This is a genomic window from Neoroseomonas eburnea, assembly GCF_018129005.1.
GTDB lineage: Bacteria > Pseudomonadota > Alphaproteobacteria > Acetobacterales > Acetobacteraceae > Neoroseomonas > Neoroseomonas eburnea.
Genome location: NZ_JAAEDL010000005.1, coordinates 168,133 through 222,641, shown reverse-complemented (window position 1 = coordinate 222,641; position 54,509 = coordinate 168,133). Strand labels below are relative to the sequence as shown.

The following is a 54,509-nucleotide window of genomic DNA, read 5'->3' as shown; positions in this document are numbered from 1 at the left end:
GCCCTTCCTCGAGCGCGTGGATGTAGCGCCGGTTGATGCGCAGGTGCTCGGCCATGTCCTCGACGCTCGCCCCAAGCGTCAGGCGGGCCTCGCGCAGTTCCTCACCCACGCGGGCGGCTTCGGCGGCGGTCAGGTCGGGGCGTGGGATGCGCTTCATGGGGGTCCAGGCTCGACCGCCGGCTTCTAACCCCGCGGGGCAGTCCCGCAAAGGCCATTCACGCCAGCCGGCAGGTCAGGCCGCGTTCCTTCCTCGAGCCGCGATGGCCGTCGCGGCCTGTCCGATCAACTCGGCGATGATCTCTGCGGCTGGTTGCTCCTTCGTAACCATGCCCACGGACTGCCCGGCCATCAGGGAGCCGTTCTCGACATCGCCTTCGATCACCGCCCGCCGCAGGGCGCCGGCCCAGAAATGCTCAATGTCGAGCTGCGCCGCGTCCTTGTCGAGCTCGCCCGCGCGGAACCGGCGGATCGTCTCGGCCTGATGCTCCAGGAAGCGCTTGGTTCCGGCATTCTGCAGGGCGCGGACCGGAATCACAGGGAACGTCTCGTCGAGCTGCACCGTCGGCATCGCGTCGCGCGCGGCGCCGCGGATGAAGGCCTGCTTGAAGGCCGGATGGGCGATGCATTCGGTGGCGCAGACGAAGCGCGTGCCGAGCTGCGCACCCGCCGCTCCCATTTCGAGATAGGAAAGGATCGCCTCCCCCCGCCCGATGCCGCCGGCGACGAAGACCGGCACCTCGGTGATGTGCGGCAGGATCTCCTGCGCCAGCACGTTGAGCGAGACCGGCCCGATATGCCCGCCGGCCTCCGAGCCCTCGATCACCAGCGCATCGGCGCCGCTGCGGATCATGCGCTTTGCCAGCACGAGCGCCGGCGCGAAGCACACCACCTTCGCGCCGCCCTCCTTCGCCTTCTTGATCGCGCTGCCCGGAGGGATGCCCCCGGCGAAGACGATGTGCCCGACCTTCGCCTCGAGGCACACATCGACCAGCTGTTCGAGCCGCGGATGCATGGTGATCAGGTTCACGCCGAAGGGCTTCTGCGTGAGCGCCTGGGTCCCGGCGATCTCCTCGGCCAGCCGCGGCGGCTCCATCGCGCCGCAGGCGATCACGCCGAAGGCCCCGGCATTCGACAGGGCGGCGACGAGGTGCCGCTCGCTCACCCAGGACATCGCGCCGCCCATGATGGCGTAGCGGCTGCCGAAGAAGGCAGCGCCGCGCGCCATCAGCCGGTCAATCTCGGCATAGGCCCAGTCGGGCGCCCTCACCGCATCGCTCACGCGGGCGCGTCCAGCCCGTAGGCGGTGTGCAGCGCGCGGACCGCGAGCTCGGTGTAGTCGGCGGCGACCAGCACGCTGACCTTGATCTCGGAGGTGGAGATCACCTGGATGTTGATCCCCTTCTCCGCCAGCGCCTTGAACATGGTGTTCGCCACGCCCGCATGGCTGCGCATGCCGATGCCCACGACGCTGATCTTGGCGACGTCGGGGTCGGCGAGCAGCGCCTCGAAGCCGAGCTCGGGGCGCGCCTTCTCCAGCACGTCCCTGGCGCGGGCGAGGTCCGCCTTGCCGACCGTGAAGGTCATGTCGGTGGTGCCGTCGGCGCCGATGTTCTGCACGATCATGTCGACGTTCACATTGGCCTTGGCCATCGCGCCGAACACGTTCGCCGCCACCCCGGGCCGGTCCGGCACGCGACGCAGCGTCACCTTGGCATCGTCGCGGGAATACGCGATGCCGGAAACCACGGGCTGTTCCACGATCTCGTCCTCATCCACCACGAGCGAGCCGGGCTTGTCCTCGAAGCTCGAGACGACCTGCACGCGCACGCCGAGTTTCATCGCCAGTTCGACCGAACGCGTCTGCAGCACCTTGGCACCCACGGAGGCGAGTTCCAGCATCTCCTCGAAGGAGATGCGCTCGAGCTTCCGGGCGCGGGGCACGATGCGCGGGTCGGTCGTGTAGATGCCGTCCACGTCGGTATAGATGTCGCACCGATCGGCCTTCACCGCCGCCGCGACCGCGACCGCGGAGAGGTCCGACCCGCCGCGGCCGAGCGTGGTGATGCGGTGGCGCGTGTTCTCGATGCCCTGGAAGCCGGCGATCACCGGCACCTGGCCCGCCTCCATCCGTTCGATCAGCACGGCGCCGTCGATCTGCTCGACCCGTGCCTTGCCATGCGCCTGGTCTGTGACGATCGGCACCTGCCATCCCTGCCAGGACCGCGCATCGACGCCGATCGTCTGCAGCGCGATCGCCGTCAGCCCGGTCGTCACCTGTTCGCCGGTCGCGACGACGGTGTCGTACTCGCGCGCATCGTGCAGCGGCGAGAGGTCCTGGCACCATTTGACCAGCTGGTTGGTCACGCCGGACATGGCCGAGACCACGACGGCGACCTGGTGGCCGGCATCGACCTCCCGCTTCACGCGGGCGGCGACGTTGCGGATACGATCGAGATCGGCGACGGAGGTGCCGCCGAACTTCATGACGATACGAGCCATCGGCGGCGGTCTGGTTCCTGGGGCCGGGCGGAAAACGCCTGCGCCGGTGGTTGCGCCGGGCGGCGGGGCGGGACAGATACCGAGCGGCCGGGGGACGCGCAACCCGCCGCATCGACGGACCCCTCGGTCCGGAAAAGGAGACTCCATGCCACGGGCAGGCACCAGGCTCGACGCCGAGGTCGCGAAGTTCGACTCCCTGGCCGCCCGCTGGTGGGATCCGGATGGGCCGATGAAGCCGCTGCACCGGATGAATCCGCTGCGCACCGGCTGGATCGCGGAACGCCTGGCCCGCCTGCATGGCAGGGATCCCGCCGCCCCGGATGCCCTGGCCGGCCTCACGCTGCTCGATGTCGGCTGCGGCGCCGGGCTGGCCTCGGAGGCGCTCGCCCGCCGCGGCGCCCGCGTGACCGGCCTCGACGCGGCCGGGGAGGCGCTGGAGGCGGCGCGTGCCCATGCCGCCGCCGGCGGCCTCGACATCGCCTACCGGGAGGGCCTGCCCGAGGATCTGCCGGTAGACGAGGCCTACGACGCCGTCATCGCCCTCGAAGTCATCGAGCACGTCGCCGACCGCCAAGCCTTCCTCGCTGCCCTGGCGCGGGTCGCGAAGCCGGGGGCACCGGTTTTCCTCTCGACGCTCAACCGGACCCCGCGCTCCTTCCTGATGGCGAAGCTCGGGGCGGAATACCTGCTGCGCCTGCTGCCGGTCGGCACCCACGACTGGCGCATGTTCGTCACCCCGGGCGAGCTCGGCGCCGGGCTGCGGACGGTCGGCCTGCGGGTGGCCGACATTGCCGGCATGACGATGGACACCCTCAGCGGCCAGTGGCGGGCAAGCCGGGATGTCGGAGTGAACTACCTCGTCATGGCGGTCCGGGACTGACGCTGCCAAGCGTTTCCGATCGCCTGGCGATCGGCCGGGCGAAGGGTATCGGTGCGCGCGTCCGGGGCGGCGCCCGCAGACCGGATGAAGTCGCATACCAGCGGCCGCTATTCGCGACCTTTGGCATCCGCCTTTGCGTGCCCCCGGACGTCGGGCGCAAACCTCCGGTTCGCTTGGACGTGCCGGACCACCGGCGGGCCGCATTCCCGATCCCCGGTCACGTTGCAAGGCAAGGTGACCGGGTGCCCGTCGCGGCCTCGGCACGAGGCAAGAACTCGTGCCGCTCGTATCAGACCGCGTCAGCACGGGGGGGCATCCGGTACATGGCGGGCATAGCCCATCGCATCGAGGTAGCCGGCGAAGGCGGCATCGAGCGGTGCTCTCTGCTCCGCCGTCAGCTCCGTCCGGTGTCGCTCAGGCAACGCCTTGTTACGATGAGTGAAAGCGATGCGCTCGACGTAGAACCGCACCGGCCAGTGCGGGCAGCGCAGGCCGAGATGCTCCGCGACCGCCGTGATCGCCTCATCCATGCGAAAGGCGCAGGTTTCGTAGCGCAGGTGCAGCAGCCCGGGCAGATCCGACCAGCGCTCCATTTCGGCAAGATAGCCGCCGACGCGCGCGGCTGCGCCGTCGAGGGTGGCGAATTCGGAGAAGGCCTCCTCCCCCCGGCGGCGCGCGCGGCGGCCGGCATCCAGCAGGGCAAGGCAGATGTCGCGCGGATCGCGATGGCTGACCAGGGCTTTCGCCTGACCACGCTCCGCCAGGTCCCGGTAGGCGGCAATCCACTCCAGGCCGGGCGAGTCATGGGTCTTGATGACCAGGGTCCGGCCGCCGATCCGTTCGGCGACCTGCCGCAGCAGCCCGGCATCGAGCACCTGCTGAAAATTCACCCGATGCCCCGGGCTCACCAGAGGCGGGGGCAACCGCCATTGCGGATGGCCACCCAGGACGGCGACCGCACGCGCGATCTGGAAGGCGAGCGTGCTGCCGGATTTCGGAATGCCGCAGCTGAAGACGATCATCGGCGGAGGATCGACGCCGCAGCGCCCTCGCGTCTCAGCCGTCGGCCGGAGGCACCCAGGGGATGCGGGCCACCTCGATGCCTTCGTCGCGCAGTGCCTCCGTCTCGGAGTCGCTGGCCTCGCCGAAGATGCCGCGACGATCGGATTCTCCGCGGTGCATGCGGCGGGCCTCATCGGCGAAATCGGCACCGACATAGTCGCAGTTGCGCTCGACCTCGACACGCAGTCGCTGGAGCATCGCCCGCACCTGCGCCGGCATCGGCCCGGCCGTGGCCGGCGCCGAATCCGGCGCAGCCCCCGGTGGCGGCGCCGGGAGCGCTTCGGGGACGACGGCATTGCGTGCCGGCCGGCCCTTCTTCGGAATGGCCGGCGCCATCAGCGCGCGGGAGACGGCCGTGCCCCCGCAGACCGGGCATTCCACCAGTCCCGCCTGGGCGAGTACATCGAAGGCGGCGCTGTCCTTGTACCAGCCGTCGAAGCTGTGCTCCTCGGCCGTGCTTTCGCAGCGCAACTGGTAGTGGATCATCGCTCCGTCTTCCCTGGCCCGCCCCACAGGCGGCGGGCCACGCCTTCCATCTGGCACTCGTCCATTCAGACTGCCAGATGTCGGGTCACGCGGCCAGAAGCGTGTCCAGCCGTCCCGCGCGCTCGAGCGCATGCAGGTCGTCGGACCCGCCGATCGCCTGACCGTCGATGAAGATCTGCGGCACCGTGGTCCGGCCGCCGGAACGCGCGATCGCCTCGCGCCGCGCCTCGGAACCGTTCGGCGCGTAGATCTCCTCATAGGCCACGCCCTTGCGCTCGAGCAGCGCCTTCGCGCGGGCGCAATAGGGGCAGAATTCGGTGGTGTAGATCTGGATCTTGGCCATGGCTGAAGACTTGGCGCGGCGCCGGGCCGGGTCAAGGCATGGCTGGATCGGTCGCCATGCCGCGATGGCATGCCTGCATGCCGCGCGTGACGCGGCGAACCGCATGTGCCTCGCGGCGCAGTCGATGCCGGCAGCACATGCCCAGCCAGATGACCACGACGCCCGATCCTGGACGAACGGCCAGGAAGGGGACCAGCGCCGCCCGTGGGAACACGCCTCTCCGCACTACCGCGAGCGGCCCTCAGGCATCCCGAAGCCGCGGGTCCGGCACCCGCGCGGCGGCGAGGACCTCGACGGCGCTCGCCCCGGCCCCCAGCAGCACCAGGCTGCACGCCTCCGCGGTGGCGCCGGAGGTCATGACGTCGTCCACCAGCAGCACCCGGCGCCCCGCGATGGCAGCACGCCACCGAGACGAGACGACGAAGGCGCCGGCCACAGTCGCCGCGCGCTCCGCCGCTCCCTTGTCGGCGAGCGGCGGCGTCTGCCGCGCGCGACGCAGCAGGTCCGGCAGCACCGGCTTTGCCGAGAGGGCGCCGAGCGCGCGCGCCAGCAGCGCCGCCTGATCATAGCGCCGCTGCAGGACTCGCCGCCAATGCGCGGGCACGGGCGCGATCACCTCCGCCCTGGCCAGCAGCGGCGCCCCGATGCGCGCCATCTGGCGCGCCAGGGGCATGGCGAGGTCCGTCCGGTCCGCGTGCTTGAACGGCAGGATCAGCCGCTTCGCCCCGGCATCGTAGCGGAACGCCGCCCGCGCCGAGAGGAAGGCGGGCAGCCCCCGCCGGCAGCGCGGGCACAGCCCGGCGGCCGATCCGGTCGCCTCGGCCTGGCCGGCATGGGCGAAGGGCACGCCGCAGCGGTCGCAACAGGGCGCGGTGATCGGCGTCAGCCCGGCGAAGCAGGCCGCGCACAGCGCCCCTTGGGCCTGCACCTCGCCCTCGCAGGCGAGGCAGCGCGGCGGCAGGAGCGTGTCGAGGACGCGCAGCGAGGCCCGCCGAACCCCGCCCGACAGGCGCTGGAAGGCCTGTCGCGCCGCCACCCCCGTCAGACCCAGGCGCCGAAGGGTGCGTCGCCGTCCTTGGCGACCTCGTGCACCAGGTCGATTTCCCAGGAGAGGTATTCGTGCATGGCCGCCTCGACGCCCTCGTTGCGGTCGTAGGGGCGCAGGTAGAAATCCACGCAGTCCGCATCCGGCGGATCGCGACGGTCGGCCGTGACCGGGAATCCCGCCGCCTGCCATGCCTTCGTGCCACCGGCGAGGATCTTCACCGGCGCCTTGGCGAAGCCGAGCAGTTCCTGGGCGGCGAGCCGCGCCTGGGCCTCCTCCGGCGCGGCGACCACCACCTGGCGGTCGCCCGTCAGCCGCCCGGCCAGCCGGTCGAGCCGGCTGCGGATACCCCACAGGGCGCCCGGGACATGCCCGTCGCGGAAATCGATGGAACGCGCCAGGTCCACCACCTGCACCGCCCCCTCCCCCGCGAGCGCGGCGAGGTCTGCCGGGCTGACATGCGGCACCTTCACCGCCGCCGCCTCGGGGCAGTCCGGCGCCCAGACGCCTTCCTCCAGCCGTCCTTCCAGCCCGTCCGACAGGACGTACACATCCCAGCCGCCGAGTTGGCGCAGCCAGCCGCCGGTCATCCGGGCACGCACCCCGGTATCGTCGATCAGCACGATGCGCGCGCCGCGCACCGCAACCCACTGGTCGGTCGCCTGGACGAGTTGCCCACCCGGCGCCGAGCGGCTGCCCACGAGATGCCCCGCCGCGAATTCCGCCGGGTCGCGCACGTCGAGCACATAGGTCGTCCGCGTCGCATCGGCCTGGAAACCTGCAAGCTCGGCGCGCGTCGCCACCTTGACCCCGTGCTTGCGTGCGAAGCGGTCGGCGCGGGCGAAGGCCTCGGCAAGCGTGGCCGGTGTGCCTTCCGGATAGCGATCGGTGCGGCCCCGATCGCAGGAGAAGCCCGCGAGCTCCCACCCCATCGTGCCGTTGCGCAGCGCCACCACCTTGTTGGGCAGCCCCGCGCTGCGCAGCGATTCCGCGCCGAGAATGGACCGCGTGCGCCCGGCGCAGTTCACCACGACCGTCGTCTCGGGCCGGCTCACCAGCTCGCCGATGCGATAGACCAGCTCGCCGCCCGGGACGTTGACGCCGGTCGGGATCGACATGCGGCGGAACTCGTCGATCGGCCGGCTGTCGAGCACCACCATGTCGGTCCCGGCGTCCATCATCGCCTTGAGCTCGGCGGGATCGACGGACGGCGTGTGGTAGTGGTGTTCGACCCATTCGCCGAAGGCCTTGGACGGCACGTTCACACCCGAGAAGGCAGTGAATCCCGCCGCCACCCAGGCAGGCGTTCCGCCCGCGAGCACCGCCACCCTGGAACAGCCGATCTGCTCGAGATAGGCGGCGAGCCGCGCGGCGTACCCTTCCCCTCCGTCGGTGCAGACCACCTGCACGTCGCGGCGCGGCAGCAGCGCACGGGCGCGGAATTCCATCTTCGACAGCGGGCAGGGCACCGCCCAGAACAGATGCGACCGCCCGAACTCCCCTTCCTCCCGCGCGTCGAGGATGGCGAGTTCCCGCCCCTCCCGGATCCAGCCCTTGAGCGTGGCGGCGTCGATCTGACCGGCCATGCGTCCTCTCCCCTTGCCATCCGCCGCCATCAACGGGCGCCGCGGCTCTGCTCTACCGCGCCTTGCGGCGACGCGGAACCGGGCGCATGTGGCGGCCCATGAGCGATCCCATGCAGGTCTTCGACCGCGCCCTCCTCCGCCGGCGCCGGGACCGCGCCGCAGGCACCGTGGACCGTGTCGCTCCGATCCTCGCGGAAGCGGCCGACCGCCTGCTCGACCGGCTGGACGACACGACACGGCGCTTCACCCGGGCGCTCGACCTCGGCGGCCGCGGACAGATCGCCGATCGCCTCGCCGCGCGCGGCATCCCCTTCGTGGTTTCAGCCGACCTTTCCCCGCGCATGGCAGCGCGCGCCGGCGGCCTGCCGGTCGCCGCCGACGAGGAGTGGCTGCCTTTCGCGGACGGCGCCTTCGACCTGGTGGTCGCCTCACTGTCCCTGCACGCGGTCAACGACCTCCCCGGCGCGCTGGTGCAGATCCGCCGCGCATTGGCGCCGGACGGGCTCTTCCTCGCCTCCCTTCCTGGCCTGCCGACGCTACAGGAGCTTCGCGCTGCCCTCGCCGAAGCGGAATCGGAACTTCGCGGCGGCATCTCCCCGCGCGTCTCCCCCTTCGCCGATCTGCGCGACGGGGCCGCCCTGCTGCAGCGCGCCGGCTTCGCGCTGCCGGTCGCCGACGCCGAGGACATCCGCCTGCGCTATCGCAGCCCGCTCGCGCTGCTCGCCGATCTGCGCGCGGCCGGCGAAGGCAGCACGATCCTCGCGCGTGATCGGCGGGTCCCGCCCCGGGCGCTCTTCCCCCTCGCCATGGCGCGCATGCCGCGCGACGCGGAGGGCGTGCCTGCGACCTTCCGCCTGCTCGTCCTGACCGGCTGGGCCCCGTCCGCCGCGCAGCCGAAGCCGGCACGGCCCGGCAGCGCCAATGCCCGCCTCGCCGACGCGCTCGGCACGGTCGAGTATCCCGCCGGCGAGAAGCCAGGCATGTGACGCGCGGTGCTTGCAACCGGGGGTCGCGGAGCGCATCTTCCGGCCTCACATCAAGCCGCGATCTGGACCCGACCATGGAGCAGCACGGCGGCGAAGCCCGCCGCATCACGATCCACCACCCCGAGGATTTCGAGGGCATGCGCAAGGCCGGCCGCCTGGCCGCCGAGACGCTGGACATGATCGCGGCCCATATCCGCCCGGGCGTCACCACGGGCGAGATCGACCGGCTCTGCCACGAGTTCATGGTCGACCACGGCGCCGTGCCGGCGACGCTCGGCTACCGCGGCTACACCAAGTCGACCTGCACCTCGGTCAACCACGTCGTCTGCCACGGCATCCCGGGCGACCGGGTGCTGGCCGAAGGGGACATCGTCAATATCGACGTCACCGTCATCCTGGATGGCTGGTACGGCGACACCAGCCGCATGTACGTGGCCGGCCAGCCTTCCACCAAGGCGCGGCTGCTCATGGACGTGACCTACGAGTCCATGATGAAGGGCATCGCCGCCATCAAGCCGGGCGCGACGCTCGGCGATGTCGGCCACGCCATCCAGACCTTCGTCGAGAAGCACCGCTTCAGCGTCGTGCGTGACTTCTGCGGCCACGGCATCGGCCGCCACTTCCACGCGCCGCCGAACGTGCTGCATTTCGGCCGACCCGGCGAGGGCCCGCGGCTGCGCCCGGGCATGTTCTTCACCGTCGAGCCGATGGTGAATGCCGGCCGCCCCGAGGTGAAGATCCTCGACGACGGCTGGACGGCGGTGACGCGCGACCGCTCCCTCTCCGCCCAGTTCGAGCACATGGTGGGCGTCACCGAGACCGGCGTGGAGATCTTCACCATCTCGCCGGCCGGGCTACACCGCCCCTATCGCCAGGACTGACGAAAGCGAACTTCAACCCGAAGTAGATTTATCCTAGCATACGTCGCGTTCCGGCGCCCTTCGCCGGCAGCGAGGCGCATGCGCAGGAAACCCGGCCTGGCCGAGGCGATGCCCGGCCTGCTCCCCCTTGTCGACACCCCGGAGGAGGCCTCGCCCCCCGGCCATCTCGGCCATCGCGCCCGCATGCGCGAGAAGCTGCTCACCGCCGGGCCGGATGCGCTGCTCGACCACGAACTGCTCGAGATGGTGCTCTTCCTCGCCCTGCCGCGGCGCGACACCAAGCCGATCGCCCGTGCCCTGCTCGGCCGATTCGGGTCCTTCGCCGGCGCCGTCTCGGCGCCGCTGACGGAACTGCGCGAGGTGGAGGGCCTCGGCGAGGCCGGCGCCGCCGCGCTGCGCATCGTGCAGGCGGCCGCCCTCCGCCTGGCCCGCGCCGACGTCATGGAACGCCCGGTGCTCAACAATTGGGACCGGCTGCTCGCCTATCTCTCGGCGGCACTGGCGCGCGAACGGGTGGAGCAGTTCCGCGTCCTGTTCCTCGACACGCGCAACCGCCTGATCGCCGACGAGGCGCAGGCCCGCGGCACCGTGAACCATACGCCGGTCTATCCGCGGGAGGTTGTGAAGCGCGCCCTCGAGTTGCAGGCGACGGCGCTGATCCTGGTGCACAACCACCCCTCCGGCGACCCGACGCCGTCGCGCGCCGACCTCGAGATGACGCAGGAGGTGAAATCCGCCGCCGGCGTCCTCGGCATCGTGCTGCACGACCACCTGATCGTCGGCAATGGCCGCCACCTTTCCTTCCGGCGGGAGGGGCTGCTGTGAAGGGCTTCGCGGCATGTGCGCCGTGATACGGGACGGCCGTTGACCCGCGCACCGGCATAGCCTCACCCTTCCGGCATGCGCCTCGTACCAATTGCCCTCGTGCTGGCCTGTACGCTCGCCGCCTCCGCGGCCGATGCGCAGAAGCCCGGCTCGCTCGGCAACCTGCCCGCACCGCCGCCGCCGCAACCGAACCTCGGCCCAGGCCCGGCCCGGCCGGGGCTGGGGCCGGGCATGGCGCTGCCGCGCGACAAGCCGCCGCCGCTCGGCGGCCCGTCCCAGAGGCCCGGCCTGGCGCAGCCGCAGCCGCCGGCTCGGCCCGGGCCCGGCCAGATGGCGGCGCTGCCGCGCGACAAGCCGCCGCCGCTCGGTGCTGCGGCGCCGGCCCGGCCCGGACAGCGTCCCGGGCAGACGCCCGGACAACCCCAGCCGGTCTCCTCCGGTACCGGGTTCATCGTGGCGCCGAGGCAGATCATGACGAATCATCACGTCGCGGAGGGCTGCACGGCCATGACCGCGCGGCTGGCAAACGGACAGGAGATCCCGGCAACGGTCATCGCCGCCGATCCGCAGCGGGACCTCGCCCTGCTGCGCACCGAAAGCGACCCGGGGCCGGTCCTGCCCTTCCGGCGCGCCGCCGAGGTCCGTCGCGGCGAATCCGTCGTGACCTATGGGTTCCCTCTGGCCGGACTGCTCTCCTCCGGGCCGACCCTGACGACCGGCGATGTCTCCGCCCTGGCCGGGCTCGGCGACAATCCCCGCCAGATCCAGATCAGCGCCCCGGTGCAGCAGGGAAATTCGGGCGGTCCGCTGCTCGACCTGCGCGGCCATGTCGTCGGCGTCATCGTGTCGAAGCTGAACGCGCAGCGCATCGCGCAGGCGACCGGCGATATTCCGCAGAACGTCAATTTCGCGGTGAAGCACACGGAAGCCGTCGATTTCATGCGGGAGCACGGCGTCCAGCCGCAGCTCGAGAGCATCGGAACGCCACGCACGGCGGCCGAGGTCGGTGAACTCGCCCACGCCTCGACCGTCTTCCTGCGCTGCATGCGCTGAACGCAGGTCTGGGAATGCGCCGACAGGCGTGTTCCCGCCGGCGGCATCGCCCCCCTTCCGGCCGGCACTGACCCGCGCCATCGCCCCATGCGCGGGCCGCGCGCGGATGGTCAGACGGCCTCTGGCGCTGATTCGAAAGGGCAGTTCCGTTGGAGGGCAGGCCCCGGCACACCGGTCAGGCGTGTGGCTGCCGGATGCGCTCCCTCAACCCGGCAAGCTGCGATCGGAATCCGGGCTGCGCCAGGCATACCGCGCGCGGACGGCGAAACCTCTGTCGAATGGGCATCGTGCCCCGAGGACAGCGGGTTCGATCCCGGTGCACGACGCATCGCACGTGATGTCGGCGGCACGGCCGCGCGCCGGACCAGGGCTGGACCGCCGATCGCAGACAGCTTCCACCCTTCCGCGGCCGGCATGGCGGGGCCCATGACCCCTACGCCGTTCAGCCGCCGCGCACCGCGCGCACGACACCGGCGGCAAAGGCCATGGCGTCGGCGCTCTCGCTCGGTGCGCCGCTCGCCATCGTCACCTGCACCTTGACGAAGCGCCCCTCGGCGCTGCCGATGCACACATGCCGCGTCACCGGCGCACGACCGAAAGCGCCCGACATCACGGCGCAGCGGAGCCCGGGATCGGCGACCGTGACACGCCGCTGCTCGGTGAGCCTGCGTCCGGTCCGACCGGACGGCGCCTCCGTCACCTCGGTAACGGCGGAACTCAGTTCCCGATCGAATTCGGGCGCCGCCGGATCCGAGGGCGCGGCGCGGCCGCCGGTCCCATAGACGAGCACCGTTGCCACGGCGGCCCGGTTGCGGGTGGCATAGTCCAGCGCGAGCGTAGGCCCGGGCCGCTGCGCGGCGTCACCCAGCACGAAGCCGGCGATTTCCGCCGGCATGCGCGTCGCCAAGGTATCGAGAGGCGGTCGGCTGGCCTCCTCCATGGCGCTGCACGCGGTGAGCAGGAGACAGGCCGCGACGAGGCTCCGGCCCGGCGAGACCGCCGCGGCGCCGGCGCCGCCGCGGCCGCGCCATGCGAGCCGGGCCTGCGCGATCAGGCGCGGCATTGCCATCGCCGGGCGCCCGCGGTCAGCCTGCCGGGCGCCGGCTGAAATCGCGGACCGCCCCCGCGACCACGGTGATGACCGAGGTGTAGAGGACCATCTGCATCAGCGTCGCGCCCACCCACAGCCAGACCGGGAATACCCCCGCAATTGCCGGCACCAGGAAGCCGAGCGGCAGGAAGAGATAGGCGTAGGCCTCGGGGACCGCCTCCGTCACCTGATGGGTGCCCTCATAGATCATGTTCAGGGCGACGTAGAGGATGACGAGCAGGCCGACCCAGGCGATCCAGCGGTGCCGGTCGAGCAGCCGGGCGATCAATGTGGCAGCGACGCCCATCAGCAACACGGAGACCGCGAGGCCCACGATCAGGATGTAGGGGTGGTCCTTCGCCGCCCCGGCGACCGCCAGCACGTTGTCGAGGCTCATCGAGACGTCGGCGACCAGGATCTGCGTGATGGCTTGGCGCAGCGTCTTGCGCGGCGCTCCGGGCTCGACGCCCTGAAGCGCCTCCACGCCTTCGCTCTGCTCAGTCACATCCGGATGGTCGTGTCCGCTCCCCTCGCGAAGCTCACGGTACATCTTCCAGCAGACCCAGAGCAGCAGGACGCCACCCGCGAGCACGATCCCGACGATGTTGAGCAGTTGCACCGTGATCGAGGCGAAGGCGATGCGCATGACCGTCGCCGCGATGATGCCCCAGAAGATCGCCTTGCGGCGCTGATCCGCGGGCAGCCCCGCGGCCGCCATGCCGACCACGATCGCATTGTCGCCCGCAAGGACGACGTCGATGAACAGGACCATTGCCAGCGGCTGAAGCCATTCGGGCAGCATTTCCAACATGTCGCGGGCGTCCTGGCAGGTTTGGGCTGAATCCGAGGCGGCGGAGATAACGTTATGGACACTTTCCGGCAACCCCGCGCACGGAAACTGCTGCCGGAAGCTTGCGCTGCGCTGCGGCAGGCGCCAAACCCCGGCGCGTTCATCCGGAGCCCGCACCATGGTCCCGCGCTATTCCCGCCCGCAGATGGAGGCGATCTGGTCGCCCGCAGCGCGCTATCGCATCTGGTTCGAGATCGAGGCCCTCGCCGCCGAGGCGATGGCGAAGCTCGGCACCATCCCGGAGGACGCCGCGCGCGCCATCCGCGAGAAGGGCGCCCCGCGCGCCGCCGCCATCGGCGAGGCCGAGGTCGCGCGGATCGACGAGATCGAGCGCGAGACGCGCCACGACGTCATCGCCTTCCTCACCTTCATGGCCGAGGGCATCGGGCCCGAGGCACGCTTCATGCACCAGGGCATGACCTCCTCCGATGTGCTCGATACCTGCCTCGCGGTCCAGATGACGCGCGCGGCGGACCTGCTGATCGCCGACATCGACGCGGTGCTCGCGGCGCTGAAGGCCCGGGCGCTGGAACACCGCCACACACCGACGGTCGGCCGCAGCCACGGCATCCATGCCGAACCGACCACCTTCGGCCTGAAGCTCGCCGGCCACTACGCGGAATTCGCCCGCGGGCGGGAACGGTTGGTCGCGGCCCGGCGGGAGGTCGCGACCTGCGCCATCTCCGGCCCGGTCGGCACCTTCGCGAGCGTCGATCCCCGAGTCGAGGCCTTCGTGGCGGAGAAGCTCGGCCTGGAGGTCGAGCCGGTTTCCACCCAGGTGATCCCGCGCGACCGCCACGCCGCCTTCTTCTGCGCCCTGGCGGTGGTGGCGAGCGGCATCGAGCGCCTGGCGATCGAGGTCCGCCACCTGCAGCGGAGCGAGGTGCGCGAAGCGGAGGAGTTCTTCCACCCCGGCCAGAAGGGGTCCTCCTCCATGCCGCACAAGCGCAACCCGGTGCTGTCGGAGAACCTCACCGGCCTGGCCCGGCTGGTGCGCGGCTACGTTACCCCGGCGCTCGAGAACGTGGCGCTCTGGCACGAGCGCGACATCAGCCATTCCAGCGTGGAGCGTGTCATCGCCCCGGATGCGACCATCGCCCTCGACTTCGCCCTGATGCGCCTCGCAGGCATGATGGAGAAGCTGACCGTCTACCCGGCGCGCATGCAGGCCAACCTCGACGGGCTCGGCGGCGTGGTGCACAGCCAGAAGGTGCTGCTCGCCCTGACCCAGGCCGGCATGAGCCGCGAGGACGCCTACCGCGCCGTGCAACGGGCCGCGATGGCGACTTGGCAGGCACTCGGCACGCCTGGCGGGCAGACCTTCCGCGCGAACCTACTGGCCGACCCGGAGGTTTCGGCACGCCTGAACGCCGAAGCCCTCGACGCGGCGATGGATGCGCGGCGGGACTTTGCCCATGTGGACACCGTCTTCCGGAGGGTCTTCGGCGAGGCGTGAGAAACCGTCTGGAAACGCGCCTCGCGGCGCGTTTCCGGGTCCGGCACCGGGGTGCCGGTTCCGCGCGCGGCCGCCCCACGAGCGCCGCGCGCCGTATCGCCGGGCTTGACCGATGCGGTCACCGGCCGGGTTCAGCGGCATGGGACCCGTCGAGAGCCGAGGCCCGATGATGGCGATGACCGCCCTGTTTCTGCCTCATGACATAGCCACAATGTCGCGAGGCAAAGGAGGGCATTCATCATGCACAGGCTTCGCATGCTGGCCATGGCCACCGCGATTGCGATCACCGGCATGGCAGTGCCTGGCGGCGAGGCTGTGGCCGGGGACCGCCATTGGCGCGGCCATCCCGGGCGCGGTTGGGGGCCGCCCCCGCGCGCGTATTATCACGCCCCGCCGCGGCCCCGCGCCTATTACGCGCCGGCGCCGCGCGTGTATTACGCACCGCCGCCAGTGTACTACGCGCCGCCGCCCCGCGTGTACTATGCGCCACCGCCACCAGTATACTATGCGCCGCCTGCCTATTACGGCCCGCCTGCCTACTACGGCCCACCCGGCGTCTCGCTGAACTTCCGCTTCTAGAGCAGCTTCCGCCTGCCACGGCTCACGGCAACCGTTCCCGTTTCCTGTTTTCGCGGGCATCTTCGCCCGATCAGGTGGAATCACCTGATCGGGATCCGCTCCAGGGTCATGGTTCCGAAGTCCTGCGGGCTTCGTTCTCAGAGTCTGCCTGGAAATGCGCCGTGCAGTGCTTTTCCACCTCCGGCACCGGCCTGCTCGTCCGCTCCCGTCGTCGGAAATCCTGCGAACTTCGCGGGCAGGATGTTAGCCGCGGCCCACTGCCGGCGGCTTGCGCCCGAGGCCAAGCCTCAGCAGCCTGTCCGGCATGTGCACCGTCATCCTTCTGCGGCGGCCGGGCCATAGCTGGCCGCTTGTCATGGCCGCCAACCGCGACGAACGGCTGGACCGCCCGTGGGACCCGCCCGGCCTCTGGTGGCCGGCCCGCCCCGGCGTGATCGGTGGTCGGGACCGCACCGCCGGCGGAAGCTGGATGGCATTGGGTACCTCCGGTGTCGTCGCGGCCGCCCTGAACCGGCCGGGCAGCCTCGGACCGGAAGCCGGCAAGCGGTCCCGCGGTGAGCTGCCCCTGGTCGCCGCTGCCGAAGCCAGCGCCGCTGACGCCGCGGCAAGGATCGCTACCCTGCCCGCCGGGCACTGGCGTCCCTTCAACCTGGTCATCGCCGACGCGGCTCGCGCCTTCTTCCTGCGCGGCCTCGGGCACGGCCAGCCGGAAGTCGTGGACCTGCCCGCCGGCGTGACCATGGTGACCGCCCACGACCCCAACGACCTGTCGAGTCCCCGCACCCGCCGCCATCTGCCGCGCTTCCAGGCGGCCGCGCCGCCGGACCCCGACGACGACGACTGGTCCGATTGGACGACACTATTGGCTGATGACGGTCAGGATCCCGACGCCGGCATCGCCAGCACGCTGAACGTGCCACCCACCAACGGCTTCGGCACCGTCTGCTCCAGCCTGCTCGCCCTCAGGCGGGACGGCAGCGCGACCTGGCAGTTCTGCCCCGGGCGGCCCGGGTCGGCGCCCTTCGCCGTTGTCGGCCCGCCGGCCCTCGCCGCAACCGCCGGTGGCTGAAACGCCGCGCCGCAACCGCCCGCTGCGACGCCCCCACAGCCCTGCCCTTCGGGCAGCGTCATGGTCACCCCCGATTGCACTTGCTATACGACCCCCGCAGTCCGCCTGCCCCCCCGGCCAGGCGGCGACGAGGATTCCTGCGACATGGCGCGACGCCGACAACTCTACGAGGGCAAGGCCAAGATCCTGTTCGAGGGGCCGGAGCCCGGCACCCTGGTCCAGTACTTCAAGGACGACGCCACCGCTTTCAACGCCCAGAAGAAGGGCACCATCACCGGCAAGGGCGTGCTCAACAACCGCATCAGCGAATACCTGATGACGCGGTTGGCCGAGATCGGCGTGCCCACCCACTTCATCCGCCGCCTCAACATGCGCGAACAGCTCATCCGCGAGGTCGAGATCATTCCGCTCGAGGTCGTGGTCCGCAACGTCGCCGCCGGCTCGCTCGCCACCCGCCTCGGCATTCCCGAAGGCCAGCGCCTGCCGCGCTCGATCATCGAGTACTACTACAAGAACGATCAGCTCGGTGACCCGATGGTCGCCGAGGAGCACATCACCTGCTTCGGCTGGGCCGCCACCCAGGACCTCGACGACATCGTCGCGCTGACGCTGCGGGTGAACGACTTCCTCACCGGCCTGTTCCTCGGCGTCGGCATCACCCTCGTCGACTTCAAGCTGGAATTCGGCCGGCTGTGGGAGAATGACGAGATGCGCATTGTCCTCGCCGACGAGATCTCCCCCGACAATTGCCGCCTGTGGGACGCCAAGACCGGCGAGAAGATGGACAAGGACCGCTTCCGCCGCGACCTCGGCAAGGTCGAGGAAGGGTACCAGGAAGTCGCCCGCCGCCTCGGCATCCTGCCCGAGGCCGGCGCCCGCGACCTCAAGGGCCCGGAGAGCATGCAGTGACACCCGGTCGTGGCTGGGCGAAGCCGTCGCGCAAGGAGCGCGCCTTCCGCTCGGCGTCGAGCACCGGAAACCTGGAGCGGATGTCCGAACGATGAAAGCGCGTGTCTACGTGATGCCCAAGGCCGGCGTCCTCGACCCCCAGGGCAAGGCCATCGGCCATGCCCTCGAAGGCCTCGGCTTCGCCGGCGTCAATGACGTCCGCGCCGGCAAGGTCATCGAGCTCGACCTCGCCGAGACCGATCCCGCCAAGGCGAAGTCTGCCGCCGAGGACATGGCCCGCAAGCTGCTCGCCAACACGGTGATCGAATCCTTCCGGGTGGAGATCGCCTGACGTGGTGAAGGCAAGCCTCCTCGCGATGGCGGTGCTGACCGTCCTCATCGCGATGGGGCTGCGCTGGCGTGAGGAGCGCCTCGCCGCCGGCCGGCAGGCCTCCCGCCTCGGCCTCATCGAACGCAGCAAGCGCACGGCGAACCGCTGGGTCACCGCCGCGGCGCTCGCCGCCGCCGCAACCATGATCGTGATGGGCGGGCTGCACTGGCTCCGCCTCTCGATCGGCTGACCGCCAGGCAGCACTACCCCGACGACCGCACACCCGCCGCAGGGACCACGCCATGAAAGCCGCCATCATCGTCTTCCCCGGCACCAACCGCGAACGCGACATGCGCACCGCGCTCAAGCGCGTGACCGGCCGCGACCCGCTGATGCTGTTCCACCGGGAAGACCTGCCCCGCGACCTCGACCTCGTCGTGCTCGCCGGCGGCTTCTCCTACGGGGACTACCTGCGCTGCGGCGCCATGGCCGCCCAGTCGCCCATCATGAAGGACATCAAGGCCTTCGCGGAGAAGGGCGGCCACATCCTCGGCGTCTGCAACGGCTTCCAGATCCTGATCGAGGCCGGCCTGCTGCCCGGCGGGCTGCTGCGCAACGCCTCCCTCCGCTTCCTGTCCATGGACTGCACGCTCCGCGTCGAGCGCGCCGGCACCGCCTTCACCAGCCGCTGGCAGAAGGGCGCCACCTTCCGCGCGCCCATGGCCCACGGCGACGGCAACTACTTCGCCGACGACGCGACGCTCGACCGCCTGGAAGGCGAAGGCCTGGTCGCCTTCCGTTACGTGAACGAAAACGGCGAAGCGACCGAGGCCGCCAACCGCAACGGATCCGCCCGCAACATCGCCGGCATCTTCTCCCCCAACCTGCGCATCTGCGGCCTGATGCCCCACCCGGAAGACCTGGTGGACGACCTGATGGGCGGGACGGACGGGCTGCCGATGTTCGAAAGCCTGGCGGAGAGTTTGGTCTCGGCCTGAGGCGGTGGTGTTTTGCAGGGGCTCTGCCCCTGCACCCCGGCAGGAAACTTAGTTTCCTGCACCTTCGTTTCACTAAATTATTACATAAATCTGACCTTAGCCCTCTATCAATCTTCAACAATAAAACGAATGAAATTTCACTTACTACTACAATCTCATATCAGTTAATAAACCACGCGAACGCTGGCGGCCCATCACCCGGACCAGGAATTGCCATATAATTTATTAGGACATCCCTCGGATGAGTCGATAGACTTTCAGTTGCGTGATTCCACTCAAAATCCGTTTCCTGCAGACGACCTGCACCACTGAATACCACAAGCGCGCCAAAGCAATATTCTGTCCAAGCGCCAGGCGGCCCGATGCGCGGCCTAACAAATACCTCCTTGGTCCTAACACTAAAATTGTACTGAATAGAAAGGCCCGGATCAGCCTTTAGTAGGTCTGCCAATGTAAGTTGACCCAGCGGTATATCAGTAAGACCTGTCGAAGATGTTCCGAAGAATTTGTGGCCATGGCAGAGCGCAATCGTCACAGCCTCCACAACCCCCGATCTAAGCCTCACCTCGACTTGAGTGTCTTCATAATTATAATACATACAATCCCCAACGATCAAATATGGAACACCCAGAAGCTGCTCAACGCGCTCCCTGGGAACACCAACGATAATATGCTCAATAATATTGACTGGCGTTTTTCTCCTGTTGATTTTAATTATCTCACTAACTTCGTTTTTATTTCGCCATCTTAGCTGTGCAATCCTTTCCCTAGTAATAGCCTCCATAGCCGAGTTGAACATCAGAGGCCGGATCGAACCGCCCTCCCAAACACTCGCCTCTCGGCTTGCCTCTGCCTCACGAAACTTTAACCAAAACTCGTGGGCAGTGAGGAGAGCCTTCACCTCCTCTTTTGAAGCTTCTGCCTTGATTTGAAGCATCAAATTAGATAATTCACGATTCGCATCTAAAAATAATTCCCAGGAGACGGCATTCATTTCTTGTTGTGACATTGAGTTGCTAATTTTTTTCCTCAAGAAATCTGAACGCCATTCAGAGGAATTTTCGTTTCTATCTCCCGATTTTTCGCTTCTTGGGAATAATTCTCCCGCTTTTGTCAGAAGACGGTTAGCAGTTGAGGCGTATTGCTCGGCAACAACTGCAGCACCTTCGATTTTTTTCCCCAAAGCCTGCATGCGAAGCTTCTTAAGATCGTCTAGGTTCATCTTACCATCATCCAGTTTCTTCTGGAGATCGGCCCATCGCATAAGATGATCCACATGCTCAGCTTCAGGCTTTCCCTCGATCAATCTCTTGCCGATGTACTCAGCGACACGAAGGACCGCGTATCCAATGCCTGCGGCCACCCACCACCAATTTGATTGGGTAACCACGTCCAGAAATGGGATGGACAGCCAGTTCTGCTGAGGCACGGCTCGTTGCAGTCCCTTTTCGAATTAACCGAGCGATGCATGACCTTTGGGCTGAGTGCAACAGCAAGCCGACGGCCGGCGCATTCTTGGCAAATGGCGTTAGCAGGGACGCTCATCCCTGAAGAGCGACTCACCGCGACCCATTGCTGGATCAAGCTCGCCCTATGAGCTCGGAAGCTGAAATAGGAAAAGATTGCTTTTTCGACGTTTACGTGCTCAAAGACCTTCATGTCTACTCACCCCCTCACCCCCACCCAATTCCACGCCCTCCTCCCCTACCTCCTCCCCCGCTCCCCCGCCGGCCGTCAGATCGGCGACCTCCGCACCCGCATCAACGCCATATTCCACCTCACCTCCACCACCCTCCCCTGGCGCTGCCTCCCGCCCGAACACGGCAAGCCCGACACCGTCGCCCGCTACTTCCGCCGCCTCACCCATGCCGGCCTGTGGGAACGCCTGCTCGAAGCCATCAAGGACGCAGGTCCTAACCACCCGCTGCGCGAAATCGCCCCGCTCATCTTCCGCGCCTGCCGCCGCGCCGTCCGGCTCCGCGGGCTGAAATTCATCTCCCTCATCCGCCGCCTCGGCTTCCTCCAGGCCCTGAACGGCCCGCCCTCAAAAGTCCCGGACCCCGATTTGTCCGAAAACCTGCGCCACAACCTCCGCCTGCCCCCGCCCCCGCGCAGCACCGCCGCGCATGGCCTCTACGCGGCCCTCCTGCGCACCCTCCGCCGCCTGCACCGCCGGGCCGGCGGCATCAAACACATCCCCCGCGCGCTGCGCCTCGGCTGGTCATGACGGCCACGGCGGCGAACCCCCTGGACAGCGGCGCGCGGCGTGCCGACAAGGCGCACATGACCGCCGCCGCCCCGCAGAGCGCCCCCGTCTCGCTCGACCCCACCCGCGCCGCCCAGCTCGCCGCCGAATTCGGCCTCAAGCCGGACGAGTACGACCGCTGCCTCGCCATCCTCGGCCGCACGCCCTCGCTGACCGAGCTCGGCGTCTTCTCGGTGATGTGGAGCGAGCACTGCTCCTACAAATCCAGCCGCGTCTGGCTGAAGGAACTGCCCACCAAGGCCCCCTGGGTCATCCAGGGCCCGGGCGAGAATGCCGGCGTCATCGCCATCGGGGATGGCCTGGCCGCCGTCTTCAAGATGGAATCCCACAACCACCCGAGCTGGATCGAGCCCTACAACGGTGCGGCCACCGGCGTGGGCGGCATCCTGCGCGATGTCTTCACCATGGGCGCGCGGCCCATCGCCAACCTCAACGCCCTGCGCTTCGGCGCCCCCGACGCGCCGCGGATGAAGCAGGTGATCGACGGCGTGGTCCGCGGCATCGGCGGCTACGGCAACTGCGTCGGCGTCCCGACCGTGGGCGGGGAGGTCAACTTCCACCCCGCCTACAACGGCAACCCGCTGGTCAACGCCATGACGGTCGGCATCGCCAAGGCCGACCGCATCTTCACCGCCGCCGCGACGGGTGTGGGCAACCCCGTGGTCTATGTCGGTTCCAAGACCGGCCGCGACGGCATCCACGGCGCCACCATGTCCAGCGCGGAATTCAGCGCGGACAGCGAGGAGAAGCGCCCCACCGTCCAGATCGGCGACCCCTTCGCGGAGAAGCTCCTCATCGAGGCCTGCATGGAACTGATGGCCACCGACGCCATCGTCGCCATCCAGGACATGGGTGCGGCCGGCCTGACCAGCTCCGGCGTCGAGATGGCCGGCAAGGGCGGCATGGGCGTCGAGCTGATCCTCGACAACGTCCCCCAGCGCGAGGAGGGCATGACCGCCTACGAGATGATGCTCTCCGAGAGCCAGGAGCGCATGCTCATGGTCCTCAAGCCCGGCCGCGAGGCCCAGGCCGAGGCCATCTTCCGCAAGTGGGAACTGGACTTCGCGGTGATCGGCCACCTCACCGACACCGGCCGCATCGTCATCCGCCACAAGGGCCAGGTCGAGGCCGACATCCCGCTGGCCCCGCTGGAATCGGAAGCCCCCCTCTACCGCCGCCCCACCGAGGACACCCCGAAGCAGCCGCTGCTGGACCCGGCCAGCATCCCGAATCCCACCAGCATCGAGCAGGCCCTGCTGACCCTGGTCGCCAGCCCGGACCTCTGCTCCCGCCGCTGGATCTGGGACCAGTACGACAGCCTGGTGAACGGCCAGACTGTGAAGCGCCCCGGCGGCGCCGATGCGGCCATCGTCAGGATCGAGGACCACGCCCGCGCCCTCGCCATGACGACGGACTGCACCCCCCGCTACGTCTTCGCGGACCCCGAGGAGGGCGGCAAGCAGGCGGTCGCGGAGGCCTGGCGCAACATCACCGCAACCGGCGCGCTGCCGCTCGCGATCACCGACAACATGAACTTCGGCAACCCGGAGAAGCCGCGGATCATGGGCCAGTTCGCCGCCGCCGTGCGCGGCATGGCCGCCGCCTGCACCACGCTCGACTTCCCGGTCGTGAGCGGCAACGTCTCCCTCTACAACGAGACGGAAGGCCGGGCGATCCTGCCCACCCCCGCGATCGGCGGCGTCGGCGTGATCGACGACGCGGCGGACGCGATCGGCCTTGGCATGCCCGCCAATGCCGACCTGATCCTGGTCGGCGACACGGCGGGCCACCTCGGCCAGTCCCTCTGGCTGCGGGAGATCGCGGGCCGCGAGGAAGGCGCCCCGCCCCCCGTGGACCTCGGCGCCGAACGCCGCAACGGGGACTTCGTCCGGGCCCGCATCCTGGCCGGGGAGGTGCTCGCCTGCCACGACTGCGCCGATGGCGGCCTGCTGGTCACGGTCGCGGAGATGTCCATGGCCACCGGCGTCGGCGCCACCCTCACCGCCCCGGAAACGGACACCCCGGACCACGCCTTCTGGTTCGGCGAGGACCAGGCCCGCTACGTCCTTGCGGTCTCCGACGCTGCTGCCATCCTGGCGGAGGCCAAGGCGGCCGGCATCCCGGCTTTCCGCCTTGGCCGTTCCGGCGGTGCCGCCCTGGATTTGGGCGGCGGCCGGTCCATATCGGTTTCAGTGCTGCGGGATGCGAACGAGGCGACGCTGCCCGCGCTGATGGAAGGGAGAGCGGCCTGATGGCGATGCAACCGGCGGAGATCGAGGCGCTGATCAAGGCGGCTCTCCCGGATGCCGAGGTCACCATCGAGGACCTGGCCGGCGATGGCGACCACTACGCTGCCAAGGTCACCTCGGAATCCTTCCGCGGCTTGTCCCGCGTCAAGCAGCACCAGATCGTCTACGCTGCCCTTCAGGGGCGCATGGGGGGCGTGCTGCATGCCCTCGCCCTTCAGACCTCCGCTCCGGAATAGGACCCGACCCGATGTCCAACCCGACCTTCGATCGCATCCAGGCCACCATCACGGAGAACCCCGTGGTGCTCTTCATGAAGGGCACGCCGGTCTTCCCGCAGTGCGGCTTCTCGGCCCGCGTGGTGCAGATCCTCTCCCACATGGGCGTACCCTTCGCGGGTGTGAATGTCCTGGAGGACATGGAGATCCGTGAGGGCATCAAGGCCTTCACCAACTGGCCGACGATTCCCCAGCTCTACGTCGGCGGGGAGTTCGTCGGCGGCTGCGACATCGTGATGGAGATGTTCCAGTCGGGCGAGCTGGCCACGCTGATGGCTGAGAAGGGCGTGCCCCACAAGGCCGAGGCCTGATGCCTCCTCCGGGGCTGCGCCACATCGCGCGGTCCCGGAGAGTCACCCGGCGGCATCCGGAAGCCGCCGCCGAACCCTGGCGTGCTGCGCGGTACTCAGCGCCCGGCAAGCCGCCCCACGTTGATCGCACGGGCAAAGGCGAGCTTCGCCTCGGCCGGCGCGTCGCCCTGCACCTGCACCAGGATGCGGTTGTCCACCAGCATCTGGATGTTCCCGTCCGTCGACTGGACGGCGCGCTGATCGCCCACACGTACCAGGCGCCCCATGGCCCCGGCCAGCATCGGGTTCGCCATCACTGCCGCGAGTTGCGCAATCATCGGATTGTCGCTGATCACCTGGATTTCGACTGTCTGGTCCTGCGCGTTGCGATAGGTACGCGACGCCGTCGATCCGCCGAACAATCCCGCCACGCCCGCGGCGTTGGAGGTCGGTTCCTCCGCCGTCCAGCCCGGCAACGGATCCGGCAATGCCGCCGCCAGGCTGGCCGCCGCGCGCTGGGACAAGAGTTGCAGCGCCTCCTGCAGGGCCGATTGTGCTGCCTGCACCTGCCCGCCCTGATAGGCGCGCTGCGCTTCGGTGATGGCATCGGAGATCTCGTCCGCGCGCGCCGGTTCGGACGCGGTGGCCATCGCGGCGATCAGCGTGGAGGCAAGCAGGACCGAACGGTGCATGTCAGCGTTCCCCAAACATGGTGCAGCAGCATAGCGAGGCTCCACCACCACGCGATGCAATCGATCACACCTCATGGAGCAGCCTAACCGTTCGGCACCCGGTCGACCTACGCTCAGCCTTCCTGGCGGACGATACGCAGGATGTCGGTGCCGTATCGCTCGACGCGCGACCGGCCCATTCCGGGGACCTCCAGCAGGTCGTCCTCGCTTGCCGGGCGTCGCGACGCGATGCCCGCGAGGGTGCGGTCATCCGCCACAACATAGGCCGGCACCGACTGCGCCTGCGCCACCCCGCGCCGCCAGAGCCGGAGCGCCTCGAAGAGCGGATCGCCGGAACCCAGGGGCGCCACCGCTGACCCCGCACGCCTCGGCGTCGCCTGCACCGCATCCTGGCGCAGCATCACAGGCTCGGTGCCGCGCAGCACCGGGCGCGCGGCCTCGGTCGCAACGAGCTCGCCATGGTTCTCCACCACCACATCGAGCGCCCCGCGCGCCACCAACTGCCGCGCGACCCCGCGCCAGGCGCTGTCCGACAAATCCTTGCCGATGCCGAAGGTCGGTAGCCGATCATGGGCGAACTGCGCCACCTTGTCGGTCAGCCGCCCACGCAGCACGTCCACCACATGTCCGACGCCGAAGCGCTGGCCGGTCCGCACTACGGCGGAGAGCAGCTTCTGCGCCGCCACCGTCCCATCGAACAGCCGCGGTGGCGCGCGGCAAGCATCACAGGCACCGCAATCAGCCGAGGCGGGCTCCTCCCCGAAGCAGCGCAGCAGCAGCGCGCGGCGGCAGGTCGCCGCCTCAGCGATGGCGATCATGGCGTCGAGGCGCGACCGTTCCACGCGCTTCTGCTCCTCGCTCGCCGGGCTCTCAGCGATGCGATGCCGTGCGATGGCAATGTCACCGGCGCCGAACAGCAGCAGGGCGCGCGCCGGAAGGCCATCGCGGCCGGCGCGGCCGATCTCCTGATACCAGCTCTCCGGGCTGCGTGGCAGGTCAAGATGTGCCACCCAGCGTACATCCGGCCTGTCGATGCCCATGCCAAAGGCGATGGTCGCCGCCATGATCACATTGTCGCCGCGCGCGAAGCGGCGATGCGCCTCCCGCTTCGCCTCGGCATCCATGCCGGCATGGAAGGCGAGCGCGTCGTGCCCGTCGGCGCGCAGCCATTCCGCCGTGCTATCGGTCCTGGCGCGACTGCCGCAATAGACGATCCCGCAACCCTCGGCCTCGCGGATCAGGGCGCGGAGTTGCGACCGTTCGCTCTCCCGTGGCGCGGCGGTGATGAAGATGTTCGGCCGATCGAAGGAGGCCCGGAAGACCGGCGCCTCGGTCAGCCCGAGCTGGACGCGGATATCCTCGACGGTGCGCGGGTCGGCCGTGGCGGTCAGTGCCAACCGCGGCACTCGAGGAAAGCGTTCGCCCAGCACGCCGAGGCCACGGTATTCCGGCCGGAAGTGATGCCCCCACTGGCTGACGCAATGCGCCTCGTCGACCGCGAAAAGAGCGATCGGCAGTTCGTCCAGCCGCTGTAGCGTGCCGTCCAGCGTCAAACGCTCGGGCGAGACATAGAGCAGCTGAATCCGCCCCCCATGCAGGTCGCGCAGCACCGCCCGCGCCTCCTCCGGCGGCAGGTCGGAATGCAGGGCGGCCGCCGCCACGCCCTGCTGACGCAGAGCGGCGACCTGGTCCTCCATCAGCGCGATCAGCGGGGAGACGACGACCCCGGTTCCGCTGCGGCATAGCGCCGGCACCTGGAAGCAGAGGCTCTTGCCGCCACCCGTCGGCATGAGCACGAGACCGGACCCGCCCGCGGTAACGTGGCGGACGATCTCCTCCTGCCGCCCGCGGAATCCCTCATGGCCGAAGACGCGGCGGAGGACCTCCCGCGGGTCCTCCGGGATAGGCATCAGGCGCCGATGCGGATCTCGACGCGGCGGCTTTCCGTCGGCACGGCCTCGAAGGGCACGGGCCCGCGGGGGACGATGCGGATCCGATCGCGCGCCACGCCGTTGCTCACGAGAAGATCGGCGACATGCTGGGCGCGCGCTTCCGACAGAGCGCGATTGTACGCCACGGCGCCCGCCGGCCCGGCGAAGCCGAGAACCTGAACCGGACCCGTGCCGCCGCGGGCGACTGCGGCCGTGCGGCGCACCACCTCCTGTGCCTCGGTGTCGAGCTGCGCGCTGTCCTCGGTGAAGAAGACAGCGATCACCGGCGGTGTCGCCGGGGCGGTGCAGGCCGCGGCCAGCACGGCAGGGAGGGCGGGGAACAGGTGACGGCGACGCATGCGGACGACTCCGGGGGGGGGCTCTATAGCCTCTTGGTCGCGCGAAGCTGCTCGTGTCGTCAACCTTCGCGCGTCTTCCTCAGCGAGAACAGGCGGCACCCCCCAGGACGCAGAAGGTCGCGCAATGCGGGTGGTTGAGCGCCACGGACCGGGACGCCTCGGCCAGTGTCGCCCCAAGCTCGAAGCGCGGATCATAGGCCAGCAGCGTGCAGGCGAGCACCGCCGGGCGATCGGCGCCACGTCGCTTCACCACCATGCGGGCGGAGGCACACATCAGGCTGTCCGGCGACTTCCTGAGGATGCCCCAGCAGGATTCGGTGATCTCCGGCACGTCCGCTGTGGCGTCCATCTCCGGAAGGAGCATCAGCGCAAGCGGATCCGAGGCGTCCACCGGGATGGCATGGGCGGCGAAAAGCGCGGTGTAGCCCCGGCGCATCCCGGCCTCGTCGCCGGCGCCGAAGCCGGCCCGGCCGGCGACATGGATGCGGAAGCCTTGACGCGCCAGCCAGGTGAGGCCCTCCAGCGTCTTCGCGAAGCTCCCCTTCCCGCGTTCGAGGTCGTGCAGCGCCGCCTCGTGGTGGTCGAGCGAGACGCGCAGGGTCAGCCGCTCCCCGAAATCGGCGCGCAGGGCGAGCAGCGCCGCGGCATGGTTCATCATCGGCTTCATGGCGTTGGTGAGCACCAGGGCCGAGAGGCCCCGGCCCAGCACGTCGCGCAGCATCCGTGGGAGGTCGCGGTTGAGGAAGGGCTCGCCGCCAGTGAAGCCGACCTCCTGCAGCGGTGCGCCGAGGGCGGCCGCCTCGTCGAGATAGGCCGCGACCTCGGCGGCGGAGATGTAGGCGAGCGCGTCGTTCTTCGGGCTGCTCTCGATGTAGCAGTTGCGGCAGGCGATACTGCACAGCGTGCCGGTATTCACCCACAGGGTACGCAGCCCGACAAGCGGGACGACGGCACGACGTTCCCCTTTCGCCGTTACTTCCGGGTCACGGAATTTCGCCGGGTCGAGCGGCCTCGCCGGCGCCAGGGCCGGCCGGCTCATGGCTGGCCCCCGGCGCCTCGGCGAAGGCTTGATCCAGGACAAGGCGTCGCCGACGCCCTTCGCCTAAACGCGTACCGTCCAGCCCGGCCGGGTGGCATCCCGTCGGGCGCGTGCGCAAGGAGGGAAAGGGTCATGGTGTCGCGTGTTCCGATGCCTCGTGCAGAGTCTTCGTCGGACCTGTTTGGAACGTTACAGCGCGAGGTGAACAGGGTCTTCGACCAAATGTTCCGCGGCGTTCCCGCGCCGCTGGGAGGATTTGCACCCTCGGTCGAGATGAAGGAGACCGAAGGTGGCCTGACCGTGAGCGCCGAGCTTCCTGGCATCGAGGAGAAGGACGTCGAGGTTTCGCTCGACGGCGAAATGCTGACGATGTCGGGCGAGAAGCGGGAGGAGAAGTCCGAGGAGAAGGAGGGCGTGCACATCTCCGAACGCTCCTATGGCAGCTTCCGCCGCAGCATCCGCCTGCCCTGGGCCGCTGACCCCGCCCAGGCGAGCGCCGCCTTCGACAAGGGCGTGCTGACGGTGACCCTGAAGCGCCCGGCCGAAGCCAAGCCTGCGGTCAACCGCATCCCGATCGGCGGCGCGAAGCCCGCGCCCTGACAGATGGCACCCTCAGCCGGCGGCGGGGATCGCCCGGCCGCCGGCGAGGCGAAGGATGCGGGTCGGCCGCTCCACACCGGTCAGGTGGTGCAGGATGAGGATGACGCTGCGCCCGGCGGTCGCCTCGTCCAGCGTCTGAAGGAAGGCGCGTTCGGTATCGGCGTCGAGACCCGCGGCCGGCTCGTCCAGGATCAGCACCGCCGCCGGGGAAAGCAGCGTGCGGGCGAGCGCCAGCCGTCGCGCCTGGCCGCCTGAAAAGCGCAGCCCGGCCTCCCCGCACATGGTCTCGAGGCCCTCCGGGAGAGAGCGCACCAATTCGCCGATCTGCGCCCGGTCGAGCGCGCGCCAGAGATCGGCATCGGGCGCGTCCGGCGCGGCGAGGCGCAGATTGGCTGCGATGGTATCGTCGAACAGCCGGGCATCCTGGGTCAGCCAGGCAACGCGCCGGCGGAGTTCGGCCGCCGGCAGGCTGGCGATGTCCACCCCGCCGAGGGTGATACGCCCGGCCTGCGGCGCGGCGAATTTCAACAGCAGGGCAGCCAGGGTCGACTTGCCGGTGCCGGACGGGCCGAGCAGGGCCACGCGCGCGCCTTCGGGCACCTGCAGGTCCAGCCCCTCGAACACCGCAGGGCGATCCGGCGCCCAGGCGAAATGCACGCCGACCATCTTCAGCGCATGCCCAGCAGGCGGCATCGCGGGTCCGGGCGGGTCCGGCACCGGCTCGGGCGCATCGGCGGCCTCGAACAGCCGGCGTGCCCCGGCCGCGGCGGCGGCGAGGGCGGCACCGGCGCGGGGCATCAGGCCGAGTGCCTCGGCCGCAGCGATGGAGAGGAAGACCGCCATCAGCCCGGCGCCGAGGCCGTCCGGCCCCGCAGCAAGTGCCCAGGCCAGGCTGGCAAGCAGCGCCGCCTGGGTCAGCAGCGATCCGGCGGCACCACCCCAGGCTGCCTGACGCGACAGGTTGCGCTGCGCTGCCGCGAGCGCCGCGCCCTCCGCCGCGACGCGCGCGGCCGCGCGGGCCTCGCCATTGGCGGCGAGCGTATCCTCGAGGCCGGTCAGCGGCTCCACCACGGCGTGGCGCAGCGAGCCTTGCGCCCGCGCCACCGCCTCCCCGCTGCGCACGGCGGCGGGGGCGAGCAGCAGCGGCAGGCCAAGGGCCGCCGCCAGGGGCAGGGCCAGCAGCGCCGCCGGTGTCGGATCCATCGCCCCGACCACGGCCGCCATCGCGACCACCACGGACAGCGAGGCCGCTGCCGGCACGAGCACCCGCAGGTAGAGCCCGTCGAGCGATTCCACATCGGCGACCAGCCGGCCCAGCAGGTCCCCGGCCTGCCGCAGGCCGAGCCCCGCCGGCAGCCGTGCGGCCAGCCGCCGGAAGAACCAGACGCGCATGTCGGCAAGGGCGCGAAAGGTCGCCTCGTGGGTGATGAGGCGCTCGAGGTAGCGGGCCACGGGACGGAACAGCATCACCGCCCGCAGCCACAGCAGCCCTGCGAGGCCCAGCCCCGCGACCGGCAGGATGCCAGGCGCCCCGCCGGCGACCGCGCCGGCGATCACCTCTCCGGCCAGTACCAACAGCGCCAGCCCGGCCAGCGCCGAGAGGATCCCGGCCGCAAGGCCGGCGACCAGCCATGTCCTCCGGCTCCGCCAGAGGCCGAGGATGCGCAGGAGATCGCGTCGCATCAGTCCCCCGCCATCCGATCGGCCAGCGACCGTCCCGCTGCGAGTTCGAGCACGCGGCCGAAATGCCCGCGCGCGGCCCGCGCATGTGTCGCGACGATCGCCGTGCGCCCGACACACAGGCGCCTGATCGCGTCCAGCACCACCGCCTCCGTGCCCGGGTCGAGATGGGCCGTCGGCTCGTCCAGCAGCACGAGCGGCGTGTCCCGCAGGAAGGCGCGCGCGACGGCGACGCGCTGCGCCTGGCCGCCGGACAGACCGAAGCCGCCCTCGCCCACCAAGGTATCAAGGCCCTGAGGCAGGTCCGCCGCAAAATCCGTCACCTGTGCGGCCCGCGCCGCCGCCTCCACGGCGGCGTCATCGGCCTCGGGCCGGGCGAAGCGGATGTTCTCACGGACCGTGGCACGAAAGATCTGCGCCCGCTGGCCGACATAGGACGACAGGCGTCGCAGTTCCGCCGGGCGCAGCATGGTGACGTCATGGCCGTTGATAGCGACGCGCCCACCATCGGGCTTGCGGAAGCCCATGAGGATGCGCAGCACGCTGGTCTTGCCGGAGCCCGAGGCCCCGGTCAGCAGCAGCGTCTCCCCCGGCAGCACCCGGAAGGACAGGCCATCCAGCGCCGGCGCGCGAGACGGATCATAGGATAGCCGGACCTGATGGAAGGTGACCGTCACCTTGGGTGGCACCTCCTCCAGCAGTAGGCCATCGGGTTCGGATTGGGCGAGCAGAGGCGCGAGATCGGCCGCCGCCCCCTGCGCGGCCATGCGCTCATGGTAGGCACCGGAGAAGGCGCGGAGCGGCAGGAAGAAGACCGGCACGAGCAGCAAGGTGAATAGCCCCGTGACGGGCGCCGGATGGCTGCCGGCGATCAGCGCACCATGGCGATAGGCAAGCGAGGCGAGCGCGATGGCGACGATCAGTTCCATCGCCCCCGTGGCGACGAAGGCAAGGCGCAGCACGCGCATGGTCCGCGCGCGCAGTTCCTCGGCCGCGGCACCGAGGCGCTGCGCCTCCGCCTCCTGCTGGTTGAACAGCACCAGCACGGGCAGGCCGCGCATGCGGTCGAGGAATCGGCCAGACAGCCGCTGCAACGCCGCGAACTGCCGCCGGCTTGCGACTCCGGCGCCGATGCCGCTGATCGCCTGGGCGATCGGCACGAGCAACCCGCAGCCGAGCAGTATCAGGCCGCTGACGGGATCGGCCAGGGCCGCCGCTGCCGCAATCAGCATGGGCGCCAGCAGCGCGAGCGCCGCGGCAGGCAGCCATCGGGCGAAGTAGCCTTCCAGCGCCTCGACACGCTCGACGATGAGGGCGCTCTTCTCGCCGACGGCACGTTCGTCGGCGGGCCCCGCGGCGAGCAGCCGGGCGAGGGCGGCGGCGCGCAGCCGCGACTTCGCGTCCTCCCCGGCGGCGATCTGGGCGCGTTCCTGCGCGATGCCGAGCGCGGCCATCAGCAGCGCCAGCGCTCCGGCGGCGAGAAGGTCGGGCCAACCGGCCTCGGCGCGGCCGAGCAAGGTCGCCAGCAAGCGCGCGATCAGCAGGGCCTGGGCGACGCCGCAGGCGGCGATGCCGAGGCCCAGCAGGACCGGGGGAATGAGCCGGGCACGTTCGAACCGGGCCTCCCGCGCCAGCAGCGCAGCAGCACCGGCCTCCGCGCCCGCCGGGGGGGTAGCCATGGAGTGACACTAGGCGATCGGGGGCCATCCCGCCACGGGGGGCCGGACTTGCCGGCTCGCCCGACCGGCCCCATCACGAGGCGGCAGGAGGGCCGCGATGCTGCCGACGCATGGGCGCTACGACTATCACCCCTGGCCGATGCGCGCGGCCTACACCTGGCCCGGAGAGACCCGCTTGGCGGTCTATCTCGGCATCAACCTGGAGCATTTCGCCTTCGGCGAGGGGCTGGGGGCCGAGCTGGCGCCCGACGGCCCGCAGCCGGACGTGCTCAACTTCGCCTGGCGCGACTATGGCAATCGCGTCGGCGCCTGGCGGCTGATTGCGCTGCTGGACGAGTTGGGCCTGCCGGCGACTGTGCTGGTGAACAGCGCCATGTACGACTACGCACCCGCGCTGGTGGCCGCGCATCGTGCGCGCGGCGACGAGATCGCCGGCCATGGGCGCACCAATTCGGAACGCCAGTCCATCCTGCCGGAAGCCGAGGAACGCGCGCTGATCGCCGAGAGCACTGCTGCGATCCTGCGGCATGAGGGGCGGGCGCCGCGCGGCTGGCTTTCTCCCTGGATCGCGGAATCGCGCACGACGTCAGACCTGCTGGCCGAGGCGGGCTATGCCTACACGCTGAACTGGTGCGCCGATGATGCGCCGATCTGGATGCGCACGCGCGGTGGGCGGCTGCTCGCCGTCCCCTACCCGCAGGAGGTCAACGACATTCCGGCGATCGTCGCCCGCAAGGATGGCGCGACGCAGTTCGCCGACATGATCATGGAGGATTTCGAGGAACGCCTGCTGCAGGTCCGCGACGGCAGGCCGCAGGTGATGGGCATCGCGCTGCATCCCTACCTGGTCGGTCAGCCGTATCGGATGCGGCAGTTGCGGCGCGCGCTGGGGCATGTCGCGGCGCGGCGCGGCGTCGTCTGGATCACCACGGCGGGCGGCGTGCTCGACCATGTGCTGTCGCTGCCGCCGGGCAGCATCCCGGGGGAATAGCCATGGGCCGAGCCCTCCCTGCCCTGGCGCTGCTCATCGCGGCCTGCGCCACGCAGCCCGGTCCGGAGACGCCGCGCACCGTCGGGCAGGTCGATCTCGGCCGCTATGCGGGCCTCTGGCACGAGGCGGCACGGTTCCCGACCTCCTTCCAGGACAGCGCGCGGATCCGCTGCGAGGGCGTCACCGCGACCTACTCGCCGCGACCGGATGGGACGATCGGCGTGGTCAATCGCTGCCGCAACGCGCTCGCCGGCGGCGCCGAGCGCGTCGCTGAAGGCGTGGCGTACAGCGCGGCGCCAGGAAACGACAGGTTGCGCGTTTCCTTCTTCTGGCCGTTCCACGGTGACTACTGGGTGATCGGGCTGGACCCGCAATACCGATGGGCGGTCGTCGGCGCGCCGGGACGGGACTACCTCTGGATCCTGTCCCGCACGGCCGCGATGGCCCCGGCGGACTACGCAATGGCTGTGGAGATCGCGCGGCGGGAAGGCTTCGATACGGCTCGCCTTCAGCGGACGCCGCAGGGCAGGGCCATCCAGGCTGCTGAGAACACGGATTGAGGGGGCTTCGCCGGCTCACTCTCCCGCAGCCAAAGGCCAAAAAGGGCCCTTGGAACCCATAACCACGTATTGGTTTCCGAAGGCCTTTCCGCCGACGAGTCCCCATTGCCGACACGAAGCATCGGCAATGGGGACCGCGCCGAGGGCGCCCGGGAGGAGCGCCACCCCACTCGGAACACCGGCGAGGCGCGCGCCCCTCCTGGGGTGGGCCCGCTCCGCCCCTCAGCGCCCGCCCGGCGGCAGCAGGATCACCTCGAAGGCACCCGCCCCATCACCAAGCACCCCCGCCCGCACGAACACGTCCCCCTTGCGCGAGCCCGGCACCACGAGGCGGGAGGCCAGCCCCTCCTCCCCGCCGTCATCGTCCTCGGCCAGCATGGCACCGCCGGCGTCGAGCAGTTCCAGAACCGTGTCCGTGCCGTCGCGCAGCGCGCGCGTCAGCACGACATGCTCACCGGGCGGCAGCAGGAAAAAGGCGGACTGACCGCGGCGCAGGCGGATCGGCACCACGACGCCGGGCTGCAGCGCCGCCGCCGCGGCAGCCTCATGCAGCGATGTCGGAAAGGTCCCGCCCGTCGGTGCATCGTGCTCCACCACGAGCTCGAACTCGCCCGATGCGTCCCCGAGGAGCCCCGCACGGACATAGAGAGGGCGCACTTCCGAGGCCGGCACCTCGATGCGCGACGCCAGGTCGCCGCCGCCATCGTCGTCCTCGGCGATCTCGTTCCCGCCTTCGTCGAGCAGCGCCAGCACGGTGTCGGAACCGCGGCGGAGGTTGCGCGTGAGGACGGCAATGTCGCCCTCGGGCAGCCTGAAGAAGGCGGCTTGGCCCCGGCGCAGGCGCAGTGCGACCGGCTGGCCGGATTCGAGCGCCGGGGCGGTGGCGGCCTCGCGCAGACTGGCCGGGAAGGGTGGCGCGGGCGGCGAGGTGTCCGGCAGCGCCACCAGCTCGAAGCTGCCGCCGCCGCTGATGGTGCGCGCCCGCACGTAGAGCGGCCGCCGCTGCCCGCCAGGCACCTCGACGCGCGAGGCGAGCTGTTCCTCCCCGCCGTCATCGTCCTCGACGATCTCGCGGCCATTGGCGTCGAGCAGCGCCAGCGTGGTGTCGGTGCCGCGCGCCAGGCCACGTGTCAGCAGGACCAGGTCCTGCCCGCCCGGAGGCAGGCGGAAATAGGCTTCCTGCCGGCCCCGCAGCTCGATCGCGACCGGCTCGCCGACGCGGAGTTCCGGCCGTCCCGCCGCCTCGGTCAGGGTTGCCGGCGGACCGGCAGGGTCGCGTGGCGGTGCCGGCTGCAGGACAAGCTCGAAACGGCCAGCCCCCTGCTCCAGCAGGCGCACGCGCAGAAAGAGCGGGCCGCCCTGGTCCGCCCCGATCTCGATGCGGGAGGCGAGGTTCTCTTCGCCGCCGTCATCATCCTCCGCGAGGGTGCGGCCCTGCGCATCGAGCAGTGTCATCACCGTGTCGGTGTCGCGCGCGAGCCGCCGGGTCTGTGCCACCAGCTCGCCGGCGCCGTCGGGCAGGCGGAAATAGGCGGACTCCCCGCGGGAGAGGCGCAGCGACACCGCGGCCCCGACGGGCAGCGGCGGCAGCACTGCGGCCTCGGAGAGGTCGCGGCCTGGCGATGCCTCCCCCGCGGAGACGCCGAGTTGGACGGGCACTGCCCGCTGCGGCATCCCGGGCGGGCGTTGCGCCAGCGCCGGGCCCGCCAGGAGCGCCGCGGCCGCCGCGAACATCACCAGCGGCGCGCGGCGCGAGGAGGTATGGGTCATCAGGGCGGTTCCCCTTCCTGCAATGGGATGCTGCGGCCGCTGTGCCGTCAGCCGAGTTCGAAACTGGTGATGCCGTAGATGCCTTCGATCGGCAGGCCGGGCGGCGGGCCGGCATACATGCGGGCAGTCTCGAAGGCCGGGCTCATGCCTGCCTCGACGGCCATGGCGACGGCATCCGCATTGGGTTCCGGCAGGTCCAGGAAGACCGGTCCCGGCCGCGCGGCCGCCAGCAGCGCCGCGAAAAGAGCGCGCGCCGTCGCCGGACCTTCGGCAAAGAGCGGCCCGATCTTGGAACCTTCACGGCAGGGTCGCAGCACCGCGTAGCCGCACAGGCCGTCCGGCCCCGGCACGGCACGCGCGACATGACCCGGTGCGGCCAGCCAGGCGCGCAGGAAGGCCTCGCGCGCGGCAGGGAAGAACCTCCGGTCGAAGGCCTGGATCGCCTCGAAGGGCAGGTCTGCGGCATCAACGGCCTCGAGGGCGCCGGCGATGCGCGGAGCGCGCGGCGCGGCGGCGCCGTAGCGGATGTTGCGATGGAGCAGCTCGAAGCCGGACCGGCGATAGTTGGCCTGCTGCGCCACCACCCCGTCGAGGCCGACGGTTCCGGGTTGAAGCCGCGCCATCGCCGCGTGCCACAACGCCAGGCCATGGCCCCGCCCGCGATGCCCCGGCCGGACGATGTAGAAGCCGAGGAAGCCGAACGCCTCTCCGTAGCGGACGGCCGAGACGCAGCCGACCGGCTTGCCCGCGGCCTCGGCGATCAGGAAGCCTCCCGGATCGGCGGCGAAGAAGCAGGCGGCGTCGGCGAGGCCGGGGTTCCAGCCCTCGGCGGCGGCCCAGTCGAGCGCGAGGCCGAGCTCCTCGCGCCGCATCGGGCGGATGGTGCGCTCGCTCAATGCATCACGTCCCCGCCATTGGGCGACAGGCAGGCGCCCACGTAGAAATCGCCGCCGCGGCCGGCCAGCAGCAGCGCCGTCGCCGCGATCTCCTCGGGCATTCCGAGGCGGCCTGCAGGCAGCGAGGCTTCGATCGCCGCGCGCCATTCCGCACCGCGGGCGCGCGTCAGGTCGGTGTCGACCGGGCCGGGCGCGATGCAGTTCACGCGTACGCCGCGCGGCGCCGCCTCCAGGGCCAGGGCCCGCGTGAAGGCCAGGATCGCGCCCTTCGCCGCGCAATAGGGTGTCAGATTCGGCGAGCCCTTGAATGCGAGCTGCGAGGAGACGGTGATGATCCGTCCCCTCCCCCGTTCCGCCATGCCCGGATAGACGGCCTGCGCGGCGATCACCGTGTGCATCAGGTGGACGTCGAGGAGGCGGCGGAAGGTCTCCTCGGAGAGATTCTCGAAGGCGCCGCGCAGGTTGATGCCGGCATTCGTCACCAGGATGTCCGTCGGGCCGAGCGCGGTTTCGGCGGCGGCGATGAAGCCGCGCAGCCGGCCCCCCTCGGCGACGTCGAGCGATTCGGCATGCGCGCGCCGCCCGAGCGCGGTGACGGCGGCAACGGTCTCGGCCGCGCCCGCCTCATCGTCGAGGTGGCAGAAGGCGACATCCGCGCCGGCGCCGGCGAAGGCACGCACGATCGCCGCGCCGATCCCTCGGCTGCCGCCGGTGACGATGGCGACCTGTCCGGCCAGCTCGGTCATGGGCCATCCTCTCATCCGCCGCGGAGCGCATGCATCGCCCATCGGCCAGGCGGCGACAACCGCCCGGATGGCCGCCGGGCCACCAGTGGGGCAGCATCGCACGGAAACGACCGGGAGGACCCGCATGAACGACGCCGCGCCGAGCCCCGCCGCGATCCAGGAGGTGGTGCACCGCGGCGTGCCGCTCGCAGCCGCATGGGGGATCGAGGTGCTGAACGCGGCGGGCGGCGGTGCGACATGCCGCCTGCCCTGGCGTCAGGAGTTGTTGCGGCCGGGCGGCACGGTGTCCGGCCCGGCCCTGATGGGTCTTGCGGATATTGCGATGTGGGCGGCGCTGCTCGGCGTATCCGGCGGGCGCGACGAGAGCCTGACCACCAGCCTCACCATCCACTTCCTGCGCCGGCTCGACCCCGGGCCGGTGCTGGCCGAGGCGCGCCTGCTGAAGCGCGGCCGGATCATCTTCGGCGAGGTCATGATCCGCAGCGAGGCGGCGAGCGAAATCGCCGCCCATGTCACCACCAGTTGGGCCGCCGTCACGCCGCGGTCTTGACGAGCCTCAAGGCGGCGCGGCCGGAGCCGCCCGATCCTGCCCATCCCTGGGAGAGACGCGATGCGCGCACGCGAGTTGATGACCACCGGCCTGCTCACCGTGCCACCCGACGCACCCTTGCATATCGTGGCCCGGCTGCTCGCCGAACGCGGCGTCTCCGGGGCGCCGGTGGTGGATGCGGACGGACGGCTGCTCGGCATGGTGACCGAGGGCGACCTGATCCGTCGCCTGGCGGCGAAGGAGGACAGCCCGACCTCCTGGGTCCGCGGCCTGCTCTCCTCCGCCGAGGGGCAGGCGGCGCGCTTCGCCCGCACGCACGGGCGGCGGGCGCGCGACGTGATGACGACCGAGCTCGCGACCGTCACCGAGGACACGCCGATCGAGCGGGTGGCCCAGATCCTGGAGTCGAAGGGCATCCGGCGCGTCCCGGTGGTGCGGGACGGCGTGCTGGTGGGCATCGTCGCCCGCGCCGACCTGATCCGCGCGCTGTGCGACCCGGAGGGCCCGCCCGCCGCCGACGCCCCTGATGCCCGCATCCGGCGGGAACTCGCCCACGCGATGCAGGCGCAGCCCTGGGTCGACACCTGGTTCCTGCTCGCCGAGGTGCAGGACGGCGTCGTCACCTTCCATGGGTTCTGCCGCTCGGAGACGGTGAAGCAGGGGCTTCGCGTGCTGGCCGAGGGCATACCCGGGGTGACCGAGGTGCGCTTCGAGACCGAGACGACGCCGCCCTATCCGGGCTGAGCCACGCCGCCCCAGGCGATGAAGGCATCGTTGCGCCAGGCGCCGCCTGGCTTGCCGTAGCGGAAGGGCACGCCCTCCGGCGTCACGACACGGCCGCCGGCAGCCTCCAGCACGGCGTGGCCGGCCGCGGTGTCCCATTCCATGGTCGGCCCGAAGCGGGGATAGACGTCCGCCTCCCCTTCCGCGACCAGGCAGAACTTCAGCGAGGAGCCGACCGAGCGCAGGCCGGCGACGGTGAGCCCGGCGAGGAAGGCTTCGGTCGCCGCATCGCGATGCGACCGGCTCGCGACGGCAACGAGGCCGGTGCCCCCCGGCGCGCGCACCGCGATCGATCGGCCCGCGGCATCGCCCGCCTGCCGCACCCGCGCGCCGACGCCGACAGCACCCGACCAGAGCCGGCCGAGCGCCGGCGCGAAGACGACGCCGGCGACCGGCGCGCCATGCTCGACCAGTGCGATGTTCACGGTGAATTCGCCATTGCCGGAGAGGAATTCCCGCGTGCCGTCGAGCGGATCGACCAGGATGAACCTGTCGGCAGGCGGGCATTCCAGCCGCTCGGCATCCTCCTCAGAGATCACGGGCAGGTGCGGACAGACGTCTGCGAGCCCCTCCAGGATGGCGGAGTGCGCGGCGAGATCGGCGGCCGTCAACGGGCTGCCATCGGCCTTCGCCTCGGCCGTCGCGGCGCCGTAGATGGCCATGATGCGCGCGCCCGCGGCTTCCGCGATCATCGCGAAACGATCGGCCAGATGGGCACGTGCCGTCGGATCTGTTCTCATTTGCGCGATGCTTCGGACAGTGTCTGTTGCGGAACTTGCGCGTCGCAGGCGGCCATGGGAAGAGGCCAAGGCATGCGGTCTTGCCGCGCTGCACCAAGCCTGCGTTCCGCCGGCTGTTCTTCGCTCCCGAGGGGTCCGTGTCGAGCCACACAGGTACAGCCACGCTCACGCCGCATCTCGCGCGGCTGGAAGCGGAATCGATCGCCATCATCCGAGAGGTCGCCGCCTCCTTCCGCAAGCCGGTGATGCTCTACAGCATCGGCAAGGATTCGGGCGTGATGCTGCACCTGGCGCTCAAGGCCTTCGCGCCGGGCAAGCCGCCCTTCCCGCTGCTGCACGTCGATACGACGTGGAAGTTCCGCGAGATGATCGCCTTCCGCGACATGATGGCGGAGAAGGTCGGGATGGAGCTGCTCGTCCACACCAACCCGGACGGCATCGCACGCGGCATCGGCCCGATCGCCTCCGGCTCGGCGCTGCACACGCAGGTGATGAAGACGGAGGGGCTGAAGCAGGCGCTCGACAAATGGGGCTTCGACGCGGCCTTCGGCGGCGCGCGGCGCGACGAGGAAAAGTCCCGCGCCAAGGAGCGCATCTTCTCCTTCCGCGGCCCCGGCCATTCCTGGGACCCGCGCGGCCAGCGGCCGGAGCTGTGGAACCTGTTCAACACGCGCATCCGTGAGGGCGAGAGCATCCGCGTCTTCCCGCTGTCGAACTGGACCGAGTACGATGTGTGGGATTACGTGCTCGCCGAGGACATTCCCGTCGTGCCGCTCTACTTCGCGAAGGAGCGGCCGGTGGTGAAGCGGTCCGGAACCTGGATCATGGTGGACGACGAGCGCCTGCCACTGGAGCCGGGCGAGAGGCCGCAGATGCGCATGGTCCGCTTCCGCACCCTCGGCTGCTACCCGCTCTCCGGCGCGGTCGAAAGCACCGCGGCGACGCTGCCCGAGATCATCGCCGAAATGCGTGTCGCCAGGACCAGCGAGCGCCAGGGCCGCCTCATCGACACCGACGAGGAAGCCTCGATGGAGAAGAAGAAGCGCGAGGGGTACTTCTGAGATGACCCTGCATCGCAAGCTTGGGCAGCACGAGCTCCTGCGCTTCCTCACCTGCGGTTCGGTGGACGACGGCAAGTCCACGCTGATCGGCCGCCTGCTCTACGACAGCCAGCTCATCTTCGAGGACACCCTGGTCTCGCTCGCCAAGGACAGCCGCAAGCACGGCACGACGGGGGACGAGATCGACCTCGCGCTGCTGGTCGACGGGCTGGAGGCGGAACGCCAACAGGGCATCACCATCGACGTCGCCTACCGCTTCTTCGCCACGCCGCGGCGGTCCTTCATCGTCGCCGACACGCCGGGCCACGAGCAGTACACGCGCAACATGGCGACCGGCGCGTCGGGCGCCTCGCTCGCCGTCATCCTGATCGACGCGCGCAAGGGCGTGCTGACGCAGACGCGGCGGCATTCCTACATCTGCTCGCTGCTCGGCATACGCGACATCGTGGTGGCGGTGAACAAGATCGACCTGGTGAACTTCAGCGAGGACACCTTCGACCGCATCGTCGGCGACTACGTCACCTTCGCATCCGAGCTCGGCTTCCGCTCCGTCGTGCCGGTACCGATCAGCGCACGCTTCGGGGACAACGTGACACAGCGCTCGGGCAACATGCCCTGGTATCACGGTCCGACGCTGCTCGAGCACCTCGAGACGGTCGACGTCACGCAGGATCTCGCAGGCAAGCCCTTCCGCTTCCCGGTGCAATGGGTGAACCGCCCGAACCTGGACTTCCGCGGCTTCGCCGGCACGATCGCGGCCGGGCGCATCGCGCCGGGCGACCAGGTGGTGGTGGCAGCCTCGGGCAAGACCAGCCGCATCGCGCGCATCGTCACCGCCGATGGCGACCTGCCCTCGGCCGAAGCCGGGCAGGCCGTCACGCTGACGCTGGAGGACGAGGTGGATGTCGCGCGCGGCGACATCCTGGTGCGCCCCGCCGAGCGCCCCCCCGTCGCCGACCAGTTCGCCGCCCATCTGCTGTGGATGGACGAGGAGGCGATGCTGCCCGGGCGCGGCTACCTCATGCGCATCGGCAATATCTGGACGCCGTGCTCGGTCACCTCCATCCGCCACCGGGTGGACGTGAACACGCTGGAGGAGCACGCGGCGCGCCGCCTCGCGCTGAACGAGATCGGCTTCTGCAACTTCTCCGCCGGCCAGGCCATCCCGCTCGATCCCTATGAGGAGAGCCGGGCGACCGGCGCCTTCATCCTGGTGGACCGCTTCACCAACCGCACCGCCGGCGCGGGGATGGTGGCCTATCCGCTGCGGCGGGCGTCGAACATCCACCACGAGCATTTCAGCGTCGACAAGACGGCACGTGCCGCGCTCGTCGGCAACACGCCGATGGTGCTGTGGTTCACCGGCCTGTCGGGATCCGGCAAGTCGACCATCGCCAACATCGTGGAGCAGGCGCTGCACCGCGCCGGGCGGCCGACCTACTCGCTCGACGGCGACAACATCCGCCATGGGCTCTGCCGCGATCTAGGCTTCACCGCCGAGGACCGCGTCGAGAACATCCGCCGTGTCGGCGAGGTGGCGAAGCTGTTCGTCGATGCCGGAATGATCGTGCTCTGCTCCTTCATCTCGCCCTTCCAGGCGGAACGGCGGATGGTGCGCGACCTGCTCGGCCCCGGCGAATTCGTCGAGATCTTCGTCGACACGCCGATCGAGGCCTGCATCCAGCGCGACCCCAAGGGCCTCTATGCCCGCGCGCAGGCCGGGCAGATCAAGAACTTCACCGGCATCGACAGCCCCTACGAGGCGCCGGAACACCCCGAATTGCACATCAGGACGGCGGGCCGCTCGCCGGAGGAATGCTCAGCCGAAGTGCTCGACCGGCTGCGCGCCGCCGGCATCGCCTGCTGAAGCCCCGTCAGCCTGACCCGGGTGCGGGCCAGGCGAAGGGCAGCGCCGGATTGCCCGCGAAGAGATCCGGCCCATCCGCCAGCGTCGCGGCGAGGACGCCCTCCGCGCCGCGTGCCAGCGCAGAGAGGCGGCACCGCCAGAAGGCGAGCAGTTCGGCATCCGGCGCGGCGCCGACCATCGCCTCGTCGAGCCAGCGCGCATAGGCGTCGGGCAGCGCGGCGAGCAGGCGCGCCAGCAGCAAGCTTTCGCGAGGCGCCAGCCCTCCCGGCAGGACCAGCGTCCCGGCCACATCCAGATGCAGCGGGACCGCCGGCGCCCCGGGCGCGGCGAGCGCCAGGTCGAGCCCCGTCGGCGCCGCCCGCAGTGCCAGCGCCAGATGCGGCTGCGGCGACGGCCCGAGCCGCGCGCCCTCCAGCCGCATGTCGAGCAGTCGCGCCTCGCCATCGCTTCGGAAGGCGAGGCGCGCGCGGCCGGCAGCAACCGGCAGGCGTTCCTGCAGGAAGCGGCGGCCGGCGATCAGCGCCAGGGCCTCGCCCGCCGCCGCGGGGCCATGCGCGGCAGGCTCGATCACCAAGGTGGACAGCCGGAAGCCCACGCGGCGCATCCGCTCGCCGGGCGCCGGCAATTGGCGGAGACGCTCGGCGTGGAACCAGAACTCGGCACGTGGCTCGCCCGCCATCGCCGCCGCATCCCAGGCGAAGTCGAGCACATCGAAGGCCCCGAGCCGCCGCGGCGCCACCTCCAGCCGATGGCCATTGAGGAAGATCGCGGGCGCCGGGACAGCCTCGCCGGGCATCAGCAGGACATGCGCCTCGCCGCGGCCCGGCCCCACCGGCGCCGGCACGCGCAGGACAGAGAAGTGGCCCGGGCCGCTCCAGCGGAAGCCGATGCTGTCCTTGAGTTCCGGTTCATGCCAGCCGCTGCCCTCGATCGCGAAGAGCAGGTCGTGCATGAAGCGGCGCCGCCAGGGTCCGGTCTGCACGGTTCAGTCGAGGCTCCAGGCATGGCGCTCGGCGAAGCGGACCAGTTCGATGCCGAAGCGCGTGCCGGCCACCGTCATCATCTCGTCCAGCGGATAGCCCTCCGTCTCCCTTGGGGCGATGGCGACCAGGAGGTCCGCCGTCGCCTCCGCCACCTCCCCCATGCCGAGGCGCCCCAACTCGGCCCGCCGTGGCCCAAGATTCGCCATCAGCATTCTCAGCGCGCGGCGCCAGGCCGGCTGGCTCCAGGCCTGCGCATGCGCCAGGTGGCGGACGCCGCGGCACTGCACCACCTCGACCGGCAAGCCCAGCATCAGCGCATCGAGCACCACCCAGTAGTCCCACCAGGGCACGCCGAGCGCGAAGCCTTCCAGCGAAAGCCGCGCCGCCATCCCCCGCGGCATCAGCACGAGGTCGTAGCCGTAGCGGTAGAAGGGGCCCGCCTCCTGCGCCGCGTGGCCGACATCCATGCGGTTGCAGACCAGCATCGCCCGGCCGGCGCGCTCGAGCAGCGCCGCGCGGCGCGTGGAGTCGAGGTCCAGCCGGATATCGGCATTGACGATGCCGACGACCGGCGCCCCCGCAGCGACCGCGCGCCCCAGCGCATCCGCGACCCAGGTGCCGCTGCGGCCGTAGGCATCCGCGACACCGGGGGCGGCTTCGGCGGCGTCGATGCCGGTCGGCAGCTCGCCGAGCGCGGTGATCTCCTCTGCCGGGTTGACCGTCACCACCCGCCAGCCCGGCGCAGGCCACGAAGCGAGGCAGGCGGCGCGCCAGGCCGGGCCCGCGTCCTCGCCCCCTGGGGTGGGGCGGCGCATGCGCGGCGGGACAGAGGTAGCAAGCGCGACGTCAGTCACGAGCGTCCAGGCGCCGCAGCTTGGCGACGTTCCAGGCGATGCCGAGGGCGCGGAGGGCGTGCCCCGGAATGGTGCGCAGGCGGGTTTCCACCGGCGCCGCGATGTCGCGCAGCGGCGTGCCCGTGCAGGCGCGCGCGAATTCGCGCCCGAGCGCGACCGCGAGCGCCACACCACGCCCATTGCAGCCCGTCCAGGACAGCACGCCGGGCGCGAGTTCATAGGCATGCGGCATCCTGTCGGCCGTGCCGGCGACATAGCCCCACCAGACATAGTCGAAGCGCAGCTCGCCGATCTGCGGGAAGACGCGGCGCACTCGCTCGGTGATGCGGGCGCGGATGCGGCTGTCCCAACCGAAGGGCAGGATCAGCCCGCCGCCGGTGACCAGCCTGCCGTTCTCGTCGAAGCGGTAGAAGTAGAGATCGCCGCGCGTGTCCGACAGCGCATGGCCTTCCGGCAGGATCGTCCTGCGGATGTTGTCCGACAGGATGGAGGTGGCCATCTGGTAGGAGCGCACCGGCACGATGGTGCGCTTCAGTCCCGGCCAGACGTCGCCCGTATAGGCATGCGTCGCGATGACGACGCGCTCGGCGGTGAGCGTGCCGCGCGGCGTGTCCAGCGCCCAGCCGCCCGGCGCCTGGCGGATGGCGGTGACGGGGCTGCCGGTGTGCACCACGGCGCCGGCGCGGATCGCCGCCCCAGCCATGCCGCGCGCCAGGCCGAGCGGGTTGATCCGCCCGCCCGTCGCATTGCCCCAGCCGCCGTACCAATGGTCGGTGCCGGTCAGGCGCGCCATCTCCGTGCGGGAATAGATGCGCACCGGCGCGCCACGCCGGCCCCATTGCTCGGCGCGCTTCTCGGACAGGCGCAGGCGGGATTCGCGGTGCGCCGGCTGGATCCAGCCGTTCTGCACCGCCTCGGCGGCGATGCCGTGCCTGCGGATCAGGTCGAAGGTGAGCGCCGCGCTGTCGCGGATCAGCGCGACCAACTCCTCGCCCTTGTCGCGCCCGCCGTGTTCCGGGGCAACGGCGGCGGCGATCTCGTCGGGGTCGAGGCGCGACAGCGTCGGGATGACCTGTCCGTTGTTGCGGCCGGAGGCGCCCCAGCCGATCTCCGCCGCCTCGAGCAGCGTGACCGGCACGCCGGCCTCGGCGAGATGCAGCGCGGCGGACAGCCCCGTGAAGCCGCCGCCGACCACGGCGACGCCGGTGCGCGCATCCCCGGCGAGCGGCAGGGTCGCGGGCGGCGGCGGGGCCGTGGCAGCCCAGAGACTCGGCGGCATGGGGGGTGTCATGGCGTTCATCCCGCCTTCCTTCCGGTGAACAGCACGGCGGCCATCATGCCGCCGACGGCCAGCGAGGCGCCGAGCCCCTGCAGCAGGGAAATCGGTTCATGCAGCAGCAGGGCGGCGAGCAGCAAGGCGGTGACCGGCACCATGATCGAAAGTGTGGCGGCCCGCGTGGGTCCGAGCAGTTCCACCGCCCGCGCATAGAGGAACATCGCCAGCGCGCCGAGCACGAGCCCTTGGGTCATGAGATGCAGCAGGATCGACATGGGTGGCAGGATGAGCACGTCCGTTGCCCGCCAGGGCAGCCAGAGCGGCAGCACGGCGACGGCGGAAACCATGGTGACCGCTGCGGTGGCCGGAATGGCCGGCACCTGCCAGCGGCGCAGCAGCAGGGTGAAGACCGCCCAGGTCGAACCGGCCATCAGCAGGAGGATGTCGCCCCGCCAGGCGCCGGGATGCGCACCGCCCACGCCGTCCCAGCCGATCATCAGCACGCCGGCGGCCATCACGCCGAGCGCCAGCGCACGTCCGCGGCTCGGCCGCTCGCCGATCAGCGGGATGGCCAGCAGCGCGCCGGCGATCGGCACCGTCATCGGCGCGATGGTGCCGCCATGCGCCGCCGGCGCGTAGACCAGGGCCGACAGGAAGAGCAGCAGGTTCGGCGCGCCGCCGAATACGGCAAGCAGCAGCAGGTGCCGCCAGCCGACGCGATGCAGCGATTCCCGCGCCCGCCAGGCGAGAGGCGCCAGCAGCAGGGCAGCCGGCACGTAGCGGAAGACGGCGAGGTCCAGCGGATGAAAGCCCTGGCCGGCCAGGGCCGGGCGCGCCACCACCGCATGCCCGCCCCAGATCACGGAGGAGGCGACGCCGAGGGCCAGCCCCAGCAGGATCTTGGGATTCATCGGCACCAAACCTGCCCGGTTGCGGCGCGCCGCGATACGGCGGCACGACGCGGATCAGGCATGCCGGCACGCCGTCGAGCCCTGGGTCAGGCGGCGAAGACGCGGTTCAGATCGCTGCAGAAGCGCGCATAGGGCAGGCCATAGGCGTGGATCGACACCGCCGTCTCGGTGCCGAGATTCGCCAGGCGATGGATCGCATCCGGCGCCGGCGGGCCGCAGGTGACATCGCCGGGGCGGCGCAGCACCGTGCCACAAGGCGTCGGTGGCAGCCCCGCGCCAACCGGCTCGTAGAAGGCTTCCGTCAGGACGCCGCGATGGAAGCCGACCGCGCACCAGACGTGATGGCCATGCACCGGCGACATCTGCCCGGGACGCCAGACCAGCGCGGCGACCGCCCAACCGCCCTGCGTCTCCTCGTGCAGCAGGTGCCTGACATAGGAATCGATGCGGCAGGGACAGTCATGCCCGGCGAGCAGCATCGGGTCGGCCGCATAGGTGCCGAGCACCTCGGCCACCGCCGCCGAGGGTTCCGCCGGACCGGCGCCGAGCACGGCGCGGATCTCCGCCACCATGGCATCGAGGCTGCTGCGGGCGGCGATCACGTTCATGCCTTCCTCCTGGGGAAGCGGTCGGTGTGCAGGGGCGGGGTCATACGGCTATGGCCGCGTCGGGGGCGGTCAGCGCCGCCAGCACCATGTCGCGGCTGGCGGCGACCTGGTCGTGCATCAGCGCGGCGGCCTCGGCCGCGCGGCCTTCGGCAAGCGCCTTCACCAGGGCGGCGTGCTCGTGCGCCATCTCCCCCGTGCGGTCCCGGCGGCGCAGGCCGAGGACGAGCATGCGCGTGCTCTCGTCGAGCAGCCGGCCGATCATCCGCGTCAGGCGCAGGTTGCGCGACAGATCGGCGATCGCGACGTGGAAGGCGCGGTTGGCGTCGAGGAAGGCGAGCGCGCTTTCCTCGTCCTCCGGCCGGTAGCCGGCGGCACAGACGGCATCGAGACGGGCCAGCGCGGCACCATCCACGCGCCCCGCGGCGCGGCGCGCCGCCTCGGGTTCGAGCAGCAGACGGAGGTCGAAGACCTCGTGGATGTCGCGAATCGTGACGAGGGAGACAACCCAGCCGCGGCGCGGCACGGAGACGACCAGCCCCTCCTCCGCCAGCCTTGCGAGCGCCGCGCGCACCGGCGCCTTGCCAAGGCCGAGCCGCTGCGCCGTGGCGCTTTCCGAGACCGTCTCCCCCGGGCCGAGCCGAGTCGTCAGGATATCGCGCCGCAGCATGGCGACGGCCTGGTCGGTCAGCAGGGGCGGGCCATCCACGGGATGGAGGAGAGACATCGGTTCAACAGGTCTCTGACATGTCAGGGCCATGTTGACACGCGCCATCCTCGGCTTCAAGCAACTTCCGCCGCCGGGCCCGCGCGCCACCAGGTGCAGCAGGGCCCGCAAGGAACTCGTCATGCCCCCGGAGTACTGCCGCCCGGCGGATCCCGACATGCGGCTGGTCTTCATCCATGTGCCCAAGACCGGCGGCACCTCCCTGCACGCCGCCCTGGCGCGGCATTTCGCGCCGGAAAGCGTGGTGCACGCGATCGCCCCCGCGAGCTGGGGCGACGCGCTGAGCCCGGCCTCCCGGATCCGCTACATCTCCGGCCACACGCGTTTTTCGGCCGCCGCGCTGATGCCGCGGCCGCACCGCATCGCGACAGTGCTGTGCGAGCCGGTGGAGCGCCTGCTCAGCCTCTACACATTCTGGAGGCGCCACCGGGACAACAGCCTGCCGGAACTGCGCGAGGCCGTGGAGAAGGACCTGCTCGGCTTCCTGCGCTCACCCGAGCCGCTGGTCCGCGCCGCGATAGACAATGCGATGGCGCGACAACTCTACGGCGCGGCCCTGATCGCACCGGACGGGAGGTGGTTCACCCCCATCTCCGGCTGCGGCACTCAGGCGAGGCTGCCGGAGCAGGAGGTCCTGGCCGGAGCGCTCGAGAACCTTGCTGTCTGCGATGCGGTGGGCGTGATGGATGACCTTCCCGCCCTCTACCGGCAGATTTGCGCGGAACTCGCCATGACCCCCGGCCCGGAGCCCGGTCGCCTGAATACGCGGGATGATGTTTCGCCCGGCCTGCGGGAAGCGCCGCCGCCGGAACCGCTCACGCCGGAGATCCGGAGGGAGCTTGATCGGCTGACGCGGCTCGATCGCATCGTCTACGAGGCCGCGCGCATCCGCGCGGCGGGCGGGTCCCGCACGCTGCGGCCGGCGGCGGGTGACCCGCCCCGGGGGCCGGCATGGTTGGTCGACCCGGTCGCCTTCGTCGATATCGTGTTCCGCAGCCTGTTCGGGCGACCGCCGGAGCCGAACTGCCTCACGGTGCATGCAGTCGCGCTGGCGGAAGGGGCGATGATGCCGGCAGAGATGATCCGGCTCTTCGTCGACACCGGCGAGTTCCGGTCACGCCAGGCGGCGGCGGCACAGCCGTAGCGCGGCTGCCTGGCATCCTGCCCGCAAAGCTCGATGGATTGCCGGCGAAGGCAGCGGATCGGCAGACCTCTGCAGTCGAAGGCTTGCGGCATGAGCAACGATGTCCGCAGCACTTCGGACGCACGGCACCGGGACCGATCCTGATCGGACGGCTTCACCCGATCGGGCCATGACGCTCGGGACCAGGACGAGGACCGGATGAAGCGGTTACCGTGAGCCGATGCGAACGGGAGCCGCTCGGGTGAGGATGCATGGCCTCGCGGCGCGTGACCCGCCGCGGGCGCAGGGCCCCGGCGGCGTCCGCAAACAAGAAGGGCCGGCCTGACGGCCGGCCCCCGCCGGGATCAGCGGCTGTAGAACTCGACGACCAGGTTCGGTTCCATCTGGACCGGGTAGGGCACGTCGGACAGCTTCGGCGCGCGGAGGAACTTGCCCCGCATCGCGCGGTGATCGACCTCGATGTACTCGGGGACGTCGCGCTCGCCGCTCTGCGCCGCGTCGAGCACGGCCACGAGTTGCTTCGACTTCTCCTTCACCTCGATCTGATCACCGTCCTTCACGAGGTAGGAGGGGATGTTCACGCGCTTGCCGTTCACGGTGATGTGGCCGTGGTTCACGAACTGGCGGGCAGCGAAGGGCGTGACGGCCAGCTTCATGCGGTACACCACCGCATCGAGGCGACGCTCCAGCAGCTCGATCAGGTTCTCCGAGGTGTCGCCCTTCCGGCGCACCGCTTCCTCGTAGTACTTGCGGAACTGCTTCTCGCCGATGTTGCCGTAGTAGCCCTTGAGCTTCTGCTTCGCCATCAGCTGAACGCCGAAGTCGGTCGGCTTCTGCTTGCGACGCTGGCCGTGCTGGCCGGGGCCGTATTCGCGCTTGGCGATCGGGGACTTGGCGCGGCCCCAGAGGTTCACGCCGAGGCGGCGATTGATCTTGTACTTGCTTTCTGCGCGCTTGGTCATGCGCTGCACCCCGCCGCGTTGCGCGGTCGGGCCTTCTTCACTGCGCCCCGAAGGGCTGTTGTCCCGGTAGTCCCCCGCCCGGCATGGGCAGCGGCGGGCGCAGGCCCCGAAGGCCCGTCCACGTTCCCGGAAGGAGGCGGTCGTCTAGATGCGCAGGCCGGCCTTGTCAAACCCGTGATCGGGCGCCTACTCCCCGCCCATGGTGACGCGCGAAGACATCCTGGTGCTCGGCCTGACGGCGGGCGTGGTCGGCAGCCTGGTCGGCGGGCTGATGCTCTACGCCGGCCTGGCGCTGGTGCTGGCAGGGAACCACGCCGGGTGGGCGCTGGCGCTGCCGGCAGCACCGGCCGGGGGCGGGCTCGGCCTGCTGCTGGCGCGGAAGCTGGCACGGAAAGCATAGCGCGGGGCTTCGCCCCGCACCGCACCAGGGCTCTGCCCTGGACCCGCCAAAGGCCTAGGGGCCCTTGGAACCCTCAACCGAAGGCGCCCAGGGCGGGGAAGCGTCCTCCCTGTCAGGGCGGCCGCGGCGCATGCGGCCGCGGGAGAGCTCCGTCACCACGCCATGCAGGGTGCGGAGTTCCTGTTCCGTGACCTCTCCGCGCTGGAACCAGTGGCGCAGGTTGCGGACCATGCCGGGGCGCTTTTCCAGATTGTCCAGGAAGCCCGTCGCGTCGAGTTCGGACACCAGCCGGTTCAGGAAGCCCTCCAGCTCGCCCTTGGTGGCAACGCGGGTCTCGTTCGTCATCAGCGCCCGCGGCGGCGTTTGCTCGGCCGCCGTCCACCATTCATAGGCGAGGATCATCACCGCCTGCGCCAGGTTGAGCGACATGTGCTCCGGGTTCAGCGGATAGCGCACCAGCGTATCGGCACAGGCCATGTCCTCATTCTCGAGCCCTGCGCGCTCCGGCCCGAACAGCACGGCGGAACGAAGGTTGCGCGACGCGATCTCCCGCAGATCCTCCGCCGCCGCGCGAGCGGTGCGCACGGGCACGACGACATGGCGCGGCCGCGGGCAGGTCGCCATGACGCGATGGCAGTCGGCAACTGCCGCCGCCACGCTGTCGAAGACCTGCGCCGCATCGAGAATGGCATCCGCCCCCGAGGCGGACGGATAGGCATCCGCCTGCGGCCAGCCGTCGCGCGGCGCCACGATCCGCAGATGGAAGAGGCCGCCATTCGCCATCGCGCGCGCCGTCGTGCCGATGTTGCGCGCCATCTGCGGCCGCACCAGCACGATGATCGGCGTCTCGCCCGCCGGCGGCGTCAGCTTCGCGCGGCCATCCTTCCGCCCGCCCGTCATCGCGGCTGGGTGCGCGCGAGATAGGCGCGAAGCTGCGCGATCTCGGCTTCCTGGGCACGGATGACGCTCTCTGCCAGGGCGCGGATCTCGGGGTCGCTGCCATGGCGCAGCGCGACGCGCGCCATGTCGATCGCACCCTGGTGGTGCGGGATCATGCCGGCGGCGAAGTCGCGATCGGCATTGCCGGTGTAGGCGATGGCCATGTCGCGGTGCATGCGGTCCGCGGCGGCGCGGAACTCGCGGGTCGAGGCCGGTTCCTGCGCCGCCGCAGCAGGCGCGCCATGCCCCTGGTGGCTCTGCTGCGCTGCGGCGGGCAGAGCGATCAGGGCGGCGGCGAGGGTCAGGACGAGGCGATTCATGGCGGCGGCTCCCGGTTGGTGTGGACCGGGCGAGGTGATGCGGCTTCCCACGGGCGGAAGGTCAAGCGCGGCGCCAGGTGGTGCCGGCCGGACCGTCCTCCAGCACGATGCCCTGGGCCTTGAGCTCGTCGCGGATGCGGTCGGCCTCGGCCCAGTTCTTGGCCTTCCTCGCGGCGAGGCGGGCGGCGATGGCGGCGTCGATGTCAGCCTCCTCGTCATGCTGGCCGCTTGCCACGGCCTGACCCTGCAGGTGTGACACCTGCGCCGACAACATCGCACCCGGAACTGCTGCGTCGGCCCGAGGTGCCCGTCCTTTCAGCCAGTCATCGGCGTTCCAGGCAGCGACACCAAGTACGCCCGCCGCTTCACGAAACGCCTTGGCCGCGACCCCCGGCGCCGGCGGCACCGTCAGACGCGCGCGCTCCATCGCCACGGCGGGTGAACCGCCGACCGTCACCGCATTCTCCAATGTGCGCAGATCGCGCAGCCTGGCCAGCGCCAGTGGTGTGTTGAGGTCATCGAGCAGCGGCGCGACCGCCCAGTCGGCAAGCTGCGACGCAATACCACCGCCGGGCGCGGCCGGCGCGCGCGACAGCATGGCGTAGTGGTCATCGAGCTCCGCCTTCGCCTCCTCGAGCCCCGCCATGGTGAAGTCCAGCGCCTGCCGGTAGTGCGTGCGCAGCAGCAGCAGGCGGAAGGCCTCACCGAAGCGCCAACCCTTGTCGAGGATATCGCGCACCGTCATGAAGTTGCCGAGCGACTTCGACATCTTCTCCCCGTCCACCAGCAGCATGCCGTTGTGCATCCAGTAGTGGGCGAAGCCATGGCCGGGGAAGGCGCAGACGGATTGCGCCACCTCGTTCTCATGGTGCGGGAAGATCAGGTCGTGGCCGCCGCCATGGATGTCGAACTCCTCTCCGAGGTGCTTCCACGACATGGCGGAGCATTCGATGTGCCAGCCCGGACGGCCGCGGCCCCAGGGGCTGTCCCAGCCCGGCGTCGCGTCGTCGGAGGGCTTCCACAGCACGAAATCGCCGGCGTCGCGCTTGTAGGGGGCGACATCCACCCGCGCGCCGGCCAGCAGCTCGTCCGGCGAACGACCGGACAGCTTCCCGTAGTCGGCGAAGGACGGCACGCTGAACAGCACATGGCCATCGGCGGCATAGGCGTGGCCATTGGCGATCAGGCGCTCGATCAGCGCGATCATCTCCGCGATGTGCTGCGTCGCGCGGGGCTCCACATCCGGCGGCAGGGCGCCGAGTGCGGCCATGTCGCGGTGGAAATCCTCGGTCGTGCGGGCGGTGATGGCGCCAATCGGCTCGCCGCTCTCGCGGCTCCGCGCGTTGATCTTGTCGTCCACGTCCGTGATGTTCCGGACGTAGGTGACGCGCGGGTAGATCCGCCGCAGCAGCCGCGCCAGCACGTCGAACACCACGACCGGCCGGGCGTTCCCGAGATGCGCCAGGTCGTAGACCGTCGGGCCGCAGACATACATCCGCACATGGTTCGGGTCGATCGGTTCGAACCTGCGCGTGGTGCGCGCGGCGCTGTCATGGATGAAAAGATCGGTCATGGCGGTCCGGCGGCGGGATGGGGTGTCGTGCAGGCGCGCGGGGAAGGCCCTTCCCCGAATGGGCGGTTCAGCGACAGAGCGCGAGCGCGCGGAGCCTGGACGCAGACATGGCCTTCTTCATGCCCGGTCCGGGCGCGCGGTTCAAGCGCCGGCTGACAGCCGCAGGCGCACGGCCGCCCTCTCCCGCCCGATCAGCGGCAGCAGCGTGCCGAGGTCCGGGCCCTGCTCCTCCCCTGTCAGGGCCAGGCGCAGCGGGTGGAACAGCGCCTTGCCCTTGCGGCCGGTCGCTTGCTTCAGCGCACCGGTCCAGGCCGACCAGGTGGCGGCGTCCCAGGGTTCGGGCGGCAGGGCAGCCAGCGCGGCATGGAGGAAAGCCCCCTCCCCCTCCTGCACCGGCGGGACGATGGTGCCACGCACGATGTCGAACCAGGGGCGCGCTTCCCGCATCAGGTCGAGGTTGCCGCGCACCGCCAGCCACCAGGCCTCGTCCGCACCCTCGGGCAGGCGGTCGCGCACGGCGTCGAAGGGGGCCTCGTGCAGCACACGGCGGTTCAGCGCCAGAAGCTGACGCATGTCGAAGCGTGCGGTGGCGTGGGAGACGCGGCCGATATCCCAGCCCGGCGCGAGATCCTTCGGCAGCCCCGGCACCGGATCGGCCGAGGTGCCGAGCGCCGCCAGGTAGCCCGTCAGCGCCGCCGGCTCGATGCCGTCCTTGCGCAGATGCCGCAGGGAGACGGACCCGAGCCGCTTGGACAGCGCCCCGCCTTCCTCGTCCGTCAGCAGCGGCAGGTGGCCGAAGGTCAGCCGCGAGGCGTCGCCGCCAAGAGCCTCGAAGAGATCGAGCTGGATGCCGGTGTTGGTGACGTGGTCCTCGCCACGGATGATGTGGGTGACGCCCATCTCCAGATCGTCGACGACCGAGGTGAAGGTGTAGAGTGGCGACCCGTCCGCGCGGACCAGCACCGGGTCGGAGATCGCCGTCAGCTTCACGCTGCGGTCCCCCAGCACCAGATCCTTCCATCCGACCGTCCGCGCGGAGAGCCTGAAGCGCCAATAGGGCTGCTTGCCGTTGGCGATGGCGCGCCCGATCTGCTCGGGCGTCATCTTCAGCGCCTCGCGATCGTAGAGCGGCGGCTTGCCTTCGCGGCGGCGGCGTTCGCGCTTGTAGGCGAGTTCCTCCTCGGTCTCGAAGCAGGGGTAGAGGCGCCCGGCGGCCTTCAGCCGTTCCGCCGCGGCGGCGTAGCGGTCGAGCCGGTCCGACTGCGCCACGCGCTCATCCCAATCGAGGCCGAGCCAGTGCAGGTCCTCCTCGATCGCCTCGGCGAATTCGGGCCGAGAGCGTTCGAGGTCGGTGTCGTCCAGGCGCAGGATGAAGCTGCCGCCATGGCGGCGCGCAAGCAGCCAGTTGGCCAGCGCCGCGCGGGCATTGCCGACATGCAGAAGGCCCGTCGGCGACGGGGCGAAGCGGAGTTTCATCGGTTGGGATCGAGCGCCTGATAGTCGGTGTCCGCCTTGCGGGCGGCGGGGTTGGCGATGCAGTGCGCGAGCCAGGCTTCCAGTTCGAAGCCCGGCGCGATCGCGTATTCGCCGAAGGTCATGAAGGCCTGCCTCAGCGCCTCCGCATCGGCGTATTCGGGGCGGAGGTGCTCGACCTGGTCACGCACGAAGCGGCGGGCGTATTCGGCGGCGTCCTCCGCGGTGCGGAAGCCGTCCACGCTCCATTCCTCGTCAGGGTCCATGTAGGTGGCGAAGTCGCCGCACAGCACCTGGAAGGTGCTCACGGCTCGTCCTCCACCTCGTCCTCGTCCCGGCGAGGGTCGAGAACGCGCCAGTTGCGGTCCTCGGCGTCGCGCACCGGGGTGTCTGCGAAGTCCTTCAGCTCGC

58 protein-coding genes and 1 pseudogene (2 of these 59 only partly in view) are annotated in these 54,509 nt (G+C 70.5%); 25 read left to right on the top strand and 34 right to left on the bottom strand.

What is annotated here, in order from left to right:
- The 3 genes from GXW74_RS07545 to GXW74_RS07535 all read right to left on the bottom strand — a co-directional run.
- Positions 1-157, bottom strand: partial view of a helix-turn-helix domain-containing protein gene (locus GXW74_RS07545; protein ID WP_211845862.1) — the 5' end (the start) only. 845 nt of this gene lie to the left of the window's left edge; only the first 157 of its 1,002 coding nucleotides appear in the window; its start codon is at positions 155-157; the stop codon falls past the left edge of the window.
- A 75-nt stretch (positions 158-232) separates the two neighbouring features.
- Positions 233-1,225, bottom strand: a complete 993-nt coding sequence (locus tag GXW74_RS07540) for an NAD(P)H-dependent flavin oxidoreductase (protein ID WP_211845886.1) — start codon at positions 1,223-1,225, stop codon at positions 233-235.
- 50 nt (positions 1,226-1,275) lie between these two features.
- Positions 1,276-2,499, bottom strand: coding sequence for an aspartate kinase (locus tag GXW74_RS07535; RefSeq protein WP_211845861.1), 1,224 nt, complete (start codon positions 2,497-2,499; stop codon positions 1,276-1,278).
- A 145-nt stretch (positions 2,500-2,644) separates the two neighbouring features.
- Between GXW74_RS07535 and ubiG the strand changes: the two genes are divergently transcribed.
- A complete protein-coding gene (ubiG, locus tag GXW74_RS07530; RefSeq protein ID WP_211845860.1) occupies positions 2,645-3,379 on the top strand; it encodes a bifunctional 2-polyprenyl-6-hydroxyphenol methylase/3-demethylubiquinol 3-O-methyltransferase UbiG in 735 nt (244 codons plus the stop codon).
- A 299-nt stretch (positions 3,380-3,678) separates the two neighbouring features.
- Here the strand turns inward: ubiG and GXW74_RS07525 are convergent, their stop codons facing one another.
- From GXW74_RS07525 to GXW74_RS07505, 5 genes are all read right to left on the bottom strand, one after another.
- Complete coding sequence (locus tag GXW74_RS07525; RefSeq protein WP_211845859.1) at positions 3,679-4,401, bottom strand: hypothetical protein; 723 nt, start codon at positions 4,399-4,401, stop codon at positions 3,679-3,681.
- A 34-nt stretch (positions 4,402-4,435) separates the two neighbouring features.
- On the bottom strand, positions 4,436-4,927 hold the full coding sequence (locus GXW74_RS07520) for a DUF1178 family protein (RefSeq protein WP_211845858.1): 492 nt from the start codon (positions 4,925-4,927) through the stop codon (positions 4,436-4,438).
- An 85-nt stretch (positions 4,928-5,012) separates the two neighbouring features.
- On the bottom strand, positions 5,013-5,270 hold the full coding sequence (gene grxC, locus GXW74_RS07515; protein WP_211845857.1) for a glutaredoxin 3: 258 nt from the start codon (positions 5,268-5,270) through the stop codon (positions 5,013-5,015).
- Positions 5,271-5,511: 241 nt separating this feature from the next.
- Complete coding sequence (locus tag GXW74_RS07510; protein ID WP_338148174.1) at positions 5,512-6,306, bottom strand: ComF family protein; 795 nt, start codon at positions 6,304-6,306, stop codon at positions 5,512-5,514.
- Between the two features lie 5 nt (positions 6,307-6,311).
- Entirely contained in the window at positions 6,312-7,901 is a 1,590-nt protein-coding gene (locus GXW74_RS07505; protein ID WP_211845856.1) for a rhodanese-like domain-containing protein, read from the bottom strand.
- A 98-nt stretch (positions 7,902-7,999) separates the two neighbouring features.
- Between GXW74_RS07505 and GXW74_RS07500 the strand changes: the two genes are divergently transcribed.
- From GXW74_RS07500 to GXW74_RS07485, 4 genes are all read left to right on the top strand, one after another.
- Positions 8,000-8,887: a class I SAM-dependent methyltransferase gene (locus GXW74_RS07500; RefSeq protein WP_211845855.1), complete on the top strand. Its 888-nt coding sequence runs from the start codon at positions 8,000-8,002 to the stop codon at positions 8,885-8,887.
- 74 nt (positions 8,888-8,961) lie between these two features.
- Positions 8,962-9,768, top strand: a complete 807-nt coding sequence (gene map / locus GXW74_RS07495) for a type I methionyl aminopeptidase (RefSeq protein WP_211845854.1) — start codon at positions 8,962-8,964, stop codon at positions 9,766-9,768.
- A 78-nt stretch (positions 9,769-9,846) separates the two neighbouring features.
- Complete coding sequence (gene radC / locus GXW74_RS07490) at positions 9,847-10,593, top strand: RadC family protein (protein WP_211845853.1); 747 nt, start codon at positions 9,847-9,849, stop codon at positions 10,591-10,593.
- A 75-nt stretch (positions 10,594-10,668) separates the two neighbouring features.
- On the top strand, positions 10,669-11,646 hold the full coding sequence (locus GXW74_RS07485; protein WP_211845852.1) for a S1C family serine protease: 978 nt from the start codon (positions 10,669-10,671) through the stop codon (positions 11,644-11,646).
- A 442-nt stretch (positions 11,647-12,088) separates the two neighbouring features.
- Here GXW74_RS07485 and GXW74_RS07480 read toward each other — a convergent pair whose 3' ends face one another.
- Together GXW74_RS07480 and GXW74_RS07475 are read right to left on the bottom strand one after the other, a co-directional pair.
- Complete coding sequence (locus GXW74_RS07480; RefSeq protein WP_211845851.1) at positions 12,089-12,709, bottom strand: hypothetical protein; 621 nt, start codon at positions 12,707-12,709, stop codon at positions 12,089-12,091.
- Between the two features lie 211 nt (positions 12,710-12,920).
- Positions 12,921-13,547, bottom strand: a pseudogene (locus GXW74_RS07475) (TerC family protein); the annotation flags it as partial.
- Between the two features lie 157 nt (positions 13,548-13,704).
- Here GXW74_RS07475 and purB point away from each other — a divergent pair.
- From purB to purQ, 7 genes are all read left to right on the top strand, one after another.
- A complete protein-coding gene (gene purB / locus GXW74_RS07470; protein ID WP_211845850.1) occupies positions 13,705-15,042 on the top strand; it encodes an adenylosuccinate lyase in 1,338 nt (445 codons plus the stop codon).
- 240 nt (positions 15,043-15,282) lie between these two features.
- Positions 15,283-15,621: a hypothetical protein gene (locus GXW74_RS07465; RefSeq protein WP_211845849.1), complete on the top strand. Its 339-nt coding sequence runs from the start codon at positions 15,283-15,285 to the stop codon at positions 15,619-15,621.
- A gap of 304 nt (positions 15,622-15,925) precedes the next feature.
- Positions 15,926-16,690: an NRDE family protein gene (locus tag GXW74_RS07460; protein WP_211845848.1), complete on the top strand. Its 765-nt coding sequence runs from the start codon at positions 15,926-15,928 to the stop codon at positions 16,688-16,690.
- A 144-nt stretch (positions 16,691-16,834) separates the two neighbouring features.
- Positions 16,835-17,599 carry a phosphoribosylaminoimidazolesuccinocarboxamide synthase gene (purC, locus tag GXW74_RS07455; RefSeq protein WP_211845847.1) on the top strand — a complete coding sequence of 255 codons (765 nt, stop codon included), beginning with the start codon at positions 16,835-16,837 and terminating at the stop codon, positions 17,597-17,599.
- A gap of 91 nt (positions 17,600-17,690) precedes the next feature.
- A complete protein-coding gene (purS, locus tag GXW74_RS07450) occupies positions 17,691-17,930 on the top strand; it encodes a phosphoribosylformylglycinamidine synthase subunit PurS (RefSeq protein ID WP_211845846.1) in 240 nt (79 codons plus the stop codon).
- A gap of 1 nt (position 17,931) precedes the next feature.
- On the top strand, positions 17,932-18,159 hold the full coding sequence (locus GXW74_RS07445; RefSeq protein WP_211845845.1) for a hypothetical protein: 228 nt from the start codon (positions 17,932-17,934) through the stop codon (positions 18,157-18,159).
- Positions 18,160-18,211: 52 nt separating this feature from the next.
- Complete coding sequence (gene purQ, locus GXW74_RS07440) at positions 18,212-18,907, top strand: phosphoribosylformylglycinamidine synthase subunit PurQ (RefSeq protein ID WP_211845844.1); 696 nt, start codon at positions 18,212-18,214, stop codon at positions 18,905-18,907.
- 160 nt (positions 18,908-19,067) lie between these two features.
- On the opposite strand, the gene GXW74_RS07435 is transcribed toward purQ, so the two are convergent.
- Positions 19,068-20,336, bottom strand: coding sequence for a lysozyme inhibitor LprI family protein (locus GXW74_RS07435; protein WP_211845843.1), 1,269 nt, complete (start codon positions 20,334-20,336; stop codon positions 19,068-19,070).
- A gap of 228 nt (positions 20,337-20,564) precedes the next feature.
- Here GXW74_RS07435 and GXW74_RS07430 point away from each other — a divergent pair, with 228 nt between their 5' ends.
- From GXW74_RS07430 to grxD, 4 genes are read left to right on the top strand one after another with little or no spacing between them, the layout of a single operon-like run.
- Positions 20,565-21,134: a transposase gene (locus tag GXW74_RS07430; protein ID WP_211845842.1), complete on the top strand. Its 570-nt coding sequence runs from the start codon at positions 20,565-20,567 to the stop codon at positions 21,132-21,134.
- Between the two features lie 56 nt (positions 21,135-21,190).
- Complete coding sequence (purL, locus tag GXW74_RS07425) at positions 21,191-23,425, top strand: phosphoribosylformylglycinamidine synthase subunit PurL (RefSeq protein ID WP_211845841.1); 2,235 nt, start codon at positions 21,191-21,193, stop codon at positions 23,423-23,425.
- Entirely contained in the window at positions 23,425-23,658 is a 234-nt protein-coding gene (locus GXW74_RS07420; RefSeq protein WP_211845840.1) for a BolA family protein, read from the top strand. The genes purL and GXW74_RS07420 overlap by 1 nt, the downstream gene beginning before the upstream one ends.
- Positions 23,659-23,669: 11 nt before the next feature.
- The gene (gene grxD / locus GXW74_RS07415; protein ID WP_211845839.1) at positions 23,670-24,008 is read left to right on the top strand and encodes a Grx4 family monothiol glutaredoxin; all 339 of its coding nucleotides are present in this window, start codon (positions 23,670-23,672) and stop codon (positions 24,006-24,008) included.
- Positions 24,009-24,103: 95 nt separating this feature from the next.
- On the opposite strand, the gene GXW74_RS07410 is transcribed toward grxD, so the two are convergent.
- From GXW74_RS07410 to GXW74_RS07395, 4 genes are all read right to left on the bottom strand, one after another.
- On the bottom strand, positions 24,104-24,739 hold the full coding sequence (locus GXW74_RS07410; RefSeq protein ID WP_211845838.1) for a hypothetical protein: 636 nt from the start codon (positions 24,737-24,739) through the stop codon (positions 24,104-24,106).
- A gap of 53 nt (positions 24,740-24,792) precedes the next feature.
- On the bottom strand, positions 24,793-26,589 hold the full coding sequence (gene recQ / locus GXW74_RS07405; RefSeq protein ID WP_211845837.1) for a DNA helicase RecQ: 1,797 nt from the start codon (positions 26,587-26,589) through the stop codon (positions 24,793-24,795).
- Positions 26,589-26,969 (bottom strand): OmpA family protein, encoded by a 381-nt coding sequence (locus GXW74_RS07400; protein ID WP_211845836.1) that lies wholly within the window; start codon positions 26,967-26,969, stop codon positions 26,589-26,591. The genes recQ and GXW74_RS07400 overlap by 1 nt, the downstream gene beginning before the upstream one ends.
- A gap of 79 nt (positions 26,970-27,048) precedes the next feature.
- Positions 27,049-28,008, bottom strand: coding sequence for a radical SAM protein (locus tag GXW74_RS07395; protein ID WP_211845835.1), 960 nt, complete (start codon positions 28,006-28,008; stop codon positions 27,049-27,051).
- A 132-nt stretch (positions 28,009-28,140) separates the two neighbouring features.
- Here GXW74_RS07395 and GXW74_RS07390 point away from each other — a divergent pair, with 132 nt between their 5' ends.
- Positions 28,141-28,608: an Hsp20/alpha crystallin family protein gene (locus GXW74_RS07390; protein WP_338148172.1), complete on the top strand. Its 468-nt coding sequence runs from the start codon at positions 28,141-28,143 to the stop codon at positions 28,606-28,608.
- A 12-nt stretch (positions 28,609-28,620) separates the two neighbouring features.
- On the opposite strand, the gene cydC is transcribed toward GXW74_RS07390, so the two are convergent.
- On the bottom strand, positions 28,621-30,291 hold the full coding sequence (gene cydC / locus GXW74_RS07385) for a thiol reductant ABC exporter subunit CydC (RefSeq protein ID WP_211845833.1): 1,671 nt from the start codon (positions 30,289-30,291) through the stop codon (positions 28,621-28,623).
- Positions 30,291-31,967, bottom strand: a complete 1,677-nt coding sequence (cydD, locus tag GXW74_RS07380) for a thiol reductant ABC exporter subunit CydD (RefSeq protein WP_211845832.1) — start codon at positions 31,965-31,967, stop codon at positions 30,291-30,293. Before cydD ends, cydC begins: the two co-directional genes overlap by 1 nt.
- Positions 31,968-32,064: 97 nt before the next feature.
- Between cydD and GXW74_RS07375 the strand changes: the two genes are divergently transcribed.
- Positions 32,065-32,958 (top strand): polysaccharide deacetylase family protein, encoded by an 894-nt coding sequence (locus tag GXW74_RS07375; RefSeq protein WP_211845831.1) that lies wholly within the window; start codon positions 32,065-32,067, stop codon positions 32,956-32,958.
- 2 nt (positions 32,959-32,960) lie between these two features.
- Entirely contained in the window at positions 32,961-33,518 is a 558-nt protein-coding gene (locus GXW74_RS07370; RefSeq protein ID WP_211845830.1) for a lipocalin family protein, read from the top strand.
- Positions 33,519-33,740: 222 nt separating this feature from the next.
- On the opposite strand, the gene GXW74_RS07365 is transcribed toward GXW74_RS07370, so the two are convergent.
- The 3 genes from GXW74_RS07365 to GXW74_RS07355 are packed head-to-tail and all read right to left on the bottom strand — an operon-like array spanning position 33,741 to position 36,930.
- A complete protein-coding gene (locus tag GXW74_RS07365; protein WP_211845829.1) occupies positions 33,741-35,288 on the bottom strand; it encodes a hypothetical protein in 1,548 nt (515 codons plus the stop codon).
- A 47-nt stretch (positions 35,289-35,335) separates the two neighbouring features.
- Complete coding sequence (locus tag GXW74_RS07360) at positions 35,336-36,184, bottom strand: GNAT family N-acetyltransferase (protein WP_246523021.1); 849 nt, start codon at positions 36,182-36,184, stop codon at positions 35,336-35,338.
- The gene (locus GXW74_RS07355) at positions 36,181-36,930 is read right to left on the bottom strand and encodes an SDR family NAD(P)-dependent oxidoreductase (protein WP_211845828.1); all 750 of its coding nucleotides are present in this window, start codon (positions 36,928-36,930) and stop codon (positions 36,181-36,183) included. Before GXW74_RS07355 ends, GXW74_RS07360 begins: the two co-directional genes overlap by 4 nt.
- 124 nt (positions 36,931-37,054) lie before the next feature.
- Here GXW74_RS07355 and GXW74_RS07350 point away from each other — a divergent pair, with 124 nt between their 5' ends.
- Positions 37,055-37,480: a PaaI family thioesterase gene (locus GXW74_RS07350; protein WP_211845827.1), complete on the top strand. Its 426-nt coding sequence runs from the start codon at positions 37,055-37,057 to the stop codon at positions 37,478-37,480.
- Between the two features lie 60 nt (positions 37,481-37,540).
- The gene (locus GXW74_RS07345) at positions 37,541-38,224 is read left to right on the top strand and encodes a CBS domain-containing protein (protein ID WP_246523019.1); all 684 of its coding nucleotides are present in this window, start codon (positions 37,541-37,543) and stop codon (positions 38,222-38,224) included.
- On the opposite strand, the gene cysQ is transcribed toward GXW74_RS07345, so the two are convergent.
- Positions 38,212-39,003, bottom strand: a complete 792-nt coding sequence (gene cysQ, locus GXW74_RS07340) for a 3'(2'),5'-bisphosphate nucleotidase CysQ (protein ID WP_211845826.1) — start codon at positions 39,001-39,003, stop codon at positions 38,212-38,214. The genes GXW74_RS07345 and cysQ overlap by 13 nt on opposite strands.
- Positions 39,004-39,140: 137 nt before the next feature.
- Here cysQ and cysD point away from each other — a divergent pair, with 137 nt between their 5' ends.
- Both cysD and cysN read left to right on the top strand, forming a co-directional pair.
- Positions 39,141-40,064 (top strand): sulfate adenylyltransferase subunit CysD, encoded by a 924-nt coding sequence (gene cysD / locus GXW74_RS07335; RefSeq protein ID WP_211845825.1) that lies wholly within the window; start codon positions 39,141-39,143, stop codon positions 40,062-40,064.
- 1 nt (position 40,065) lies between these two features.
- Positions 40,066-41,931, top strand: coding sequence for a sulfate adenylyltransferase subunit CysN (cysN, locus tag GXW74_RS07330; RefSeq protein WP_211845824.1), 1,866 nt, complete (start codon positions 40,066-40,068; stop codon positions 41,929-41,931).
- 7 nt (positions 41,932-41,938) lie between these two features.
- On the opposite strand, the gene GXW74_RS07325 is transcribed toward cysN, so the two are convergent.
- The 6 genes from GXW74_RS07325 to GXW74_RS07300 all read right to left on the bottom strand — a co-directional run bounded on the left by GXW74_RS07325 (position 41,939) and on the right by GXW74_RS07300 (position 47,287).
- Complete coding sequence (locus GXW74_RS07325; RefSeq protein ID WP_211845823.1) at positions 41,939-42,913, bottom strand: hypothetical protein; 975 nt, start codon at positions 42,911-42,913, stop codon at positions 41,939-41,941.
- A 3-nt stretch (positions 42,914-42,916) separates the two neighbouring features.
- The gene (locus GXW74_RS07320; RefSeq protein WP_211845822.1) at positions 42,917-43,639 is read right to left on the bottom strand and encodes a hypothetical protein; all 723 of its coding nucleotides are present in this window, start codon (positions 43,637-43,639) and stop codon (positions 42,917-42,919) included.
- 121 nt (positions 43,640-43,760) lie between these two features.
- Positions 43,761-45,059, bottom strand: a complete 1,299-nt coding sequence (locus GXW74_RS07315; protein ID WP_211845821.1) for an NAD(P)/FAD-dependent oxidoreductase — start codon at positions 45,057-45,059, stop codon at positions 43,761-43,763.
- A 5-nt stretch (positions 45,060-45,064) separates the two neighbouring features.
- The gene (locus tag GXW74_RS07310; protein WP_211845820.1) at positions 45,065-45,955 is read right to left on the bottom strand and encodes a DMT family transporter; all 891 of its coding nucleotides are present in this window, start codon (positions 45,953-45,955) and stop codon (positions 45,065-45,067) included.
- Positions 45,956-46,041: 86 nt separating this feature from the next.
- The gene (locus tag GXW74_RS07305; RefSeq protein ID WP_211845819.1) at positions 46,042-46,563 is read right to left on the bottom strand and encodes a cysteine dioxygenase family protein; all 522 of its coding nucleotides are present in this window, start codon (positions 46,561-46,563) and stop codon (positions 46,042-46,044) included.
- A 40-nt stretch (positions 46,564-46,603) separates the two neighbouring features.
- The gene (locus GXW74_RS07300) at positions 46,604-47,287 is read right to left on the bottom strand and encodes a GntR family transcriptional regulator (RefSeq protein WP_211845818.1); all 684 of its coding nucleotides are present in this window, start codon (positions 47,285-47,287) and stop codon (positions 46,604-46,606) included.
- A 121-nt stretch (positions 47,288-47,408) separates the two neighbouring features.
- Between GXW74_RS07300 and GXW74_RS07295 the strand changes: the two genes are divergently transcribed.
- Positions 47,409-48,431: a hypothetical protein gene (locus GXW74_RS07295; protein WP_211845817.1), complete on the top strand. Its 1,023-nt coding sequence runs from the start codon at positions 47,409-47,411 to the stop codon at positions 48,429-48,431.
- A gap of 344 nt (positions 48,432-48,775) precedes the next feature.
- Here GXW74_RS07295 and rpsD read toward each other — a convergent pair whose 3' ends face one another.
- A complete protein-coding gene (gene rpsD, locus GXW74_RS07290; RefSeq protein ID WP_211845816.1) occupies positions 48,776-49,393 on the bottom strand; it encodes a 30S ribosomal protein S4 in 618 nt (205 codons plus the stop codon).
- Between the two features lie 199 nt (positions 49,394-49,592).
- Here rpsD and GXW74_RS07285 point away from each other — a divergent pair, with 199 nt between their 5' ends.
- Positions 49,593-49,793 (top strand): hypothetical protein, encoded by a 201-nt coding sequence (locus tag GXW74_RS07285; protein WP_211845815.1) that lies wholly within the window; start codon positions 49,593-49,595, stop codon positions 49,791-49,793.
- A gap of 54 nt (positions 49,794-49,847) precedes the next feature.
- Here the strand turns inward: GXW74_RS07285 and GXW74_RS07280 are convergent, their stop codons facing one another.
- From GXW74_RS07280 to GXW74_RS07255, 6 genes are all read right to left on the bottom strand, one after another.
- The gene (locus GXW74_RS07280) at positions 49,848-50,693 is read right to left on the bottom strand and encodes an RNA methyltransferase (RefSeq protein ID WP_211845814.1); all 846 of its coding nucleotides are present in this window, start codon (positions 50,691-50,693) and stop codon (positions 49,848-49,850) included.
- Positions 50,690-51,052 (bottom strand): CopM family metallochaperone, encoded by a 363-nt coding sequence (gene copM / locus GXW74_RS07275; RefSeq protein WP_211845813.1) that lies wholly within the window; start codon positions 51,050-51,052, stop codon positions 50,690-50,692. Before copM ends, GXW74_RS07280 begins: the two co-directional genes overlap by 4 nt.
- A 61-nt stretch (positions 51,053-51,113) precedes the next feature.
- Positions 51,114-52,625 (bottom strand): cysteine--tRNA ligase, encoded by a 1,512-nt coding sequence (cysS, locus tag GXW74_RS07270; RefSeq protein WP_211845812.1) that lies wholly within the window; start codon positions 52,623-52,625, stop codon positions 51,114-51,116.
- 141 nt (positions 52,626-52,766) lie between these two features.
- Positions 52,767-54,101 (bottom strand): glutamate--tRNA ligase, encoded by a 1,335-nt coding sequence (gene gltX / locus GXW74_RS07265; RefSeq protein WP_211845811.1) that lies wholly within the window; start codon positions 54,099-54,101, stop codon positions 52,767-52,769.
- Positions 54,098-54,406 (bottom strand): hypothetical protein, encoded by a 309-nt coding sequence (locus tag GXW74_RS07260; protein ID WP_211845810.1) that lies wholly within the window; start codon positions 54,404-54,406, stop codon positions 54,098-54,100. Before GXW74_RS07260 ends, gltX begins: the two co-directional genes overlap by 4 nt.
- Positions 54,403-54,509 carry the final stretch of a hypothetical protein gene (locus GXW74_RS07255; RefSeq protein WP_211845809.1) on the bottom strand. 277 nt of this gene lie beyond the right edge of the window, so 107 of the gene's 384 nt are visible here — the last part of the coding sequence; the start codon falls outside the window, past its right edge; it ends in the stop codon at positions 54,403-54,405. The genes GXW74_RS07260 and GXW74_RS07255 overlap by 4 nt, the downstream gene beginning before the upstream one ends.

What these genes read in the sequence shown, in the direction of transcription:
- GXW74_RS07485 (WP_211845852.1), top strand. Translation starts at nt 10,669, where the DNA reads ATGCGCCTCGTACCAATTGCCCTCGTGCTGGCCTGTACGCTCGCCGCC.
- GXW74_RS07430 (WP_211845842.1), top strand. Translation starts at nt 20,565, where the DNA reads ATGTCTACTCACCCCCTCACCCCCACCCAATTCCACGCCCTCCTCCCC.
- GXW74_RS07310 (WP_211845820.1), bottom strand. Translation starts at nt 45,955, where the DNA reads ATGAATCCCAAGATCCTGCTGGGGCTGGCCCTCGGCGTCGCCTCCTCC.
- GXW74_RS07370 (WP_211845830.1), top strand. Translation starts at nt 32,961, where the DNA reads ATGGGCCGAGCCCTCCCTGCCCTGGCGCTGCTCATCGCGGCCTGCGCC.
- GXW74_RS07395 (WP_211845835.1), bottom strand. Translation starts at nt 28,008, where the DNA reads ATGAGCCGGCCGGCCCTGGCGCCGGCGAGGCCGCTCGACCCGGCGAAA.
- GXW74_RS07305 (WP_211845819.1), bottom strand. Translation starts at nt 46,563, where the DNA reads ATGAACGTGATCGCCGCCCGCAGCAGCCTCGATGCCATGGTGGCGGAG.
- GXW74_RS07420 (WP_211845840.1), top strand. Translation starts at nt 23,425, where the DNA reads ATGGCGATGCAACCGGCGGAGATCGAGGCGCTGATCAAGGCGGCTCTC.
- GXW74_RS07400 (WP_211845836.1), bottom strand. Translation starts at nt 26,969, where the DNA reads ATGCGTCGCCGTCACCTGTTCCCCGCCCTCCCTGCCGTGCTGGCCGCG.
- cydC (WP_211845833.1), bottom strand. Translation starts at nt 30,291, where the DNA reads ATGCGACGCGATCTCCTGCGCATCCTCGGCCTCTGGCGGAGCCGGAGG.
- GXW74_RS07375 (WP_211845831.1), top strand. Translation starts at nt 32,065, where the DNA reads ATGCTGCCGACGCATGGGCGCTACGACTATCACCCCTGGCCGATGCGC.
- grxC (WP_211845857.1), bottom strand. Translation starts at nt 5,270, where the DNA reads ATGGCCAAGATCCAGATCTACACCACCGAATTCTGCCCCTATTGCGCC.
- GXW74_RS07315 (WP_211845821.1), bottom strand. Translation starts at nt 45,059, where the DNA reads ATGACACCCCCCATGCCGCCGAGTCTCTGGGCTGCCACGGCCCCGCCG.
- copM (WP_211845813.1), bottom strand. Translation starts at nt 51,052, where the DNA reads ATGAATCGCCTCGTCCTGACCCTCGCCGCCGCCCTGATCGCTCTGCCC.
- GXW74_RS07295 (WP_211845817.1), top strand. Translation starts at nt 47,409, where the DNA reads ATGCCCCCGGAGTACTGCCGCCCGGCGGATCCCGACATGCGGCTGGTC.
- GXW74_RS07390 (WP_338148172.1), top strand. Translation starts at nt 28,141, where the DNA reads ATGGTGTCGCGTGTTCCGATGCCTCGTGCAGAGTCTTCGTCGGACCTG.
- GXW74_RS07350 (WP_211845827.1), top strand. Translation starts at nt 37,055, where the DNA reads ATGAACGACGCCGCGCCGAGCCCCGCCGCGATCCAGGAGGTGGTGCAC.
- GXW74_RS07465 (WP_211845849.1), top strand. Translation starts at nt 15,283, where the DNA reads ATGCACAGGCTTCGCATGCTGGCCATGGCCACCGCGATTGCGATCACC.
- radC (WP_211845853.1), top strand. Translation starts at nt 9,847, where the DNA reads ATGCGCAGGAAACCCGGCCTGGCCGAGGCGATGCCCGGCCTGCTCCCC.
- GXW74_RS07345 (WP_246523019.1), top strand. Translation starts at nt 37,541, where the DNA reads ATGCGCGCACGCGAGTTGATGACCACCGGCCTGCTCACCGTGCCACCC.
- grxD (WP_211845839.1), top strand. Translation starts at nt 23,670, where the DNA reads ATGTCCAACCCGACCTTCGATCGCATCCAGGCCACCATCACGGAGAAC.
- cysS (WP_211845812.1), bottom strand. Translation starts at nt 52,625, where the DNA reads ATGACCGATCTTTTCATCCATGACAGCGCCGCGCGCACCACGCGCAGG.
- purS (WP_211845846.1), top strand. Translation starts at nt 17,691, where the DNA reads ATGAAAGCGCGTGTCTACGTGATGCCCAAGGCCGGCGTCCTCGACCCC.
- cysN (WP_211845824.1), top strand. Translation starts at nt 40,066, where the DNA reads ATGACCCTGCATCGCAAGCTTGGGCAGCACGAGCTCCTGCGCTTCCTC.
- recQ (WP_211845837.1), bottom strand. Translation starts at nt 26,589, where the DNA reads ATGCCTATCCCGGAGGACCCGCGGGAGGTCCTCCGCCGCGTCTTCGGC.
- purB (WP_211845850.1), top strand. Translation starts at nt 13,705, where the DNA reads ATGGTCCCGCGCTATTCCCGCCCGCAGATGGAGGCGATCTGGTCGCCC.
- purC (WP_211845847.1), top strand. Translation starts at nt 16,835, where the DNA reads ATGGCGCGACGCCGACAACTCTACGAGGGCAAGGCCAAGATCCTGTTC.
- purQ (WP_211845844.1), top strand. Translation starts at nt 18,212, where the DNA reads ATGAAAGCCGCCATCATCGTCTTCCCCGGCACCAACCGCGAACGCGAC.
- GXW74_RS07285 (WP_211845815.1), top strand. Translation starts at nt 49,593, where the DNA reads ATGGTGACGCGCGAAGACATCCTGGTGCTCGGCCTGACGGCGGGCGTG.
- ubiG (WP_211845860.1), top strand. Translation starts at nt 2,645, where the DNA reads ATGCCACGGGCAGGCACCAGGCTCGACGCCGAGGTCGCGAAGTTCGAC.
- GXW74_RS07480 (WP_211845851.1), bottom strand. Translation starts at nt 12,709, where the DNA reads ATGCCGCGCCTGATCGCGCAGGCCCGGCTCGCATGGCGCGGCCGCGGC.
- GXW74_RS07280 (WP_211845814.1), bottom strand. Translation starts at nt 50,693, where the DNA reads ATGACGGGCGGGCGGAAGGATGGCCGCGCGAAGCTGACGCCGCCGGCG.
- GXW74_RS07520 (WP_211845858.1), bottom strand. Translation starts at nt 4,927, where the DNA reads ATGATCCACTACCAGTTGCGCTGCGAAAGCACGGCCGAGGAGCACAGC.
- map (WP_211845854.1), top strand. Translation starts at nt 8,962, where the DNA reads ATGGAGCAGCACGGCGGCGAAGCCCGCCGCATCACGATCCACCACCCC.
- GXW74_RS07365 (WP_211845829.1), bottom strand. Translation starts at nt 35,288, where the DNA reads ATGACCCATACCTCCTCGCGCCGCGCGCCGCTGGTGATGTTCGCGGCG.
- cydD (WP_211845832.1), bottom strand. Translation starts at nt 31,967, where the DNA reads ATGGCTACCCCCCCGGCGGGCGCGGAGGCCGGTGCTGCTGCGCTGCTG.
- GXW74_RS07500 (WP_211845855.1), top strand. Translation starts at nt 8,000, where the DNA reads ATGAGCGATCCCATGCAGGTCTTCGACCGCGCCCTCCTCCGCCGGCGC.
- GXW74_RS07460 (WP_211845848.1), top strand. Translation starts at nt 15,926, where the DNA reads ATGTGCACCGTCATCCTTCTGCGGCGGCCGGGCCATAGCTGGCCGCTT.
- gltX (WP_211845811.1), bottom strand. Translation starts at nt 54,101, where the DNA reads ATGAAACTCCGCTTCGCCCCGTCGCCGACGGGCCTTCTGCATGTCGGC.
- cysQ (WP_211845826.1), bottom strand. Translation starts at nt 39,003, where the DNA reads ATGAGAACAGATCCGACGGCACGTGCCCATCTGGCCGATCGTTTCGCG.
- rpsD (WP_211845816.1), bottom strand. Translation starts at nt 49,393, where the DNA reads ATGACCAAGCGCGCAGAAAGCAAGTACAAGATCAATCGCCGCCTCGGC.
- GXW74_RS07505 (WP_211845856.1), bottom strand. Translation starts at nt 7,901, where the DNA reads ATGGCCGGTCAGATCGACGCCGCCACGCTCAAGGGCTGGATCCGGGAG.
- purL (WP_211845841.1), top strand. Translation starts at nt 21,191, where the DNA reads ATGACCGCCGCCGCCCCGCAGAGCGCCCCCGTCTCGCTCGACCCCACC.
- GXW74_RS07300 (WP_211845818.1), bottom strand. Translation starts at nt 47,287, where the DNA reads ATGTCTCTCCTCCATCCCGTGGATGGCCCGCCCCTGCTGACCGACCAG.
- GXW74_RS07535 (WP_211845861.1), bottom strand. Translation starts at nt 2,499, where the DNA reads ATGGCTCGTATCGTCATGAAGTTCGGCGGCACCTCCGTCGCCGATCTC.
- GXW74_RS07540 (WP_211845886.1), bottom strand. Translation starts at nt 1,225, where the DNA reads ATGGCGCGCGGCGCTGCCTTCTTCGGCAGCCGCTACGCCATCATGGGC.
- GXW74_RS07355 (WP_211845828.1), bottom strand. Translation starts at nt 36,930, where the DNA reads ATGACCGAGCTGGCCGGACAGGTCGCCATCGTCACCGGCGGCAGCCGA.
- GXW74_RS07525 (WP_211845859.1), bottom strand. Translation starts at nt 4,401, where the DNA reads ATGATCGTCTTCAGCTGCGGCATTCCGAAATCCGGCAGCACGCTCGCC.